Below are 57,671 nucleotides of genomic sequence, written 5' to 3' on the forward strand. Positions count from 1 at the left end.
GGAATCACTAAATATTCAGCAAAAGCACCTTGGCGATTAACACCCACGCCAACCGTATTAGGACATAAATGTCGCTTACCTGCTCGACAATTTCGACAATAGCCACAAACAATATGTCCCTCACCTGAAACACGATCTCCTACTTGATAGCCTGTCACTTCAATACCTGTCTGAACAACTTCACCAACAAATTCATGACCAACTGCCATCGGGACTGGAATTGTTTTTTGTGCCCATTCATCCCATAAATAAATATGTAAATCTGTGCCACAGATCGCTGTTTTTTTAATTTTAATTAAAACATCATTATGACCGACTTCAGGCTCAGCAATATCAGTCATCCATATGCCAGGTTCAGCTTTTAATTTAGATAGCGCTTTCATGTTTTATAATTCCCATTTCTCGTGCAACAATAGTAAATGCTTTAATCGTTCTTTCTATCTGCTCTGGCGTATGACTAGCTGACATTTGGGTTCTAATTCGCGCAAGGCCTTTAGGCACAACAGGATAAGAAAATGCAATTACATAAATGCCATGCTCAAGTAACTTATCTGCAAAAACACTCGCTTTTTTCTCATCATAAATCATGACAGGAATAATTGGATGCTGACCAGGAATTAAGTCAAAACCAGCCTTTTCCATACCTTCTCTAAATAGTTTTTGATTTCTTTCTAAATTTGCTCTTCGAGCATCAGCATTTTCAGCTAACTCTAGTGCTTTAATTGAAGTTGCTGCAATCGCTGGCGCTAATGCATTTGAAAATAAATAAGGACGAGCCTTTTGCTTTAACATCTCAGCAACTAACCCTTTTGCCGAAACAAACCCACCTGAAGCGCCTCCTAATGCTTTACCTAATGTGCTTGTAATAATATCAATACGACCTTCAACACCACAATAAGCAGGTGTACCACGTCCTTTATCACCAATAAAACCTGATGCATGAGAGTCATCAACCATTACTAAAGCATTGTATTTATCTGCTAAATCACATACACCTTTTAAATTTGCAATAATGCCATCCATTGAAAATACCCCATCGGTTACAATTAGTTTAAAGCGACTACCTGCTTCATCTGCTGCTTGTAACTGTGACTCTAAATCTGTCATATCATTATTTTTATAACGAAAACGTTTTGCTTTACATAAACGCACACCATCAATAATACTTGCATGATTTAGTTGATCACTAATAATTGCATCTTCTGCTGTTAAAAGCGCTTCAAACACACCGCCATTTGCATCAAAACAAGAAGGAAATACAATCGTATCATCCATTTTTAAATAACGTGTAACTGCATTTTCCAAGTCTCTATGTACTTTCTGTGTCCCACAAATAAAACGTACTGAAGATACGCCATAACCATACTGGTCTAATGCATTTTTTGCAGCTTGTACTAGCTCTAAATTATCTGCTAAACCTAAGTAATTATTTGCGCAAAAATTAATAACCTCAGCCCCATCTGTTAGGCCTATTTCTGTTGATTGAGGTGTTGCAATAATACGTTCAGCTTTATAGGTTCCAGCTTCTTTAATTGCCTCAATTCCATCATTTAAATACTCATAAAATGCTTTATTCATAATGCTTTGTCCCTTATTTAATCAATTTAAATGTAATGATTTATTCATAACCAAATTGTTGCCTTGGATTATAACGATGACTGGCTGAAATAACAAATTAAAAGCATAAGCAAAAATCATTATGTCTTATCAAAATATGTTAAGTGTATTAAAAGTTTAAAATAATACTTTACAAAATCAACAAACCATTACAACCTAAAAATAAGACGCATTGCTTGTTGAATTAAATATTAACTTAATCTTAAAGGGAAGTGCAAAATGTCAAATACAAATGACAATGACCGCGTTTCAGTATCTAAAAATAATAATGAATGTAAAACTGAAGAGGCCGCATTTAAAAATTGGATTCAGACTGAACGAAAGAAAGGATTTAAAGAACCACAAAGTATATTTCAGCAAGCCAAAACTTTATTAGACCAAACAGTTAAAGCTATTCAAAGTTGTGATGGGTAAGAATAACTTAATTTAAGTTTCCATCAAAAAAAGCTTGCTTACCGGCTTGGTCATTTTGTTGTTGGTACTGATCTGCTTGAGAAGTAGTACTATCTTGATTTGTATTACCATTTGCAGGAACCGCAACAATACCGGTTGGCGTTGAAATATATTGTGGCTCAACTCCCATATTTTTCATTACAACACCAGAAGTCACTGCAACAGCAGTCTGCCCTGCACTAATTGCAATTGCATCTGAGACATTATCTGCATAAGTAACATTTAAACATACAGCGAATATAAAAATTACTCTCTTTAATAAATACATAACTAATCTATCTCTATCAGTATACTACTTTATAAGTTTAACGCTTTTAAGATTGAATAAAAAGTCACATTATTTTAACAAATAGGTTATTGAATAAACGATTTTGAAATTATCAAACCTTTTGATAAGCAAATTATTGTTTTCTGCCTAAAAACAATAGTAATTTAGCTTTTTTGTTCTATACTATCGTATGCATATTAAACCATCTATAATGTAAATTTTAGGAATTTGAAAAGCGTGACTAAAAAAGGCAAAATGCGGCTATTCTATTTTATAAGCTTTATTATCGCAATATTTGCTGTTGTATTTGCTGTGTATTTTCAAATCACAGACCATTTAAGCCCTTGCCCGCTTTGCATCATGCAACGCATTGCCTATTTATTAATTGCTATTTTTTCACTGATCGCATTAATACATGCCCCGATAACTAAAAAAGCAAATCTTACCTATTTGATTTTGCTAATGCTATCAACAGCTTTTGGACTATATATTGCAATTCGCCAAGTTTATTTAGAGTATTATCCATCAGCTGATACTCATGGTTGCGGCGTTGGCATTGGTTATTTATTTTATAACTTGCCATTTAAAGATTTTTTACTATTAATGTTTAATGGCTCAGGAGATTGCGGTGCATTTACTTGGCAATTTTTAGGGTTAAGTATGGCGTTTTGGAGTATGATTGTTTTTTTAATATTAATGATACTTTACTTTCTTAGCGCAATGCATCATATTATCAAGTTTAAAAAGTTAAGTTAATAAAAGAAGAAGGATACTAAAATGACAGAACATGAGCAAAAATCGGGAATTAGCCGAAAGAAATTTATTATCTTTGCTATTTGTCTAGTAATATTTCTAGTCATTTTATTTGGTGGCATTTTTGGCTTTGGTAGCTTTATTAATGCCAAAAAGAGTGAGACATTAGCTAGTTTTGTGTTCCCTCCAACTGAAATCTCTGCTACAAAAGCTAAAGCACAAGACTGGCAGAAATATATTGAATCAGTTGGTACTGTTGCAGCTATTAATGGCGTTAATGTCACCTCTCAATCTTCTGGAAAAATTACTGAAATTAACTTTAAATCCGGACAAATGGTTAAAAAAGGCGACCTTCTGTTTAAAATGGATACAAGTGAACTTGAGGGACAGCTAAAACAAAATAAAGCAACTTTAGAAATCGATAAAATTACTTATGATAGAAATAAAGAACTTTATGAACAAAATGCTGTTTCTAAACAAACATTAGATACAGACTATGCTAGCTATCAAGGGTCAATTGGTAGCGTTGAATCAACACAAGCTCAAATTAACTATCTTCAAGTACATGCGCCATTTAGTGGTAAAATTGGTATCCGCCAAATTAATTTAGGTGAATACTTCCAAGCCGGCAGTAATGCAGCAAGTTTAAACCAAATTGATCCAATCTATGTTAATTTTAATATTACAGAAGCTGATGTTGATAAAATAAAACTTGGCCAAACTGTTGAATTAACAACATCCAGCTTCCCTGGTAAAACATTTAAAGGCACAATCACTGCCATTGATTCTCGCTTATCTGATGACACGCTAGGTCTTCAAGTCCAAGCTACTGTTAAAAATAGTGATACTAAAGCACAGTTATTACCTGGTATGTTTACAGATGTTCATGTCATGTTAGGTGTTGACGAAAATGTTGTTGTTATTCCACAAAATGCGATTACTTATACTTTATACGGTAACTCTATTTATATCCTAACACCTGACATGAAAGATGGAAAACCTGTAAAAGGTAGTTATACAAGCATGGCTAGTGGTACAGCTAAAATTGTTGAAATGAAACAAGATCAATACACAGCGAATGTACATACGATAAGAGTCGGAGAAACTCGAGGAAATCAAACTGAAGTTTTAAGCGGTGTGGAAGCTGGTGATATAGTGGTTACATCAGGACAATTAAAACTTAAAAATGGTGTTAAGGCTGTAATCAATAATGACGTAAAACTTGATGATGCAACTTATCAACAAACGGAGAAAGCTAGTGGGCTTAATTAAAGTGACATTTAATACTAGTAGAAATTTACCTTTTAATTTAGGCTTAAAGAGGCAAGCTATATGAAATTTACCGATATATTTATCAGGCGACCAGTACTGGCAACGGTAATTAGTTTATTAATCGTTGTTGCAGGGTTGGGGTCCGTTTTTAGACTGCAAGTAATGCAGTACCCACAGATGACTAATACAACCATTACAGTAACCACCTCATACCCAGGTGCTAGTGCTGATGTAATTCAAGGTTTTATTACCACCCCACTTGAACAATCTATTGGTAGTGCTGATGGTATTGACTATATGACATCATCAAGTGTTACAGGCCTAAGTACGATTACAATTTATATTAGACTTAACTATGATCCTAATGCTGCCCTGACTGATATTACTGGTAAAGTTAATGCTGTATTAAATCAGTTACCTGATGCAGCAGAATCTCCGACAATTACAAAAACAACAGGTGATACTTTCCCATCACTTATTTTAAGCTTTACAAGTAATAACTTAAACAAAGAAGAGATTTCAGCTTACTTGAATAATGTGCTAACGCCTAAAATTTCAGCACTTGGCGGCATTTCACAGGTTCAAATCTGGGGTGACAAACCTTATTCAATGAGAATTTGGCTGAACTCAAAAAAAATGGCACAGTATAATATCACTTCTTCTGATGTTTATAATGCTTTACAAACAAATAGCGTTATCGCTAGTGCTGGTACACTTAAAACACCATTTCAAACAATCACCATTAATGCTAAAACAGATATGCACAGTTCGGATGAGTTTAAGCAGTTAATTGTTGCAAATTTCAATGGCAACCCAATACGCTTAGGAGATATTGCTAAAGTAGAACTTGGCGCTCAAGATTATACATCAGAGGTAACTTATAACGGCATTCAAGGTGTATTTGCTGGTATTTTGGTTGCACCTGGTGCAAACCAGTTGAGTGTTATTAATAATGTTATGGCAAATCTACCAAGCCTTGAAAAACAATTACCAACTGGGCTAAAACTTAATGTAGTATATAACTCAACAACCTATATTAGCTCAGCTATCGAAGAAGTTGTCAAAACATTAATTGAAGCAGTTATTATTGTAACCATTGTTCTTTTTGCTTTCTTTGGCTCTCCAAGAACTTTAGCAATTCCAATTATTACGATCCCATTATCTATGATTGGTGCTTTTTTCCTTATGGATTTGATGGGCTTTTCAATTAATCTATTAACCCTACTATCGATGGTATTAGCTATTGGTCTTCTCGTTGATGATGCTATTGTTGTACTCGAAAATATTTATCGGCATGTTGAAGAAGGCAAAACACCATTTGAAGCTTCTATTATAGGCGCTAGAGAAATTGCTGTGCCAGTTATTGTTATGACACTAACCCTTGCTGCAGTTTATGCGCCAATTGGTATGCTTGGTGGTTTAACAGGTAGTTTATTTACTGAGTTTGCTTATACCTTAGCAGGAGCTGTGATCATTTCAGGTATTATTGCATTAACATTATCACCAATGATGTGCTCTATGCTAATCAAACCATCTGTGTTAGAAAGTCCAGTTGTTAAGTTTGTTGACCGCGCTTTTGATAAATTAAAAAATATCTACCACAAAGCACTTGTAACTGTATTGCATGTACGAATCCTAATGATTGTATTAGCAATTGTTGTTTTTGCTAGTATTTATTATTTATTTGCTGGCACAAAATCTGAACTAGCGCCTCAGGAAGATCAGGCATTTATTGGCATTATGGCACAGGCTCCAAGTGCCGCTAACATCAACTATCTCTTGGGTTATAATAAGCCAATTGAAAATATATTTGAAAAATTCCCTGACCAACAAGCTTACTTCTTAGTTAGTGGCTTCCCAACTAGCTCACAAATGTTAGGTGGAATTATACTAACGCCTTGGAGTGACCGCAATCAAACACAAATGGTACTTGCCAAACAACTACAGAATCAAATCAAATCTGTTTCTGGTGTTAATACTTATGTATGGCAACAAGCATCACTACCTGGTACACCATTTGGCCCACCAGTATCATTTGTTTTAACTTCTACTCTAAATCATGAACAAATTAACCCATTGGCTAATGAGCTGATCCAAAAGGCACAAGAAAGTAAATTATTCCTGTTTGTTGATAGTGATTTACGATTTGATAACCCTCAATTAGATATTCATATCAATCGTAATAAAGCATCTCAACTAGGTATCAGTATGCAAGATATTGCTAATACTTTGTCTGTCTATTATTCTGGCTATTACAGTAATTACTTTAGTATGCTAGGTTATAGCTTCCAAATTATTCCTCAACTACCTGATAGCTTACGACAAACTAAACAGCAGCTGAAAAATTTATATATTGAAACATCATCAGGCGATCTAATACCTTTATCTGCCGTTGTTACATTTACTGATTCGTCTCAACCATCAAGTTTAAATCGATTCCAACAATTAAACTCTGTAACCATTAGTGCAGTACCAATCCCTGGTGTCACACAAGGCCAAGCACTTGACTTCCTTAAATCAACTGCACAACAAATCTTGCCTAACGATGTAAGTTATGATTATGCAGCTGGCTCACGTCAATACATGCAAGAAGGCAACACCATGATATTTGCCTTTATGTTTGCTATTATTCTTATCTTCTTGATGTTAGCAGCTAAATTTGAAAGCTTCCGTGACCCAATTATTATTCTTGTTACAGTCCCACTATCTATTTGTGGCGCTATGATACCACTGTATATAGGCTCCCATTTAGGTGTTGACTATACAAGTATTAATATCTATACAGAGGTTGGTCTTGTAACTTTAATTGGTTTAATTTCAAAACATGGTATCTTAATTGTTGAATTTGCCAATCAATTACAAGAAGAAGGAAAATCTAAGCTCGAAGCTATTGAACAAGCTGCAGCAATTCGCCTAAGGCCCGTACTAATGACAACTGCTGCAATGGTTGTTGGTGTTCTACCATTATTATTTGCTTCAGGCGCAGGTGCTGAAAGCCGTCATGCCATTAGTATTGTTATCGTGTTTGGTATGATTATTGGTACAATGTTTACTTTATTTGTTGTCCCTTGCTTCTATATGTATCTAGCCAAAGATCGTAAAGCCTTTATGCGCAAACAGTATGAAGAAGAACAAATTATTGAGCGAATCAATATCGAATTAAAAGAAAGTAAAGCACACTAAATAAATAATAAATAATAAATAATAAATAATAAATATCACTAATAATAATCAAATTTTATATTAAAATAATTTATTTCACGTCTCTACAAACTATTTAATGCATAACTGGATGAGGAAATAAAACAGGCTTATTTTCTAGATAGGTTTTTATCTTTTTAATTGCATCGGCTAGATCTAGCTCAAACTGTGTTGAAACAGAATAAGCTGCTGCTGCGTTAATAACAAGCATATCTCTTTTAGGTCCCATCAATTCACCATTTAAAATAGCCAATGACTCTTTAACATTCTGATATGCATCCCCTGCTTTTAATAATTCAGGTTTAGATCGTTTAAAGCCTAATTGCTCAGGATGAATGCTTTGTCTAGCCAATCGACCTTGCTTAATCTGTATAACATGATTAATACCACAAGTACTAAACTCATCCATACCTGCACCATAGACAACAGATGCATACTCTACACCTAATTCATTCAGTGCAATTGCCATTGGTTCAATTAAAGCTTCCTCATAAACACCAACAACCATACGTTTTACTCTAGCTGGGTTAAGTAATGGGCCTAGAATATTAAAGATTGTTTTTTTACCCAGTTGTGCAAAATGCTTCCTAACGGGCACAATTCTTTTAAACAAAGGGTGAAAATAAGGTGCAAACAGAAAGGCACAGTGTTCTTTAGTAAAAACATCTATAACCTCTTGTGGTGTTTTAGGAAAATCAATACCTATCATCTCTAAAAAATCAAAACTGCCACAACGACTGGTTGATGCTCTATTACCATGTTTAATAACTGGCACATCTAATTGAGCAAGTATTAGTGCAGTTAATGTTGAATAGTTTAATGTTGAATAACCATCCCCACCTGTGCCTACAACATCCATTGTATTTTGAGGTATATTTGGTATATTAATTTGCACAGCCTTAGTTAAAAATACATTAGCTATTTGAGCTAAAGCATACCCATCGTATCGAAATTTATCCAATGCAGTTACTATTTTAATTTTATCTTTTAAAGAAACTTCTTCATCTAGCAACGCTTCTATTTGTTTGTCAATCATTCAATGAAATCTTCATTTTTATTAGCCATTAAAAACATATTCAAAAACAATTATCAATGCTTTGCAACTATTTTTATATTTTTTTGAAAATCAAGCTTGTGCATCGCAGAAAATCTGCTTGACATGTCTATTCTTTTTTCATAAACTTCATGTGTCACAACAATTTTTGTGCGATGCAAAATTAATGGATTAAAAGAGGTAACCCTTATGACTACGACAACTGATTACTTCAAAACTTTCAGTGTATTTGGTGAAAAATGGGCTGAATTTGCAAAAACTGTTTATGAACCTGTATCTGAACTACAAAAAATTGCTACATCAGCAATTGAACGGACTACTAAAGTACAAATTGAAACTGCTAATGAAATCTTCAGTACTTCAACTGAAAAAGCTAAAAAGCTAGCTAATATTAAAAAATTTGAAGAACTAACTAGTTTTTATCGTGACGCTTCTCAAGAAGTCAATGATAAAACTGTTGCTTATACTAAAGCATCTGTAGATAACGCAATTCAAACCTCTACTGAACTAACTAAGTGGTTTGAAAAAGGTGTTGAGAACTTCAAACAACAAGCAGCTAAAACTACTACCAAATAGTATCTGCAACTATCATTTATCTATAATTGTGAAAGCGCATCTTTACTATTTATCCTAAAATCATTATGATTTCAGGTTAGACGCGATAAATCGCGTCTCTACATTATTCGTTCAAAAATTAAAAAGACTTTTTATAGCTGATGAATCATTTATCTAAACAAAATATTTTACCTTCTTTGGTTATACTTGATCGTGATGGTGTGATTAATGAAGACTCTGATCAATATATTAAATCTGTAGATGAGTGGCATGATATCCAAGGTAGCATCCAAGCAATTACTGATTTAACTAAGCTTAATATTTCTACTGCTATAGCAACGAACCAATCTGGACTTGCCAGAGGCTATTTTGATTTTATTACCTTACATGAAATGCACAGTAAAATGCTTAATAAGGTTAAAATGCTTGGCGGAATGATTCACTATATTGCCTACTGCCCTCATGGGCCTAATGACAACTGCCAATGCCGCAAACCAAATATAGGCCTATTAGAAGAAATATCAGCCAAGTTATCAATACCCCTAAATAAGCAAGTCTTTTTTGTTGGTGATTCTTACAAAGACATTCAAGCTGCAAATACAGCTAATATTACCCCAATTCTTGTTAAATCAGGCAAAGGTAAAAAAACATTACAATCTCACCCTGAACTTGAAGCTAGAATTAATATTTATGATAATCTATATGATTTCGTACAAACGCTAAAATCAGAGGTTTAAATGAAATTTTTAATTAATATTATATTAATGCTAAGGCAATGGCTTTTTTTAATTTATGTTGCTGTTATCACAATTATTTTAAGTACCTTAAATGTAACTTTATGGGCAATAAAAGCACCACTATCAATTCGAATTTTTATTGGTCGATTATGGTCAAGGCTTGTTCGACTAGGTATGTTTATATTCTTATGGCTACGTGTTCGAGTTAAGGGTAAAGAAAACATACCTGAAACTGCTTGTATCTTTCTCTCAAAGCATCAATCTCCTTGGGAGACATTAGTATTACCTAGTCTTGGACCTAAATCTTGCTTTGTACTTAAAAAAGAATTATTAGCAATTCCTTGGTTTGGCTGGGGATTACGCTCTGTAGGCAGTATTGCTATTGATCGCTCTCAAAATATGCAGGCATTAAAACAAGTTATTTCTCAAGGCAAAGATCGATTAGGCAGAGGTATCTCAATTACTGTTTTTCCAGAAGGTACTCGAGTTCTACCTGGAAAACACCCTAAGTTTCATAAAAGTGCATTATCACTAGCAAAAATGACTAAAAGTATTGTTATCCCGATTGCACATAATTCAGGTAGCTTCTGGCCTGCTAGAGGTGGCATTATAAAACCTGGCACTATTGATCTTGTTATTGGTAAACCAATTAATTCAAAAGGTTTATCTTTAGAAGAATTATCTTATCAATCTTATCAGTGGATGGCTACCCATATGCAGGAGATTGAAAAGACGCAATAGCATTCCCTTTATTTAGCCCTTTTTGTTGAAATGGCATTTGTGGAAATGCTAACTGTTTAATTTCAGTTGGCTTAGCGAAATAATTTTCTATATTATTACTTTCAACTTTTTCTTGTAAATTAATAAAATTAATTCTATTAACATTATGAGCGTGATAAGATATAGTTGATTTTCTTTCTGATTCATAAAATAAACTATATAGTAAACTTCTTATTTTTTCTGATGGCTGTATGGAGATATCTCTAGTTACTATAGGCGTATATGCATACATTCCTAAGTCTAATGCAGTGGGGATATTTTTTAAACTATCATCTATAAAGTAATAATTAATTTCTTTTTCAGGATAAGTTTTCTCAACTCTATTTTTTATTTCTTGTAAACAGACTAATTTACAGTCTTTATCAATTTCATCAATACTTAACCCTACCTTACGACCACTAATTAAAGTACCAGCACCAACTACATCATCTTCAGTCAATGCTTGTTGCCTACATGGTATTTGATTACTATTTTGACACCATTTTATGTATCCTCGATTGATAACATGTAAAGCATTACTGATTGGACCTGCAGTTGCAATTTTTATTGGAATATTATTTTTTAAGCAATTATCTAAAAACATGAAAAACGATTCATTAATATAATTTACTGGGTTCTCCACCATATCATTAAGACTATCGATATAATCTTTATCTTGTGGACGAAGCATCCTATGAATATCTAAAGCCGATAGTTTATATCCTTTTGTATGCTTATTTGTAATGGTCATATCAAAATCTAAAACATATATATTTATTGGCATTTATCTTCCTTTATTTTAAATTAAACGCATTGCGTTATATTAGTTTAAATTAAAATACGATTCAAATGCTCTTTTGTTACAAGAATAATCACTATTAGATAAATATTAGTTTTCCAAATGCCCTCTGGTTAATCGATAACATCGATCCATTCGATGTGCTAGCGTATTATCATGTGTAACAATTAAAAATGCCGTTTGTTTTTTCTTGGCTAAATTATAAATCATCTCTTCAATGTGTTGGGCATTTTCTTCATCTAAGTTTCCTGTTGGCTCATCGGCAAGCACACACTGAGGGTCATTAACCAAAGCTCTTGCAATCGCAACTCTTTGACGCTCACCCCCTGATAACTCAGAAGGTTTATGATCAATGCGGTGAGATAATCCAACTTCATCTAATAATAACCTAGCTTTTGCCAATGACTGTTTAGTGGATGATTTACGAATTAATAATGGCATTGCGACATTCTCAAGCGCGCTAAATTCCGGCAATAAGTGATGGAATTGATAAACAAACCCTAAATACTGATTACGCAATCTAGCACGCTTATTCGCTGAACATTTTGCAAAAGGTTTTGCATTTAAAAAAACATCACCTTCAGTAGGTTGATCTAACCCACCGAGTAAATGTAAAAATGTACTTTTACCAGAGCCTGATGTACCTACAATTGAAACTAATTGTCCTTTAGCAATCTCAAAATCGATACCATGTAAAACAGGCGTATTTAACCGGCCTTCTTTATAAGATTTTTTAAGATTTTGACAAGATATAATCACATTATCATTCATATCTTAATGCCTCTGCTGGTTGAATTCGTGATGCCCGCCAGGCAGGGTATAAGGTTGCTAACACACTTAAGATAAAAGCAACAATACTGACATGAATAATATCCCATAACTCTAACTTTGATGGTAAAAAGTCAATATAATAAACATTAGCCGATAAAAACTGCACATGGAATACTTGCTGTATCCAATTAACAATTTCTGTCGTATTAATCGCTAAAATAACACCTAAAACCACCCCAATAACAATACCAATAATACCAATTAAAGTTCCTTGAACAATAAAGATAGACATAATCTGCCTTGAAGATGCCCCTATTGTTCTTAAAATGGCAATATCCGCTTGTTTATCTGTTACCACCATTACAAGAGAAGCTAACATATTAAATGCAGCAACTGTAATAATGAGTACTAAGATAAAAAACATCATTGTTTTTTCCATTTGCAATGCTTTAAAGAAGTTCGTATTTTGCTGTGTCCAATCTGTAATTTGATATGCTGGCATTAATTCATTATTTAATACTTTTGCTTCATAGGGCGCATCAAATGGTGATGGAAACTTAAGCTGTAAACCCGTAACATTTTTACCCATTTGTAATAGTTTTGCTGCATCATTGATATTCATTAAGGCATAAGCACTATCAAACTGATAACCAACACTAAAAACGCCAACTACAGTAAACTGTTTTAATCTTGGTAAAAACCCTGCCGGAGAAAATGTTGCTTGAGGCACAATGACTGTCACTTTACTGCCAATCGTTGCCCCTAATGAATTAGCTAAATCTTTTCCCAAAACAATACCATAATGCCCTGCTTTTAAATTTGATAAGCTACCTTGTGTCATTTTTTCACCAACCGGCGATACTTGTGATTCTAACTTTGGATCAACACCAACCAGTATACCAAATGACGAAAACCCTTCTCGAGATAGCATTGCTTGGCCTTGAATGTAGGGTGCCATACCAATGATTTTATCTTTACCTTTTAGGTGTTTATAAACATTTTGCCAATCATCTAATTGACCATTCCAACCCGTTACGGTTGCTTGAGGTACCATAATCAACATTCTTTGACGGATTTCTTGATCAAACCCATTCATAACAGATAATACGGTAATTAATACAGCAACGCCTAATGCGATACCAAAAAATGACACACCAGAGATAAATGAAATAAAATGATTTCTCTTCTTAGCTCGAATATAACGAAGCCCGATGTAAAAGGATAAAAAACGCTTTATCAATCTTTTATGTTCCTTTGAACTTTATTTTTATACTTAAACGATTATAGCAATTGACCGTTGCCAAAAGCTAATTAATTTTCTCATATTCTTTTTAAACAATCATAGCCTAATTAATGTATAATTCGCTATAATTGCCTAACAAAAATATAACATCATCATAGGATAAAGGATTTAATGCTAACTTACCCGAAAATTGATCCAATAGCTTTTTCAATCGGTCCATTAAAAGTGCATTGGTATGGTATCATGTATTTATTAGGTTTTATTTCCGCTTGGTTATTAGGACGCCATCGAGCTAAAAAACCCTATTCTCCCATTGATGTTAATCAAGTTGCTGATGCTATTTTTTACGGTGCTTTGGGTGTGATTGTTGGTGGTCGTTTAGGCTATATGCTTTTTTATGATTTTAGTAATTTTATTCATGCACCGTGGATTATTATTCGTGTATGGGATGGCGGTATGTCATTTCATGGCGGTTTATTAGGCGTTGTGCTTGCACTTGCACTATATAGTTATAAACTTAAAATAAATGCATTCGACTTAATTGACTTTTTTGCACCGATGGTACCACTTGGATTGTTATTTGGAAGGATTGGAAATTTTATTAATGGTGAACTCTGGGGACGTGTCACTGACTCATCTTTTGCAATGATTTTTCCAACTGGTGGCCCATTACCTCGATATCCTTCACAACTCATTGAAGCATTGTTAGAAGGTATTGTATTGTTTATTATTTTATGGGTAATCTCAATGAAACCAAGACAACGATTAATTATTTCAGCTAACTTTGCCTTATTCTATGGACTATTCCGATTTATTGCAGAGTTTTTCCGCCAACCAGACCCACAAATGGGTTATGTTTTATTTGATTGGATGACTATGGGCCAAGTACTTTCTGTGCCAATGATTGCTTTTGGTATTCTAGTTATCATTTGGCGCATATCAAATAAAGTGAAAGTATACTCACCTAATGCTAAAACTTATTTAGGATATCAAGGAGTTTGAACCATGAAACAATATCTTCAATTCTTAAGCCATATTCAAACACATGGTACTAAAAAATCAGATCGCACAGGTACCGGCACAACAAGTGTTTTTGGTTATCAAATGCGCTTTGATTTAAACAAAGGATTTCCCTTAGTCACCACCAAAAAAATTCATTTAAAAAGTGTTATATATGAGCTTTTATGGTTTTTAAAAGGTGAAACTAATGTTAAATATCTTCAAGATAATGGTGTTCGTATTTGGAATGAATGGGCATTAGATAATGGAGATTTGGGACCCGTTTATGGTCAGCAATGGCGATCATGGCATACACCAGATGGGCGAGTAATTGACCAAATCCAAGAAGTCATTCAACTGATTAAAACTAAACCTGATTCTCGACGCTTACTTGTTAATGCCTGGAATCCAGCTGTTCTTCCAGATGAATCTATTTCACCACAAGAAAATGTCAAACAAGGCAAAGCAGCCCTTCCTCCTTGTCATACATTATTCCAGTTTTATGTTGCAGATAATAAGCTTTCCTGTATGTTAACTCAACGATCGGCTGATGCATTTTTAGGTGTACCATTTAATATTGCTTCTTATGCTCTATTAACACATATTATGGCACAACAATGTGATTTAGAGGTTGGTGAATTTATTTTCTCAGGTGGTGATTGTCACATATATCACAATCATCAAGAGCAAATTCAAGAACAACTAAATAGAACACCCTACCCATTACCGAAATTAAATATAAAACGTAAACCTCAACGCATTGAAGACTATAACTATGAAGATTTTGAAATACTAGAATATCAACATCACCCAGCAATTAAAGGCTTAGTTGCAGTATAAAATAACCAGTTTGGAATTGATAACCCTATGGCCCATTCACTAGATAAAGATAAGATCAAAATTCTATTGCTTGAAAATATTAGTCAATGTGCAGTTGATGCATTCCACCGAGCTGGATATCGCAATATAGAACAAATAAAAGGTGCTTTAAACGAAGAACAATTAATAGAGAAACTACAAGATACACGTATTTTAGGTATTCGTTCACGCAGTAATTTAAATGAAATGATTTTAAAACAAGCACCTAAATTAGTTGCAATTGGTTGTTTTTGTATCGGAACAAATCAAGTGAGTGTTCAAGCTGCAGAACGATATGGAATTCCTGTTTTTAATGCTCCATTTTCTAATACACGCAGTGTTGCTGAACTTGTCATTGGACAAATGATCTTATTATTACGAGACATTCCAAAGAAAAATGCACAACTTCATCAAGGTATTTGGAATAAGTCAGCAACCAATAGTCATGAAATTCGTGGTAAAACGCTCGGTATTATTGGTTACGGTCATATTGGCTCACAAGTAAGCGTACTTGCTGAAGCATTGGGTTTAAAAGTTATCTTCTATGATATTGTTAATCGTTTGCCATTAGGTAATGCAAATTCGGTTACTTCTTTAGATGAACTATTAAAGCTCTCTGATATCGTTTCATTACATGTGCCAGAGACCGAGCTAACTTATAATATGATTAATAATGAACAGTTAGCGCTTATGAAAAATAATGCTGTTCTAATTAATGCCTCTCGCGGCAATGTTATTGAGATTAATGCCTTATATCGATATTTAAAACAAGGTAAATTTTTAGGTGTTGCTATTGATGTTTTTCCTGAAGAACCAGAAACAAATCAAATGGCATTTAATTCACCCTTAATTGAATTTGATCATGTTTTATTAACCCCACATATTGGTGGTAGTACGATAGAAGCTCAAGAGAATATTGGTGTTGAAGTTGCTGATAAACTCATCCATTATTCAGACAATGGTTCAACATTATCTTCTATAAACTTTCCTCAAGCTTCTTTACCTATTCATGATCATGGCTGTCGTTTATTACACATCCATGTCAATCAACCAGGCATGATGCGACAAATTAACCGAGTCTGCTCTGAGTCGAATATTAATATTCTTGGGCAATATTTACAAACAACTACGAATATTGGCTATGTTGTTATGGATATTGAAACTGATCAACAAACTGCTTTGAGTCTACTTGCCAAACTTAAAGCAATTGATGGTACAATTCGTTCGAGGATTTTATATTGAATGGTATCGAATCCAAATTAACTGACTTTTTAAAACAGTACCCTACAGATAAAATTAGTATTGGCTTAAGTGGTGGTATTGATTCAATTGTTCTCTTACATGCATTAAGTAAATTTAGAAATCAATATCAATTTACACTCAAAGCAATTCATATTAACCATAGCCTACAAGAAAAATCTAAAGATTGGGCTGTATTTTGTGAGACGTTTTGTCAACAACTTGGTATCGAGTTTATTGCCGTTGAATTAAATGACTCACCTACTGAAGGAAACAGTATTGAAGCTTGGGCACGTCAAAAGCGTTATGAAGCCTTTGAAAATATATTAGCTGCTGATCAATGTAATTATTTATATCTAGCTCATCACCAAAATGATCAAGTTGAAACATTTTTGCTTAATTTAATGCGCGGTAGTGGTGTCAATGGTTTATCTGCAATGCCTAGTGTTCGTACAACTAATCATTATACTCTTATACGTCCTTTATTAACAATTCCAAGAAGTAACATTGAAGCTTACGCTAATCATCATCATTTAAAGTGGATTGATGATCCAAGCAATGATAATACTCGATTTGATCGTAATTTTATGCGCCATGAGATTGTAAATAAATTAAATCAACGTTTTAACGCACTAAATAATATCAGTCAATCTGCTATTTTTTGCCAAGAAACTGCACAACTATTAGATCAATATTTACAAAATGACCTGACATCTATTCTAATCGATGAACAATATTTAGATCACTTATCACTGCTTAAACTAGATAAAATTAAACAAATACAACTTATTCGACTTTGGATTAAACAACAAAATATAATCCCACCAAATCGAAATAAAATGAATCAATTTATTGATTCTATCCAATTTGCTAAAAATAATTGGCAGCTACATTTCAATGACTATGTATTAATTCTCTATAATGATTTACTTAGATTATATAAAGATATACCTGAGATCCCAGAATCTTTTCATATCCAATGGTCTGGTGAAGTAATTAATTTAAAAGAATATGATTTCTCGATTACAAAGTTAGATCTTCACAGCCTCGGAATTGATAGTGATAAACTCAATTGGCAAGATGTTATTATTCGGGCTCGTAAAGCTAATGATTATTGTCGTCCAATTGGTAGAAATAAACAAAATAAACTGAAAATTATTTTTCAAGAAAAACAGATCCCACTATGGCTACGCAAACGCACACCAATTATAGAGTACCAAGGCAAGATTATTGCTGTTGGTAAATTATTTGGCTGCAACTAAAAATTTAGATGTACTACTAGTTACTATAGTTACAACAGTACCCATAATAAAACTTAATGGTATTACATATACTGCCCAATACCACATATATACAGGTTCTCCAAAATAAAAATAACAAAATACACCACCACATATACCAAAGATAATACTCACTAGACTCGCCATTGAGTTGACTTTTTTCCAATAAAATCCACCTAATAATGAAAATGCCAATGCAGATATAGGAATATTCATTAATACCATTTTTTCAAAAATTTGATCAATAAACACATTTGCTAGCCAATAAGAAAATATAGCAATAATCAATGTAGTAAGTATACTATACTTAAGCGGCGTTTTTTGAATTTCTTCTACACGATGAGCAATAAATACCGATGCAATCGTATTCCATAGTCCTACGATTGTTGTTGCAGCAATAAAAAATAACATTGCATAAGCAATACCTTGAAAAACTTTAGGTAAATAATAATGAATAAGATAAGGAATTGCTTCTTGAGGTTGGCAATGAATACTTGGGTCTTTTTGAAGATTGGCAGCCGCTAAAATAGCTAATGCATAAATAAAAGCAACAATGATACTTGCAATAATAACCGCTTTTAATGCTGTTTTTTTAGATTGTGCTGAAAATATTTTTTGTCCATACCATGGAGCAAGTATATAAGTAAACATCGTAATAATAATCAGTGAAAATAATAATGAGTTAGGTAACATTTGATGAACAGAGTGAGTAGTTGAAACTGATTTAACGGATAAAGAACTCATAAAATATAAAAACGGAAAGATAACTAAGGTGATTAAAAAACTAAAAATATCAATTTGAATAATTGAACGTAATCCCCCTCTAATTGTTATCAATGACATAATTAAGCAAAAAATCCCACTGACAAACCATTCATTTAAATTTGGAAAAACAGGTAAAAAGATTAATGTTAAAGATTTAATATAGTTTGCACTAAAGCCGATCATTGCTAAGGTTAAAATAATTTTGGCAATTAACCCAATAAGCTTATTATAGCGATAGTCAAAATATGTTGTTACACTTACAGCATCAAATGCCTTCCATTTTTTTGCAACTGTAATCGCATAAAACATTAAACCAAATAGAAATACAAGTGATAAACTAACCGCAGAGCTACCATAACCATAACCTAATGAAGCAAAGCCAACGAGAGTTGATGTATTTAATTCTGTCATCACTAAAGTTGCAACCAATGCAAAAAGTGCTGTTTTTTTATTTGATACAAAATATGATTCAGTATTTAATGTTTTTTTCTGGCTTTTAAATGTTAAAATTCCAACAACTATAATTAACAATATAAAACTAATCCAGTTAAATAGCCCCATAATTCACATTTCATATTGTTTTATCTTTAATGACAATTACAATACATTATTTTAAATGTGCTTAAAAGTTATTGCAGTATAAAAATAAAATAAATTACCAACTAAACTTAGTATAGTATCTTTTAAAGAGCGCCATCAAATGACTAACAACTGCAATAAAAAAAAGATATAATAATATTAATCAATCAATAAAAAATAAAAAAGCAAATAAGGACTAAGCAACATGTTTAAAGAATTTGCAAAATTAGAACTTCACACACTGCCATCACATACAGAATATTTTCATCCAGAAAATTTCACTGATGTTGTAACAACTGACTCACCTGCTTTACAAGTATTTACAGACTTTCATATTCGCCCTCCTGTAACCATTGATAAAAGAGAATTAGTCTCAAAAGCACTTGAAAAAATGCAATCATCTCAAGTTAAAGCACTACTGGTTATTGATGATGCCGATGATAAAGTTGTAGGCCTAATTAACAGCGCCCAAATATTAGGCATGAAAAAAGTACAAGCCGCACAAGATCATGGTATTAACCAGACTGAAGTAACTGTCTGGATGCTAATGAAGCCTATGGATGAATTGCAAGTTTTAAACTATCGAGACCTAAGCAATGCTAGAGTTGGCCATATTGCCCGTGCTTTACATGAAAAAAACCTTCACCATTTACTTGTTTATGAAGTCTGTCGTAATGAAGAAGAAATGTTAAGAGGGATTTTTTCAGCAACTAGAATCTCTCGTCAATTAGGTATTGAAATTGGTGGTGACTATGCTTCTGAGACAATTGCTGAAATTTCTAAAAGAATATAGCTATATAGCTAACTGCTTAAGTTTTTAAAATGATAAATCATCTCTTAAAATATTTAGCCTTTACCAAATAACTTTAATAAATACTTTTTAGTTCTTTCAATCTCTAATTGATAAATTAAAGCTTTCTTCTTAGCATCAAGTTGAATAAATTTTTCTTGCTCTGAGTCTGATAATAAAGATTCTTTCAGTGCTGACAAATAACCAGGATTAATAACAGAAATTGAACCAAATTGAAGTATATCATCTCCTATATCACCACTTAACTGCTTAGTTGCTTCTTTCATAAATAATTCAGCAGCTTCTTTATTTTCTTCCAGCAATAATTGATAAACGTTTAAAATAGTCTCTCTATTTGAATTTTCATTATTCAATATTGCTTTAACTACTTCAACTCGATCATTTTTATTTTCGAGGTTTAAAATCATATAGACACTTAAGTTAGAAAGATCTGACTGCTCCATTCCAGCTTGAGCTGCACGACTTAAAATCATATCAACAGACTGGTTTACGTCGTCTAACTTTGAAGAAGCGCTTAAAATTCTTGAAACAATATTTTCTATAATTGGTAGAGACTGATTACTATCTAATGCATGTGTAAAGTCTGTTTGTAATCTTGACATAACACGTGATGGATCTGTATTCCATAAATGATTAAGGTTATTCTCACCTGGCAATAATGCTGCGTATTCTTGTTGATTCAAGCCCTCGTTAGAAAGGTTATTTTTATCTGAACCTATATTAATATTAAAATGTACTTCTTCAGTAAACTTAGACTCTCTTGATAATTCTATTTTTAGAGTAACCTCTCCTTCATAATCTGGGTTAAGCGTAAAAAACATATCATTTTCATTAACATTTGCTTTTAAGTACCATGAACCTTCTTCTACATTTTCACCTGAAACATCAATGCTCATTGCATAATATTGGAATAACGTCATTAAATAAATTTCAGAATCATTTGATACATATATTTTATAAGGGTCAAACTGACTACCTTTACCACTGACGATTTGATCGTTTACACGAATAACAAAATTACTATAAGCATTATTAATTAAACTTAATATATCACCTTCAAACTCTCTAATATCAAATATATCCTCTAGACTACCTTCAAAACCAAAAAAATGATTTAATTGACTATCACCTGCAAAAATATTTTCAACTAGCTCTCTTTCGGGTGTATAAAAATTTAAACTTTGAATAATAATTTTATTGTCATAAACAATATACTTAATTGTACCAATTGTCTCTGGTAATGTTTGCGTATTTTTATTATTGTTTTTATCTATAACAGGTTCATCATCAATAAAATTAACACTAATATTTACTTCACCTACATTAAAACCACCATTACCATCTGATACTGCATAACTAAAGCTATCTAGGCCACTATAATTAACATCCGGTATATATTTAATACTTCCATCTGGGTTGATTGTAACCACACCATGTTTTCCTTGAGTTACATTACTAATAGTTAACGGGTCTCCATCAACATCAAAATCATTAGCTAAAGGATTTATTATAATCACTAAATCTTCATCAGTAAGCACATCATCATCAACTATTACTGGCGCATCATTAATTGGATTAATAACCACCTGAACTGTTGCAGTACTTATACCACCATTACCGTCTGATACAGTATAGCTAAAGCTATCTGAGCCATTATAATTAGCATCTGGTTGATAATTAATCGTATTATCTGGATTAATAGTAACCACACCATGCTCTCCGTGAGTAACATTACTGATAGTTAATGGATCTCCATCAACATCAAAATCATTAGCTAAAGGATTTATTGTAATTACTAAGTCTTCATCAGAAAGTACATTGTCATCAACTATTACTGGTGCATCGTTAATATCACCTACATTAATTGTCATGGTAGCTGCTGAAACTGAATTAGTATCACTATCATTGACAAGAAAATCAAAGCTTGCTGTTTCACCGTTGTCATTATCTGGCGTATAAACTAATAAACCAATATCCGCTGTTAAGATAACCGTATCTGATGTAATTGTTGAACCATTATAGCTTAAATCACCATTACCTGAGATCGTTGAGAAGATAACGGTTATTGACTCTAAACTATCACCCGTATCAACATCACTAAAATTAAATTCGCCGCTACTAAAGGTATGTGCTGTATCTTCATTGGTATTTACACTTGATGCTAATGCTACTGGGGCATCGTTGACATCTGAAACATTAATTGTCATCGTGGCAGCTGTAGCGGAGTTAGTATCACCATCATTAACAAGAAAATCAAAGCTTGCTGTTTCACCGTTGTCATTATCTGGGGTATAAACTAATAAACCAATATCCGCTGTTAAAATGACCGTATCTGATGTAATCGTTGAACCATTATAGCTTAAATCACCATTACCTGAGATCGTTGAGAAGATAACGGTTATTGACTCTAAACTATCACCCGTATCAACATCACTAAAATTAAATTCGACGCTACTGAAAGTATGTGCTGTATCTTCATTGGTATTTACACTTGATGCTAATGCTACTGGGGTATCATTTGTATCACTGACATTAATTGTCATGGTAGCTGCTGAAACTGAATTAGTATCACTATCATTGACAAGAAAATCAAAGCTTGCTGTTTCACCGTTGTCATTATCTGGGGTATAGACTAATAAACCAATATCCGCTGTTAAGATAACCGTATCTGATGTAATCGTTGAACCATTATAGCTTAAATCACCATTACCTGAGATTGTTGAGAAGATTACGGTTATTGACTCTAAACTATCACCCGTATCAACATCACTAAAATTAAATTCGCCGGCACTAAAGGTATGTGCTGTATCTTCATTAGTATTTACACTTGATGCCAACGCTACTGGCGCATCATTTACATCTGAAACATTAATCGTCATTGTGGCAGCTGTAGCTGAGTTAGTATCACTATCATTGACTAGGAAATCAAAGCTTGCTGTTTCACCGTTGTCATTATCTGGCGTATAAACTAATAAACTGATATCAGCTGTTAAGATAACCGTATCTGATGTAATCGTTGAACCATTATAGCTTAAATCACCATTACCTGAGATCGTTGAGAAGATTACGGTTATTGACTCTAAACTATCACCCGTATCAACATCACTAAAATTAAATTCGCCGCTACTAAAGGTATGCGCTGTATCTTCATCGGTATTTACACTTGATGCTAATGCTACTGGGGTATCATTTGTATCACTGACATTAATTGTCATGGTAGCTGCTGAAACTGAATTAGTATCACTATCATTGACAAGAAAATCAAAGCTTGCTGTTTCACCGTTGTCATTATCTGGCGTATAAACTAATAAACCAATATCCGCTGTTAAGATAACCGTATCTGATGTAATCGTTGAACCATTATAGCTTAAATCACCATTACCTGAGATTGTTGAGAAGATTACGGTTATTGACTCTAGTGCATCACCTGTATCAACATCACTAAAATTAAATTCACCGGCACTAAAGGTATGTGCCGTATCCTCATTGGTATTTACACTTGATGCAAGTGCAACTGGGGCATCGTTGACATCTGAAACATTAATTGTCATCGTGGCAGCTGTAGCGGAGTTAGTATCGCCATCATTGACAAGAAAATCAAAGCTTGCTGTTTCACCGTTGTCATTATCTGGGGTATAGACTAATAAACCGATATCCGCTGTTAAGATAACCGTATCTGATGTAATCGTTGAACCATTATAACTTAAATCACCATTACCTGAGATTGTTGAGAAGATTACGGTTATTGACTCTAAACAATCACCCGTATCAACATCACTAAAATTAAATTCGCCGCTACTAAAGGTATGCGCTGTATCTTCATCGGTATTTACACTTGATGCTAATGCTACTGGGGTATCATTTGTATCACTGACATTAATTGTCATGGTAGCTGCTGAAACTGAATTAGTATCACTATCATTGACAAGAAAATCAAAGCTTGCTGTTTCACCGTTGTCATTATCTGGCGTATAAACTAATAAACCAATATCCGCTGTTAAGATAACCGTATCTGATGTAATTGTTGAACCATTATAGCTTAAATCACCATTACCTGAGATTGTTGAGAAGATTACGGTTATTGACTCTAGTGCATCACCTGTATCAACATCACTAAAATTAAATTCACCGGCACTAAAGGTATGTGCCGTATCTTCATCGGTATTTACACTTGATGCTAATGCTACTGGGGTATCATTTGTATCACTGACATTAATTGTCATGGTAGCTGCTGAAACTGAATTAGTATCACTATCATTGACAAGAAAATCAAAGCTTGCTGTTTCACCGTTGTCATTATCTGGCGTATAAACTAATAAACCAATATCCGCTGTTAAGATAACCGTATCTGATGTAATTGTTGAACCATTATAGCTTAAATCACCATTACCTGAGATTGTTGAGAAGATTACGGTTATTGACTCTAGTGCATCACCTGTATCAACATCACTAAAATTAAATTCACCGGCACTAAAGGTATGTGCCGTATCTTCATTGGTATTTACACTTGATGCAAGTGCAACTGGGGCATCGTTGACATCTGAAACATTAATTGTCATCGTGGCAGCTGTAGCGGAGTTAGTATCGCCATCATTGACAAGAAAATCAAAGCTTGCTGTTTCACCGTTGTCATTATCTGGGGTATAGACTAATAAAACGATATCCGCTGTTAAGATAACCGTATCTGATGTAATCGTTGAACCATTATAACTTAAATCACCATTACCTGAGATTGTTGAGAAGATTACGGTTATTGACTCTAAACTATCACCCGTATCAACATCACTAAAATTAAATTCGCCGCTACTAAAGGTATGCGCTGTATCTTCATCGGTATTTACACTTGATGCTAATGTTACTGGGGTATCATTTGTATCACTGACATTAATTGTCATCGTAGCAGCTGTAGCGGAGTTAGTATCACCATCATTGACAAGAAAATCAAAACTTGCTGTTTCACCGTTTTCATTATCTGGCGTATAAACCAATAAACCGATATCAGCTGTTAAGATAACCGTATCTGATGTAATCGTCGAGCCATTATAACTTAAATCACCATTACCTGAGATCGTTGAGAAGATTACGGTTATTGACTCTAAACTATCACCCGTATCAACATCACTAAAATTAAATTCGCCGCTACTAAAGGTATGTGCTGTATCTTCATTAGTATTTACACTTGATGCTAATGCCACTGGCGCATCATTTACATCTGAAACATTAATTGTCATCGTAGCAGCTGTAGCGGAGTTAGTATCGCCATCATTTACTAGAAAATCAAAACTTGCTGTTTCACCGTTGTCATTATCTGGCGTATAAACCAATAAACCGATATCCGCTGTTAAGATAACCGTATCTGATGTAATCGTTGAACCATTATAACTTAAATCACCATTACCTGAGATTGTTGAGAAGATAACGGTTATTGACTCTAAACTATCACCCGTATCGACATCACTAAAATTAAATTCGCCGGCACTAAAGGTATGTGCTGTATCTTCATTAGTATTTACACTTGATGCCAACGCTACTGGCGCATCATTTACATCTGAAACATTAATCGTCATTGTGGCAGCTGTAGCTGAGTTAGTATCACTATCATTGACTAGGAAATCAAAGCTTGCTGTTTCACCGTTGTCATTATCTGGCGTATAAACTAATAAACTGATATCAGCTGTTAAGATAACCGTATCTGATGTAATCGTTGAACCATTATAGCTTAAATCACCATTACCTGAGATCGTTGAGAAGATAACGGTTATTGACTCTAAACTATCACCCGTATCAACATCACTAAAATTAAATTCGCCGCTACTAAAGGTATGCGCTGTATCTTCATCGGTATTTACACTTGATGCTAATGCTACTGGGGTATCATTTGTATCACTGACATTAATTGTCATCGTAGCAGCTGTAGCGGAGTTAGTATCACCATCATTGACAAGAAAATCAAAGCTTGCTGTTTCACCGTTGTCATTATCTGGCGTATAAACTAATAAACCGATATCCGCTGTTAAGATAACCGTATCTGATGTAATCGTTGAACCATTATAACTTAAATCACCATTACCTGAGATTGTTGAGAAGATAACGGTTATTGACTCTAAACTATCACCCGTATCGACATCACTAAAATTAAATTCGCCGCTACTAAAGGTATGTGCTGTATCTTCATTGGTATTTACACTTGATGCTAATGCTACTGGGGTATCATTTGTATCACTGACATTAATCGTCATGGTAGCAGCTGTAGCGGAGTTAGTATCACCATCATTGACAAGAAAATCAAAGCTTGCTGTTTCACCGTTGTCATTATCTGGGGTATAGACTAATAAACCGATATTAGCTGTTAAGATAACCGTATCTGATGTAATCGTCGAGCCATTATAACTTAAATCACCATTACCTGAGATCGTTGAGAAGATTACGGTTATTGACTCTAAACTATCACCCGTATCAACATCACTAAAATTAAATTCGCCGCTACTAAAGGTATGTGCTGTATCTTCATTAGTATTTACACTTGATGCTAATGCCACTGGCGCATCATTTACATCTGAAACATTAATTGTCATCGTAGCAGCTGTAGCGGAGTTAGTATCGCCATCATTTACTAGAAAATCAAAACTTGCTGTTTCACCGTTGTCATTATCTGGCGTATAAACCAATAAACCGATATCCGCTGTTAAGATAACCGTATCTGATGTAATCGTTGAACCATTATAACTTAAATCACCATTACCTGAGATTGTTGAGAAGATAACGGTTATTGACTCTAAACTATCACCCGTATCGACATCACTAAAATTAAATTCGCCGGCACTAAAGGTATGTGCTGTATCTTCATTAGTATTTACACTTGATGCCAACGCTACTGGCGCATCATTTACATCTGAAACATTAATCGTCATTGTGGCAGCTGTAGCTGAGTTAGTATCACTATCATTGACTAGGAAATCAAAGCTTGCTGTTTCACCGTTGTCATTATCTGGGGTATAGACTAATAAACCGATATTAGCTGTTAAGATAACCGTATCTGATGTAATCGTCGAGCCATTATAACTTAAATCACCATTACCTGAGATCGTTGAGAAGATTACGGTTATTGACTCTAAACTATCACCCGTATCAACATCACTAAAATTAAATTCGCCGCTACTAAAGGTATGTGCTGTATCTTCATTAGTATTTACACTTGATGCTAATGCCACTGGCGCATCATTTACATCTGAAACATTAATTGTCATCGTAGCAGCTGTAGCGGAGTTAGTATCGCCATCATTTACTAGAAAATCAAAACTTGCTGTTTCACCGTTGTCATTATCTGGCGTATAAACCAATAAACCGATATCCGCTGTTAAGATAACCGTATCTGATGTAATCGTTGAACCATTATAACTTAAATCACCATTACCTGAGATTGTTGAGAAGATAACGGTTATTGACTCTAAACTATCACCCGTATCGACATCACTAAAATTAAATTCGCCGGCACTAAAGGTATGTGCTGTATCTTCATTAGTATTTACACTTGATGCCAACGCTACTGGCGCATCATTTACATCTGAAACATTAATCGTCATTGTGGCAGCTGTAGCTGAGTTAGTATCACTATCATTGACTAGGAAATCAAAGCTTGCTGTTTCACCGTTGTCATTATCTGGCGTATAAACTAATAAACCGATATCAGCTGTTAAGATAACCGTATCTGATGTAATCGTCGAGCCATTATAACTTAAATCACCATTACCTGAGATCGTTGAGAAGATTACGGTTATTGACTCTAAACTATCACCCGTATCAACATCACTAAAATTAAATTCGCCGCTACTAAAGGTATGTGCTGTATCTTCATTAGTATTTACACTTGATGCTAATGCCACTGGCGCATCATTTACATCTGAAACATTAATTGTCATCGTAGCAGCTGTAGCGGAGTTAGTATCGCCATCATTTACTAGAAAATCAAAACTTGCTGTTTCACCGTTGTCATTATCTGGCGTATAAACCAATAAACCGATATCAGCTGTTAAGATAACCGTATCTGATGTAATCGTTGAACCATTATAGCTTAAGTCTCCATTACCTGAGATCGTTGAGAAGATAACGGTTATTGACTCTAGCGCATCACCTGTATCAACATCACTAAAATTAAATTCGCCGCTACTAAAGGTATGTGCCGTATCTTCATTGGTATTTACACTTGATGCTAATGCTACTGGGGTATCATTAACGGCTATAATATTAATTGTTGCTGTAATCGTATTGGAGTTACCATCACCATCATTAACTATATAAGTAACTGTACGTGGGGTTGTATCTGAACTATCTGAAGTATTTTCATAAGTTATGCCAGCAAAAAATGTTTCATAAGCTGACAAACTGCTACTACCGCTTAAAGTCAAAGTTCCTGCAATCGAAGCATCAACTGTAATACCTGCTACTGCACTATAACTGATGATATCTTCTGTCGCCATGAAATTAGTCATTGTTACTATTGCACTTTCTATATTCGTATCGTCAACATCAGTAATTAAGAAATTATTATATATAACTGTTGCTGGATCATTTTCCAAATAAGTAAGTGTTACAACTACGGAAGTTAAATCATAAGCTCTAACATGACCACTATTACTACCATTATCATCATTTCTAGTAGCCCCTGTCACAAGCACATTTCCATTAGAGCTTAGTGCTACATTTTGAAGTCTATCTCCAGCGGCTTCACCGATTATATCAGAACCAACAAGTTGCCAATCACTTATTGCTTCATTCCAATCATAAATATTAACTGAACCAGCATTACTACCACCAGCATCATTTCCTCCCGCACTAATCACCAAGCGCTGACCATCGGAACTGATCGATAAACCGCCTCCAAAACTATCACCTGCCGCAATACCAATGAGATCAGAACCTGTTTTTATCCAAGCTATTCCATTCCAATCATACACTTCAACTCGACCGCTATTTGAACCATTGTTATCGGCACCTGGAGCACCAACTGCAACACGATTACCATCAGCACTAATTGAAACTTTTATACCAAAGTTTTCATCACCTATCCCCCCATTAATATCTACACCTCGTTGTACCCAATTAGTTCCATTAAAATCATAAATTTCAACTCTATCATGATCACTACTATTACTATGAGCTCCTATTGCTACTGTCATGCCATCTGCATTCAATGAAACACTATAACCCAAGAAATCCGAATTAAAAACACCATTAATATCTGAACCTAATTGATTCCAATTACTACCATTCCATTGGTAAATTTCAACATAACCACGATCTGATGGATTATTAATAGGTCCTCCAATAGCAATAATCTGGCCATTTGCACTTAAAGAAAGACCTCTTCCAAAATTAGCACTGTTTATACCTTCAAGGTCTGTTCCACGCTGTACCCAAGATGAACCATTCCAATCATAAACTCTAACTTGACCATGGTCTACTCCACTCCCCACACCATCATCATTACGTATTGAGCCAATGGCAACTGTAAAACCATCAGCACTTAAAGATACATTCTCACCACTTAAATCCCCTGGGTCTTCACCATCAATATCAGAACCTAGTTGATTCCAAATTGTTCCATTATGCTGATATACTCTAACATGACCAGAGTCAATTCCATTACCATCGTTAAGACGCGCACCTATTGCTATAATTGTACCATCTTCACTAATAGCAACTGATCCACCTGAAGTATCTTCTGCAGCTTCACCATCAATATCATCACCTAATTGTTGAAAATTAACAAAATGTAGTTCTGGTTCATCATTGCTACCATTAATGTTAATAGTAATATTATGAGTATCAGTTGCACCTTGACTATCAGTAACAGTTACAACATAAGTTAATATTAAAGTCTCAGTTGAAGCTAGATAATCAAAAGCTTCTCCTCCTGAATTAAAAGTCCAAGTAAATGTATCTTCTGTTTCTGTAGCATTAATAAAATTACCACTTGTGACAGTAAGCATTGATAATAAAGTTCCATTAGTTATTTCTGATACATCACCAGATTCAACAACACTTGTAACAGCTACTGAGACTGTATTTGTAAGATCTATATCAGTAGTTGTTAATGTACCCGAAGTAGTTAAACCCGCATCTGTTTCAATTAAAATATCACTATCTATATCGCCTGCTTCAACACTAATTTCTGGTGGATCATTAACTTCTATAATATCAATAAAAACTGTTGCTATATTAGAATTAACATCTCCATCATTAACGATAAAAGTTACCTCTCTAGTGGCTAAGTCTGGAAAGTCTGAACTATTTTCATAAGTAACTGATTCAAAAAAATCTTGATAAGCTGATAAACTTGCTGTTCCATTAGCAATTAATATGCCTGGTGTTAATGTATTAATAGTAATACCACTAGGTGCTGGAGCATTAAAACTTAAAATATCTTCACTAGCATTAAAGTTCGTAATTGTAACTGTTGCACTTTCTAAGTTAACATCATCAATATCTGTAATAGCAAACTCAGAAGATATTACTGTCGCTGGATCATTTTCACTATAAGATAATGTTTTTGTTGTTCTAAATAAGTCATAAATTTTAACATAACTATCTTCTGCTCCAATTGCTACTGTCGTACCATCAGCGCTAATAGCAACTCCTGAGCCATTAAGACCATTGACTATTGTTCCATCAATATCTGGGCTAATCTGAGTCCAAGCTAAGCCATCCCAATCATAAACTCGGGCACTGCCAGTAAAAGAACCATTATCATTATTACTTGGTTCTCCAATTACTACTCGGTTACCATCACCACTTAAAGCAACTGCATTAAAGTCGCCGCTTCGACCAAATGCTACTTCACCATTAATGTCATCACCAAGCTGTACCCATACACCACCTATTAGCTCATAAATACGTACATGACCACTATTTGTACCATTTCCATCATTTGAAGGAGCACCAATCGCTACACGCGTTCCATCAGCACTTAAAGATACACTTTCTCCACTATAATCATCAGCTGCCTCTCCATCAATATCACTTCCTACTTGTACCCAAGCTGTTCCATTCCAATCATATATTCTAACAGTACCACTATTAACACCATTATCATCATTTTGGGGAGAACCTATTGCTACACGAGTACCATCAGCACTTAATGAAACTGAGGTTCCACTAAAATCTCCAGCTTGCCCCTCAATATCACTACCTACTTGAACCCAAGCTGTCCCATTCCAATCATATATTTCTACCTGCCCAGCACGTGAAGTACTACTATCATGATAGTAAGACCCTATTGCTATTCTTGATCCATCTGCACTTAATGAAACTGAATGACCACTTCTACTAGCAATTGATTCACCATCAATATCAGCACCTAATTGAACCCAAGCTGTTCCATTCCAATCATAAATCCGCGCATGGCCAGTACTATGACCAGCAGGACCATCAGCATAAATTGCACCAATGGCAACTCTTGAACCATCAGCACTTAGAGACACTGAATAACCACTATAATCACCAATATCTTCTCCATCAAGATCAGCACCTAATTGAACCCAAGATGAACCATTCCAATCAAATATTCTAGTATGCCCACTAGTACTATCATGTAAATAACCACCAATGGCTACTCGAGTACCATCACTATTAAATGAAATTGCTGTACCAAATCGATCACTACTTTGATCACCATTTATATCAGTCCCCAGTTGTTCAAAACTAACGAAACCTAGTATAGGTGAATCATTTATTGGATTAACAGTTAACGAAGCTATTTCTGTATCTGAACTAAATGCCGTTGTATTTCCATTAGTAGAAACATCAATATCTGTATCACCATCGCTACCTGAAGTTCGATCCCATGCACGATAAATAAGATTACCAGAACTACCATTATAATTTTCATTTGGTAAAAATCTTACTTTATTATTACTATTATCTGCTGCAAGTAAAACTGCAGATAAATCAGATATTCCTGTAATATTAATCCAATTTGAGCCATTATTTATTGAATACTGCCACTGGCCATTGGTATTATCTGCTCCTGTAATAGCTATGCCTTCGACAGCACCACTATCAACATCAGTGATAGTAGAACCGACTAATGATAAAATATTATCACCTGCTGGATTAGTATCATCCTCATTTATATCTGTTAAAACACCATTACCACTAATCAATGGCGCATCATTTACATCTGAAACATTAATTGTCATTGTGGCAGCTGTAGCGGAGTTAGTATCACCATCATTGACAAGAAAATCAAAGCTTGCTGTTTCACCATTATCATTATCTGGCGTATAAACCAATAAACCAATATCTGCTGTTAAGATAACCGTATCTGATGTAATCGTTGAGCCATTATAGCTTAAATCACCATTACCTGAGATCGTTGAGAAGATTACGGTTATTGACTCTAGCGCATCACCTGTATCAACATCACTAAAATTAAATTCGCCGGCACTAAAGGTATGTGCTGTATCTTCATTGGTATTTACACTTGATGCCAACGCCACTGGAGCATCATTGACATCTGAAACATTAATTGTCATTGTAGCAGCTGTAGCTGAGTTAGTATCACCATCATTGACAAGGAAATTAAAACTTGCTGTTTCACCATTTTCATTATCTGGGGTATAGACTAATAAACCGATATCAGCTGTTAAGATAACCGTATCTGAAGTAATCGTTGAGCCATTATAACTTAAATCACCATTACCTGAGATTGTTGAGAAGATTACGGTTATTGACTCTAGCGCATCACCTGTATCAACATCACTAAAATTAAACTCGCCGCTACTAAAGGTATGCGCTGTATCTTCATTGGTATTTACACTTGATGCTAATGCCACTGGGGCATCGTTGACATCTGAAACATTAATCGTCATCGTAGCAGCTGTAGCAGAGTTAGTATCACCATCATTGACAAGAAAATCAAAACTTGCTGTTTCACCGTTGCCATTATCTGGCGTATAAACTAATAAACCGATATCTGCTGTTAAGATAACCGTATCTGATGTAATCGTTGAACCATTATAGCTTAAATCACCATTACCTGAGATCGTTGAGAAAATAACGGTTATTGACTCTAAACTATCACCTGTATCGACATCACTAAAATTAAATTCGCCGCTACTAAAGGTATGTGCTGTATCTTCATTAGTATTCACTGAACTTGCTAATGCCACTGGAGCATCATTTACATCTGAAACATTAATTGTCATTGTGGCTGCTGTAGCGGAGTTAGTATCACCATCATTGACAAGAAAATCAAAGCTTGCTGTTTCACCGTTGTCATTATCTGGGGTATAAACCAATAAACCGATATCAGCTGTTAAGATGACCGTATCTGATGTAATCGTTGAGCCATTATAGCTTAAATCACCATTACCTGAGATCGTTGAGAAGATTACGGTTATTGACTCTAGCGCATCACCTGTATCAACATCACTAAAATTAAACTCGCCGCTACTAAAGGTATGTGCCGTATCTTCATTGGTATTTACACTTGATGCTAATGCTACTGGGGCATCGTTGACGGCTATAATATTAATTGTTGCTGTAATCGTATTGGAGTTACCATCACCATCATTAACGATAAAAGTTACCTCTCTAGTGGCTAAATCTGGAAAGTTTGAACTATTTCCATAAGTAACTGATTCAAAAAAATCTTGATAAGCTGATAAACTTGCTGTTCCATTAGCAATTAATATGCCTGGTGTTAATGTATTAATAGTAATACCACTAGGTGCTGGAGCATTAAAACTTAAAATATCTTCACTAGCATTAAAGTTCGTAATTGTAACTGTTGCACTTTCTATATTCGTATCATCTACATCAGTAATTGAGAATTCACTATAGATAACTGTTGCTGGATCATTTTCAGTATAAGCTAAGCTTTCTGCTGTTGAAGTTAACTGATAAACTCTTACATGGCCACTATCTGAACCACTTCCATCATTACCAATAGCACCTGTTGCCAGAAAATTACCATCACTGCTTAGTGCTACCTGTGATAGTGAGTCTCCAGATGCCTCCCCTAATATTGCAGAGCTAACGAGATCCCAACTACTGGTTGTTGTCTTCCAGTCATAAATATACACTTCACCACCAGCACCTGCTCCAGCTGCACCAATTGCTAAGCGCTGACCATCTGCACTTAATGACAAACCTACACCAAAATTATCACCTGCTGCACCAATTAGGTTAGAGCCTGCTTGAATCCAAGCTGTTCCATTCCAATCATAAACTTCAACACGACCACTATCTACTCCATTATCATCTGAAATATTTGCACCAATAGCAACTCGATCACCATCTGAACTAAGTTCAAGATCAATACTAAAGTTTTCATCACCTGTGCCACCGAGAAGATCGGTGCCTTTCTGAACCCACGATGTACCATTGAAGGTATAAATTTCTACCCTATCATTAGTGTTACTTCCCGAAGCATGAGCACCAACCGCAACTGTTATCCCATCTGAGCTTAATGCAATTGTATTACCCAATCGATCCTGAGTAGCCACTCCATTTATATCAGCCCCCAATTGACTCCAAGCTATGCCATCCCATTGATAAATTTGAGCATAACCTATATCTGTTGAACCAGGAAGCGGTGAACCAATTGCAATAATTTGCCCATTGGCACTTAGCGAAACATCTCTACCAAAGTCATCACCTGCTGAACCTCCATCAATATCTAAGCCTCGTTGCATCCAATTAGTTCCATCATAATCATAAATGCGAACATGCCCTGAATTATTACCTCCACCGTCATTATTCTGCGCACCAATTGCAACCGTTAAGCCATCATCACTTAAGTCTATACTTTCACCACTTTGATCACCTAATGCTTCACCATCAATATTACTACCTAATTGATTCCATGTTGTTCCATCCCATTGATAAACTCTGACATGTCCTCTATCACTATCGTGATCACGCGAGCCAGCTGCTATAATTGTACCATCTGAGCTAGTTGCAACTGATCGGCCAAAAAGATCACCTGCCGCTTCTCCATCAAGATCATTACCTAGTTGTTCAAAATTAACGAAACCTAGTATAGGTGAATCATTTATTGGATTAACAGTTAACGAAGCTATCTCTGTATCTAAACTAAATGCCGTTGTATTTCCATTAGTAGAAACATCAATATCTGTATCACCATCGCTACCTGAAGTTCGATCCCATGCACGATAAATAAGATTACCAGAACTACCATTATAATTTTCATTTGGTAAAAATCTTACTTTATTATTACTATTATCTGCTGCAAGTAAAACTGCAGATAAATCAGATATTCCTGTAATATTAATCCAATTTGAGCCATTATTTATTGAATACTGCCACTGGCCATTGGTATTATCTGCTCCTGTAATAGCTATGCCTTCGACAGCACCATTATCAACATCAGTGATAGTAGAACCGACTAATGATAAAATATTATCACCTGCTGGATTAGTATCATCCTCATTTATATCTGTTAAAACACCATTACCACTAATCAATGGCGCATCATTTACATCTGAAACATTAATTGTCATTGTGGCAGCTGTAGCGGAGTTAGTATCACCATCATTGACAAGAAAATCAAAGCTTGCTGTTTCACCGTTGTCATTATCTGGGGTATAGACTAATAAACCGATATCAGCTGTTAAAATGACCGTATCTGATGTAATCGTTGAACCATTATAGCTTAAGTCTCCATTAGCTGAGATTGTTGAGAAGATTACGGTTATTGACTCTAGTGCATCACCTGTATCAACATCACTAAAATTAAACTCACCGGCACTAAAGGTATGTGCTGTATCTTCATTGGTATTTACACTTGATGCTAATGCTACTGGAGCATCATTGACATCTGAAACATTAATTGTCATCGTGGCAGCTGTAGCAGAGTTAGTATCACCATCATTGACAAGAAAATCAAAGCTTGCTGTTTCACCGTTGTCATTATCTGGCGTATAAACCAATAAACCGATATCAGCTGTTAAGATGACCGTATCTGATGTAATCGTTGAGCCATTATAGTTTAAATCACCATTACCTGAGATCGTTGAGAAGATAACGGTTATTGATTCTAAACTGTCACCTGTATCAACATCACTAAAATTAAATTCGCCGCTACTGAAAGTATGTGCTGTATCTTCATTAGTATTTACACTTGATGCTAATGCTACTGGGGCATCATTTATATCTGAAACATTAATTGTCATTGTGGCAGCTGTAGCAGAGTTAGTATCACCATCATTGACAAGAAAATCAAAGCTTGCTGTTTCACCATTTTCATTATCTGGGGTATAGACTAATAAACCGATATCAGCTGTTAAAATGACCGTATCTGATGTAATCGTTGAGCCATTATAGCTTAAATCACCATTACCTGAGATCGTTGAAAAGATAACGGTTATTGACTCTAGCGCATCACCTGTATCAACATCACTAAAATTAAATTCGCCGCTACTGAAAGTATGTGCCGTATCTTCATTGGTATTTACACTTGATGCTAATGCTACTGGCGCATCATTTACATCTGAAACATTAATTGTCATCGTGGCAGCTATAGCGGAGTTAGTATCACCATCATTGACAAGAAAATCAAAGCTTGCTGTTTCACCGTTGTCATTATCTGGGGTATAGACTAATAAACCAATATCCGCTGTTAAGATGACTGTATCTGATGTAATCGTTGAGCCATTATAGCTTAAGTCTCCATTACCTGAGATCGTTGAGAAGATTACGGTTATTGACTCTAGCGCATCACCTGTATCAACATCACTAAAATTAAATTCACCGGCACTAAAGGTATGTGCTGTATCTTCATTGGTATTTACACTTGATGCAAATGCAACTGGTGCATCGTTGACATCTGAAACATTAATCGTCATCGTAGCAGCTGTAGCGGAGTTAGTATCACCATCATTGACAAGAAAATCAAAGCTTGCTGTTTCACCGTTGTCATTATCTGGGGTATAAACCAATAAACCGATATCTGCTGTTAAGATAACCGTATCTGATGTAATCGTTGAACCATTATAGCTTAAGTCTCCATTAGCTGAGATCGTTGAGAAGATTACGGTTATTGATTCTAGCGCATCACCTGTATCAACATCACTAAAATTAAACTCACCGGCACTAAAGGTATGTGCTGTATCTTCATTGGTATTTACACTTGATGCTAATGCCACTGGCGCATCATTGACATCTGAAACATTAATTGTCATTGTGGCAGCTGTAGCAGAGTTAGTATCGCCATCATTGACAAGAAAATCAAAGCTTGCTGTTTCACCGTTGTCATTATCTGGGGTATAAACCAATAAACCGATATCTGCTGTTAAGATAACCGTATCTGATGTAATCGTTGAGCCATTATAGCTTAAATCACCATTACCTGAGATTGTTGAGAAGATTACGGTTATTGACTCTAGCGCATCACCTGTATCAACATCACTAAAATTAAATTCACCGGCACTAAAGGTATGTGCCGTATCTTCATTGGTATTTACACTTGATGCTAATGCTACTGGGGCATCGTTGACGGCTATAATATTAATTGTTGCTGTAATCGTATTGGAGTTACCATCACCATCATTAACGATAAAAGTTACCTCTCTAGTGGCTAAATCTGGAAAGTCTGAACTATTTTCATAAGTAACTGATTCAAAAAAATCTTGATAAGCTGATAAACTTGCTGTTCCATTAGCAATTAATATGCCTGGTGTTAATGTATTAATAGTAATACCACTAGGTGCTGGAGCATTAAAACTTAAAATATCTTCACTAGCATTAAAGTTCGTAATTGTAACTGTTGCACTTTCTATATTCGTATCATCTACATCAGTAATTAAGAATTCACTATAGATAACTGTTGCTGGATCATTTTCAGTATAAGCTAAGCTTTCTGCTGTTGAAGTTAACTGATAAACTCTTACATGGCCACTATCTGCACCATTTCCATCATTCAATCTTGCACCAGTAACAAGAATATTACCATTAGCACTGAAAGCAACTCGATTTAGTAAATCTCCAGCTGATTCTCCTAATATATCAGACCCAACTGAGTCCCAATCATTCGTTGCTTCATTCCAATCATAAATACTAATTGACCCTGCATTACTGCCACCATCATCATCATTCCATGCTCCAACTGCTAAACGTTGACCATCTGCACTTAGTGATACATTAACTCCAAAATGGTCACCGGCTGAGTCACCAATCAGGTCAGAACCTATCTGCACCCAAGCAGTTCCATTCCAATCATAAACTTCAGCTCGACCACTATCTGTACCGTTATTATCTGCTTCACGAGCGCCGATTGCTAATCTATTGCCATCTGCACTAAATGATAAAGTATAACCAAAGTGTTCATCACCTGAACCACCATTAATATCTGAACCTCTTTGAGTCCAACTTATGCCATTCCAGTCATACACTTCAACATGATCAGTCGCATCAGGAGCTCCAATAGCAACAGTTTTTCCATTTGAACTCAACTCAACATTAAACCCTAAATGATCACCATTAAAGCCAGTAATATTTGAACCCAATTGACTCCAGGTTATTCCATCCCACTGATAAATTTGAGCATATCCATCATTACTAGCTCCTCCAATTGAAGCACCAATTGCAACAATTTGACCATTGGCACTTAAAGAAACATCCCGACCTAACAGATCATCAGCACTTGCACCATCAATATCTAATCCTCGTTGTACCCAATTAGTACCAATATAATCATAAACTCTTACATGACCACTTCTATTACCTCCACCATCATTATTATGTGCACCAATTGCAACCGTTAAGCCGTCATCACTTAAATCTATACTTTCACCACTTTGATCACCTGATGCTTCACCATCAATATCTGAACCTAGTTGATTCCACGTAGTTCCATCCCATTGATAGATCCTAGCATGGCCACTATTTGCGCCATTACCATCATTATTACGCCCACCAACTGCAATGATCGTAGCATCTGCACTAGCTGCAACTGAACGACCAAACCAATCACCTGCTGCTTCTCCATCAAGATCATTACCTAGTTGTTCAAAATTAACGAAACCTAGTATAGGTAAATCATTTATTGGATTAACAGTTAACGAAGCTATTTCTGTATCTGAACTAAATGCCGTTGTATTTCCATTAGTAGAAACATCAATATCTGTATCACCATCGCTACCTGAAGTTCGATCCCATGCACGATAAATAAGATTACCAGAACTACCATTATAATTTTCATTTGGTAAAAATCTTACTTTATTATTACTATTATCTGCTGCAAGTAAAACTGCAGATAAATCAGATATTCCTGTAATATTAATCCAATTTGAGCCATTATTTATTGAATACTGCCACTGGCCATTGGTATTATCTGCTCCTGTAATAGCTATGCCTTCGACAGCACCATTATCAACATCAGTGATAGTAGAACCGACTAATGATAAAATATTATCACCTGCTGGATTAGTATCATCCTCATTTATATCTGTTAAAACACCATTACCACTAATCAATGGCGCATCATTTACATCTGAAACATTAATTGTCATCGTGGCAGCTGTAGCGGAGTTAGTATCACCATCATTGACAAGGAAATCAAAACTTGCTGTTTCACCATTATCATTATCTGGGGTATAGACTAATAAACCGATATCAGCTGTTAAAATGACCGTATCTGATGTAATCGTTGAACCATTATAGCTTAAGTCTCCATTACCTGAGATTGTTGAGAAGATTACGGTTATTGACTCTAGTGCATCACCTGTATCAACATCACTAAAATTAAACTCACCGGCACTAAAGGTATGTGCTGTATCTTCATTGGTATTTACACTTGATGCTAATGCTACTGGAGCATCATTTACATCTGAAACATTAATTGTCATCGTGGCAGCTGTAGCAGAGTTAGTATCACCATCATTGACAAGAAAATCAAAGCTTGCTGTTTCACCGTTGTCATTATCTGGCGTATAAACCAATAAACCGATATCAGCTGTTAAGATGACCGTATCTGATGTAATCGTTGAGCCATTATAGTTTAAATCACCATTACCTGAGATCGTTGAGAAGATAACGGTTATTGATTCTAAACTGTCACCTGTATCAACATCACTAAAATTAAATTCGCCGCTACTGAAAGTATGTGCTGTATCTTCATTAGTATTTACACTTGATGCTAATGCTACTGGGGCATCATTTATATCTGAAACATTAATTGTCATTGTGGCAGCTGTAGCAGAGTTAGTATCACCATCATTGACAAGAAAATCAAAGCTTGCTGTTTCACCATTTTCATTATCTGGGGTATAGACTAATAAACCGATATCAGCTGTTAAAATGACCGTATCTGATGTAATCGTTGAACCATTATAGCTTAAATCACCATTACCTGAGATTGTTGAGAAGATTACGGTTATTGACTCTAAACTATCACCCGTATCAACATCACTAAAATTAAATTCACCAGCACTAAAGGTATGCGCTGTATCTTCATTGGTATTTACACTTGATGCAAGTGCAACTGGGGCATCATTTATATCTGAAACATTAATTGTCATCGTGGCTGCTGTAGCGGAGTTAGTATCGCCATCATTGACAAGAAAATCAAAGCTTGCTGTTTCACCGTTGTCATTATCTGGGGTATAGACTAATAAACCAATATCCGCTGTTAAGATAACCGTATCTGATGTAATCGTTGAGCCATTATAGCTTAAATCACCATTACCTGAGATCGTTGAGAAGATTACGGTTATTGACTCTAAACTATCACCTGTATCAACATCACTAAAATTAAATTCGCCGCTACTAAAGGTATGCGCTGTATCTTCATCAGTATTCACTGAACTTGCTAATGCCACTGGGGCATCGTTGACATCTGAAACATTAATCGTCATCGTAGCAGCTGTAGCGGAGTTAGTATCACCATCATTGACAAGAAAATCAAAGCTTGCTGTTTCACCGTTGTCATTATCTGGGGTATAGACTAATAAACCGATATCAGCTGTTAAGATAACTGTATCTGATGTAATCGTTGAACCATTATAGCTTAAATCACCATTACCTGAGATTGTTGAGAAGATTACGGTTATTGACTCTAAACTATCACCTGTATCAACATCACTAAAATTAAATTCGCCGCTACTGAAAGTATGTGCCGTATCTTCATTGGTATTTACACTTGATGCTAATGCTACTGGGGCATTATTGACATCTGAAACATTAATTGTCATTGTGGCTGCTGTAGCAGAGTTAGTATCACCATCATTTACTAGAAAATCAAAACTTGCCGTTTCACCATTTTCATTATCTGGGGTATAGACTAATAAACCGATATCAGCTGTTAAAATGACCGTATCTGATGTAATCGTTGAACCATTATAGCTTAAGTCTCCATTACCTGAGATCGTTGAGAAGATTACGGTTATTGACTCTAAACTATCACCTGTATCAACATCACTAAAATTAAATTCGCCGCTATTAAAGGTATGTGCTGTATCTTCATTGGTATTTACACTTGATGCTAATGCCACTGGGGCATCGTTGACATCTGAAACATTAATTGTCATTGTGGCTGCTGTAGCAGAGTTAGTATCACCATCATTTACTAGAAAATCAAAACTTGCCGTTTCACCATTTTCATTATCTGGGGTATAGACTAACAAACCGATATCCGCTGTTAAGATAACCGTATCTGATGTAATCGTTGAGCCATTATAGCTTAAATCACCATTACCTGAGATAGTTGAGAAGATTACGGTTATTGACTCTAGCGCATCACCTGTATCAACATCACTAAAATTAAATTCGCCGCTACTGAAAGTATGTGCTGTATCTTCATTAGTATTTACACTTGATGCTAATGCCACTGGGGCATCGTTGACATCTGAAACATTAATCGTCATCGTAGCAGCTGTAGCGGAGTTAGTATCACCATCATTTACTAGAAAATCAAAACTTGCTGTTTCACCATTTTCATTATCTGGGGTATAGACTAATAAACCGATATCAGCTGTTAAAATGACCGTATCTGATGTAATCGTTGAACCATTATAGCTTAAGTCTCCATTACCTGAGATCGTTGAGAAGATAACGGTTATTGACTCTAAACTATCACCTGTATCAACATCACTAAAATTAAATTCGCCGCTACTAAAGGTATGTGCCGTATCTTCATTGGTATTTACACTTGATGCTAATGCCACTGGCGCATCATTTACATCTGAAACATTAATCGTCATGGTAGTTGCTGTAGCGGAGTTAGTATCACCATCATTGACAAGGAAATCAAAACTTACCGTTTCACCATTGTCATTATCTGGGGTATAGACTAATAAACCGATATCAGCTGTTAAAATGACCGTATCTGATGTAATCGTTGAACCATTATAGCTTAAGTCTCCATTACCTGAGATCGTTGAGAAGATTACGGTTATTGACTCTAAACTATCACCTGTATCAACATCACTAAAATTAAATTCGCCGCTACTGAAAGTATGTGCTGTATCTTCATTGGTATTTACACTTGATGCTAATGCCACTGGGGCATCGTTGACATCTGAAACATTAATCGTCATCGTAGCAGCTGTAGCGGAGTTAGTATCGCCATCATTGACAAGAAAATCAAAGCTTGCTGTTTCACCGTTTTCATTATCTGGCGTATAGACTAATAAACCGATATTAGCTGTTAAAATGACCGTATCTGATGTAATCGTTGAGCCATTATAGCTTAAGTCTCCATTACCTGAGATTGTTGAGAAGATTACGGTTATTGACTCTAGCGCATCACCTGTATCAACATCACTAAAATTAAATTCGCCGCTACTGAAAGTATGTGCTGTATCTTCATTGGTATTTACACTTGATGCCAACGCCACTGGGGCATCGTTGACATCTGAAATATTAATTGTCATCGTGGCAGCTGTAGCGGAGTTAGTATCACCATCATTGACAAGAAAATCAAAGCTTGCTGTTTCACCATTATCATTATCTGGGGTATAGACTAATAAACCGATATCAGCTGTTAAAATGACCGTATCTGATGTAATCGTTGAGCCATTATAGCTTAAATCACCATTACCTGAGATCGTTGAGAAGATAACCGTAATCGATTCTAATGCATCACCCGTATCGAAATCACTAAAGTTAAATTCGCCGCTACTAAAGGTATGTGCTGTATCTTCATTGGTATTTACACTTGATGCTAATGCTACTGGGGCATTATTGACAGCTGTAATATTAATTGTTGCTATAATTACATTTGAATTACCATTGCCATCATTAACTACATACGTAACTGTGCGTGGTGTTGTATCTGGACTATCTGAACTATTTTCATAAGTTATGCCAGCAAAAAATGTTTCATAAGCTGACAAACTGTTACTACCGCTTAAAGTCAAAGTTCCTGCAACTGAATCATCAACTATGATACCTGCTACTGCACTATAACTGATGATATCTTCTGCTACCATAAAATTAGTCATTGTTACTATTGCACTTTCTATATTTGTATCATCAACATCAGTAATTAGGAAATTATTATATATAACTGTTGCTGGGTCATTCTCTGTATAGATTAACGTTTCTGCAGTTAAAGTTAATTCATGGTAAACTCGAACATGGCCACTACCAGCGCCATTTCCATCATTCTCAAGAGCTCCAGTGGCAATCACATTACCATCATTGCTAAGTGCTACCCTACGCAACTGGTCTCCAGCTGCTTCACCTAAAATGGTAGTAACAAGGTTCCATTCACTTGTTATTTCATTCCAGTCATAAATATTAATTTGACCTGAATCAGTTGAAGCTCCAACCCCTAAACGTTGACCGTCTGCACTGATATTAACATCACTAGCAAAACCTCCTACTGAGCTATCTGTTATATTAGACCCTGCTTGAACCCAAGTAGTACCATTAAAGTCATAAACACGAGCTTGTCCACTGGCTGATACAATAATTCGGTTACCGTCTGCACTGATTTTAACATCTCTACCAAAATCAATATCTCCAGTACCAGGATCAATATCTGAACCTTTTTGTACCCAAGTTGAACCATTGTAAGTATAAACCTCAACTCGATCATTTGTATTTGCAGCTCTATCAGTAGGTGCTCCAATAGCAACAGTCATTCCATCTGAACTTAATGAAACACTATAACCAAAACTATCATCTGCAGCCGACCCACTAATATCTGAACCTAACTGCTGCCAAGAGCTACCATTCCATTCATAAATTTGAGTATAACCAGTTTGCGGACTTAATATTTCAAATGCACCAACTGCAACAATTTGACCATTTGCACTTAAAGAAACAGAACGGCCTAAGCGGTCATTTAAGCCTGCACCATCAATATCTGAACCTCGTTGTACCCAATTTGTACCATTATAATCATAAATTCTTGCATGACCGCTTCTATTACCACCTCCATCATTTTGATGTCCCCCAATTACAACTGTTAAACCATCATCACTTAAATCAACTGATTGACCACTTTTATCACCTGCTGCTTCCCCATCTATATCATTTCCTAACTGATTCCATGCTGTACCATTCCATTGATAAACTCTAACATGACCTGCATTACTACCATTAGCATCATTATCAACTGCACCAATTGCTATAATCGTACCATCTGCATTGATAGTAACATTACCTGAAGCATCATCTACAGCTTCACCATCAATATCATCACCTAATTGTTGAAAATTAACAAAATGTAGTTCTGGTTCATCATTGCTACCATTAATGTTAATAGTAATATTATGAGTATCAGTTGCACCTTGACTATCAGTAACAGTTACAACATAAGTTAATATTAAAGTCTCAGTTGAAGCTAGATAATCAAAAGCTTCTCCTCCTGAATTAAAAGTCCAAGTAAATGTATCTTCTGTTTCTGTAGCATTAATAAAATTACCACTTGTGACAGTAAGCATTGATAATAAAGTTCCATTAGTTATTTCTGATACATCACCAGATTCAACAACACTTGTAACAGCTACTGAGACTGTATTTGTAAGATCTATATCAGTAGTTGTTAATGTACCCGAAGTAGTTAAACCCGCATCTGTTTCAATTAAAATATCACTATCTATATCGCCTGCTTCAACACTAATTTCTGGTGGATCATTAACTTCTATAATATCAATAAAAACTGTTGCTATATTAGAATTAACATCTCCATCATTAACGATAAAAGTTACCTCTCTAGTGGCTAAGTCTGGAAAGTCTGAACTATTTTCATAAGTAACTGATTCAAAAAAATCTTGATAAGCTGATAAACTTGCTGTTCCATTAGCAATTAATATGCCTGGTGTTAATGTATTAATAGTAATACCACTAGGTGCTGGAGCATTAAAACTTAAAATATCTTCACTAGCATTAAAGTTCGTAATTGTAACTGTTGCACTTTCTAAGTTAACATCATCAATATCTGTAATAGCAAACTCAGAAGATATTACTGTCGCTGGATCATTTTCACTATAAGATAATGTTTTTGTTGTTCTAAATAAGTCATAAATTTTAACATAACTATCTTCTGCTCCAATTGCTACTGTCGTACCATCAGCGCTAATAGCAACTCCTGAGCCATTAAGACCATTGACTATTGTTCCATCAATATCTGGGCTAATCTGAGTCCAAGCTAAGCCATCCCAATCATAAACTCGGGCACTGCCAGTAAAAGAACCATTATCATTATTACTTGGTTCTCCAATTACTACTCGGTTACCATCACCACTTAAAGCAACTGCATTAAAGTCGCCGCTTCGACCAAATGCTACTTCACCATTAATGTCATCACCAAGCTGTACCCATACACCACCTATTAGCTCATAAATACGTACATGACCACTATTTGTACCATTTCCATCATTTGAAGGAGCACCAATCGCTACACGCGTTCCATCAGCACTTAAAGATACACTTTCTCCACTATAATCATCAGCTGCCTCTCCATCAATATCACTTCCTACTTGTACCCAAGCTGTTCCATTCCAATCATATATTCTAACAGTACCACTATTAACACCATTATCATCATTTTGGGGAGAACCTATTGCTACACGAGTACCATCAGCACTTAATGAAACTGAGGTTCCACTAAAATCTCCAGCTTGCCCCTCAATATCACTACCTACTTGAACCCAAGCTGTCCCATTCCAATCATATATTTCTACCTGCCCAGCACGTGAAGTACTACTATCATGATAGTAAGACCCTATTGCTATTCTTGATCCATCTGCACTTAATGAAACTGAATGACCACTTCTACTAGCAATTGATTCACCATCAATATCAGCACCTAATTGAACCCAAGCTGTTCCATTCCAATCATAAATCCGCGCATGGCCAGTACTATGACCAGCAGGACCATCAGCATAAATTGCACCAATGGCAACTCTTGAACCATCAGCACTTAGAGACACTGAATAACCACTATAATCACCAATATCTTCTCCATCAAGATCAGCACCTAATTGAACCCAAGATGAACCATTCCAATCAAATATTCTAGTATGCCCACTAGTACTATCATGTAAATAACCACCAATGGCTACTCGAGTACCATCACTATTAAATGAAATTGCTGTACCAAATCGATCACTACTTTGATCACCATTTATATCAGTCCCCAGTTGTTCAAAACTAACGAAACCTAGTATAGGTGAATCATTTATTGGATTAACAGTTAACGAAGCTATTTCTGTATCTGAACTAAATGCCGTTGTATTTCCATTAGTAGAAACATCAATATCTGTATCACCATCGCTACCTGAAGTTCGATCCCATGCACGATAAATAAGATTACCAGAACTACCATTATAATTTTCATTTGGTAAAAATCTTACTTTATTATTACTATTATCTGCTGCAAGTAAAACTGCAGATAAATCAGATATTCCTGTAATATTAATCCAATTTGAGCCATTATTTATTGAATACTGCCACTGGCCATTGGTATTATCTGCTCCTGTAATAGCTATGCCTTCGACAGCACCACTATCAACATCAGTGATAGTAGAACCGACTAATGATAAAATATTATCACCTGCTGGATTAGTATCATCCTCATTTATATCTGTTAAAACACCATTACCACTAATCAATGGCGCATCATTTACATCTGAAACATTAATTGTCATTGTGGCAGCTGTAGCGGAGTTAGTATCACCATCATTGACTAGGAAATTAAAGCTTGCTGTCTCACCATTTTCATTATCTGGGGTATAAACTAATAAACCAATATCCGCTGTTAAGATGACTGTATCTGATGTAATCGTTGAGCCATTATAGCTTAAATCTCCATTACCTGAGATCGTTGAGAAGATAACGGTTATTGACTCTAAACTATCACCTGTATCAACATCACTAAAATTAAATTCGCCGGCACTAAAGGTATGTGCCGTATCTTCATTGGTATTTACACTTGATGCTAATGCTACTGGCGCATCATTTACATCTGAAACATTAATTGTCATCGTGGCAGCTGTAGCGGAGTTAGTATCACCATCATTGACAAGGAAATCAAAACTTGCTGTTTCACCGTTATCATTATCTGGGGTATAAACCAATAAACCGATATCTGCTGTTAAGATAACCGTATCTGAAGTAATCGTTGAGCCATTATAACTTAAATCACCATTACCTGAGATTGTTGAGAAGATTACGGTTATTGACTCTAGCGCATCACCTGTATCAACATCACTAAAATTAAACTCGCCGCTACTAAAGGTATGCGCTGTATCTTCATTGGTATTTACACTTGATGCTAATGCCACTGGGGCATCGTTGACATCTGAAACATTAATCGTCATCGTAGCAGCTGTAGCGGAGTTAGTATCACCATCATTTACTAGAAAATCAAAACTTGCTGTTTCACCATTTTCATTATCTGGGGTATAGACTAATAAACCGATATCAGCTGTTAAAATGACCGTATCTGATGTAATCGTTGAACCATTATAGCTTAAGTCTCCATTACCTGAGATCGTTGAGAAGATAACGGTTATTGACTCTAAACTATCACCTGTATCAACATCACTAAAATTAAATTCGCCGCTACTAAAGGTATGTGCCGTATCTTCATTGGTATTTACACTTGATGCTAATGCCACTGGCGCATCATTTACATCTGAAACATTAATCGTCATGGTAGTTGCTGTAGCGGAGTTAGTATCACCATCATTGACAAGGAAATCAAAACTTACCGTTTCACCATTGTCATTATCTGGGGTATAGACTAATAAACCGATATCAGCTGTTAAAATGACCGTATCTGATGTAATCGTTGAACCATTATAGCTTAAGTCTCCATTACCTGAGATCGTTGAGAAGATTACGGTTATTGACTCTAAACTATCACCTGTATCAACATCACTAAAATTAAATTCGCCGCTACTGAAAGTATGTGCTGTATCTTCATTGGTATTTACACTTGATGCTAATGCCACTGGGGCATCGTTGACATCTGAAACATTAATCGTCATCGTAGCAGCTGTAGCGGAGTTAGTATCGCCATCATTGACAAGAAAATCAAAGCTTGCTGTTTCACCGTTTTCATTATCTGGCGTATAGACTAATAAACCGATATTAGCTGTTAAAATGACCGTATCTGATGTAATCGTTGAGCCATTATAGCTTAAGTCTCCATTACCTGAGATTGTTGAGAAGATTACGGTTATTGACTCTAGCGCATCACCTGTATCAACATCACTAAAATTAAATTCGCCGCTACTGAAAGTATGTGCTGTATCTTCATTGGTATTTACACTTGATGCCAACGCCACTGGGGCATCGTTGACATCTGAAATATTAATTGTCATCGTGGCAGCTGTAGCGGAGTTAGTATCACCATCATTGACAAGAAAATCAAAACTTGCTGTTTCACCGTTGTCATTATCTGGGGTATAGACTAATAAACCGATATCAGCTGTTAAAATGACCGTATCTGATGTAATCGTTGAGCCATTATAGCTTAAATCACCATTACCTGAGATCGTTGAGAAGATAACCGTAATCGATTCTAATGCATCACCCGTATCGAAATCACTAAAGTTAAATTCGCCGCTACTAAAGGTATGTGCTGTATCTTCATTGGTATTTACACTTGATGCTAATGCTACTGGGGCATCATTTACATCTGAAACATTAATTGTCATCGTGGCAGCTATAGCGGAGTTAGTATCACCATCATTGACAAGAAAATCAAAGCTTGCTGTTTCACCGTTGTCATTATCTGGGGTATAGACTAATAAACCAATATCCGCTGTTAAGATGACTGTATCTGATGTAATCGTTGAGCCATTATAGCTTAAGTCTCCATTACCTGAGATCGTTGAGAAGATTACGGTTATTGACTCTAGCGCATCACCTGTATCAACATCACTAAAATTAAATTCACCGGCACTAAAGGTATGTGCTGTATCTTCATTGGTATTTACACTTGATGCTAATGCCACTGGTGCATCGTTGACATCTGAAACATTAATCGTCATCGTGGCAGCTGTAGCGGAATTAGTATCACCATCATTGACAAGAAAATCAAAACTTGCTGTTTCACCATTATCATTATCTGGGGTATAAACCAATAAACCGATATCAGCTGTTAAAATGACCGTATCTGATGTAATCGTTGAACCATTATAGCTTAAATCACCATTACCTGAGATCGTTGAGAAGATTACGGTTATTGACTCTAGCGCATCACCTGTATCAACATCACTAAAATTAAACTCACCGGCACTAAAGGTATGTGCTGTATCTTCATTGGTATTTACACTTGATGCTAATGCCACTGGCGCATCATTTACATCTGAAACATTAATTGTCATTGTGGCAGCTGTAGCGGAGTTAGTATCACCATCATTGACAAGAAAATCAAAACTTGCTGTTTCACCATTATCATTATCTGGCGTATAAACCAATAAACCGATATCAGCTGTTAAAATGACCGTATCTGATGTAATCGTTGAACCATTATAGCTTAAATCACCATTACCTGAGATCGTTGAGAAGATTACGGTTATTGACTCTAGCGCATCACCCGTATCGACATCACTAAAATTAAATTCACCGGCACTAAAGGTATGTGCCGTATCTTCATTGGTATTTACACTTGATGCTAATGCTACTGGGGCATCATTTACATCTGAAACATTAATTGTCATCGTGGCAGCTGTAGCGGAGTTAGTATCACCATCATTAACAAGAAAATCAAAGCTTGCTGTTTCACCGTTTTCATTATCTGGCGTATAGACTAATAAACCAATATCCGCTGTTAAAATGACCGTATCTGATGTAATCGTTGAACCATTATAGCTTAAATCACCATTAGCTGAGATCGTTGAGAAGATTACGGTTATTGACTCTAAACTATCACCTGTATCAACATCACTAAAATTAAATTCACCGCTACTGAAAGTATGTGCTGTATCTTCATTAGTATTCACTGAACTTGCTAATGCCACTGGAGCATCATTAACATCTGAAACATTAATTGTCATTGTGGCAGCTGTAGCGGAATTAGTATCACCATCATTGACAAGAAAATCAAAACTTGCTATTTCACCGTTGTCATTATCTGGCGTATAGACTAATAAACCGATATTAGCTGTTAAGATGACTGTATCTGATGTAATCGTTGAACCATTATAACTTAAATCACCATTACCTGAGATCGTTGAGAAGATTACGGTTATTGACTCTAGCGCATCACCTGTATCAACATCACTAAAATTAAACTCACCGGCACTAAAGGTATGTGCTGTATCTTCATTAGTATTCACTGAACTTGCTAATGCCACTGGAGCATCATTAACATCTGAAACATTAATCGTCATCGTAGCAGCTGTAGCGGAGTTAGTATCACCATCATTGACAAGGAAATCAAAACTTGCCGTTTCACCGTTGTCATTATCTGGGGTATAAACCAATAAACCGATATCAGCTGTTAAAATGACCGTATCTGATGTAATCGTTGAACCATTATAGCTTAAGTCTCCATTACCTGAGATCGTTGAGAAGATTACGGTTATTGACTCTAAACTGTCACCTGTATCGACATCACTAAAATTAAATTCACCAGCACTAAAGGTATGCGCTGTATCTTCATTGGTATTTACACTTGATGCTAATGCTACTGGAGCATCATTGACATCTGAAACATTAATTGTCATCGTGGCTGCTGTAGCGGAATTAGTATCACCATCATTGACAAGAAAATCAAAACTTGCTGTTTCACCATTATCATTATCTGGCGTATAAACCAATAAACCAATATCCGCTGTTAAGATAACCGTATCTGATGTAATCGTTGAGCCATTATAACTTAAATCACCATTACCTGAGATCGTTGAGAAGATTACGGTTATTGACTCTAAACTGTCACCTGTATCAACATCATTAAAATTAAACTCACCGGCACTAAAGGTATGCGCCGTATCTTCATCGGTATTCACTGAGCTTGCTAATGCTACTGGGGCATCGTTAACCGATATAATATCAACATAAATGGTTGCAATATTGGATGGTGAATCTCCATCATTTCCAATAAATGTAATTTCTCTTTGCGTTAAATCTGGATCTTCTGAACTATTTTCATAGGTTACTGATTCAAAGAAAGTTTCATAATCTGCCAAACTTGCTGAACCTGTTGCTATTAATGTCCCTGGTGTTGAAGTATTAACTGTAATACCACCTGGCGCTGGACCATTAAAACTTAATATATCTTCACTTGCATTAAAATTTGTAATGGTAACGGTTGCACTTTCTAAATTTGTATCATCTACATCTGTAACAATAAACGAATTATCTAATACAGTTGCTGCATCATTTTCCGTATAATTAATTGTTTTTTCTGTTGCCTCAAAGTTATAGACTCTTACATGACCACTATTTGTACCATTTCCATCATTGAAAGGAGCACCAATTGCTATACGCGTTCCATCAGCACTCAATGAAACTGCATAACCACTTTGATCATTAGATGCTTCTCCATCAATATCTAGGAATATTTGATTCCAAGCACTACCATCCCAATCAAATAGCCTAACATGCCCACTATTTCCGCCATTACCATCATTAAAATTAGCGCCAATAGCAATACGATTACCATCAGAACTTAATGAAACTGAATAACCATTTTGATCGTTTGCTGCCTCACCATCAATATCTAAGCCTACTTGTACCCACGCTAAACCATTCCAGTCAAATACACGAACATGCCCTGCACCTGAACCTACATCATCATTACCAATCGCACCAATAGCAATTCGAGAGCCATCTGCACTTAAAGATACGCTAGTACCACTAGCATCTCCCGCTGCCTCACCGTCAATATCTAAACCTAATTGTATCCAAGCAGATCCATTCCAGTCAAACACACGAACATTGCCTGCACCTGAACCTGCACCATCATTACCAGATCCACCGATTGCAACTCGAGAACCATCATTACTTAAAGAAACCGAGCCACCATAAAGATCATTCGCTGCTTCACCATTTAAGTCACTACCCATTTGTATCCAAGCTGAAGTATTCCATTCATAAATTCTTACTTGACCGCTATCAACCCCATTATCATCATTTTGGGTGGCGCCAATAGCTAACCTTAATCCATCTGAGCTTAATGAAACACTTTGACCTGACATATCATTTGCTGTCTCACCATCAATATCTGAACCTAATTGTATCCAAGCTGAACCATTCCATTGAAATACTCTTACATGACCACTGTCTGAACCATTACCATCATTTTTCATAGCTCCAATGGCCACTATCATTCCATTATCACTTAATGAAACTGAATAACCAGTTTCATCTCCAGGCCCCTCAGGGTTAATATCATTTCCTAATTGAACCCAAGCTGTGCCATCATATTGATAAATACGCGTATGCCCTCTAGATGGACCATTCTCATATGCACCAATAGCAACCGTTAAACCGTCAGCGCTAGCAGCAATAGCTGAACCAGAAAGGTCACCTACACGCTCACCATCTATATCTTGGCCCATTTGCTGTGAACCAAGAGTAATTTCTGGTGCATCATTAATATCTGAAACATTAATTGTCATCGTTGCAGCTGTAGCGGAGTTAGTATCACCATCATTGACTAGGAAATTAAAGCTTGCTGTCTCACCATTTTCATTATCTGGGGTATAAACTAATAAACCAATATCCGCTGTTAAGATGACTGTATCTGATGTAATCGTTGAGCCATTATAGCTTAAATCTCCATTACCTGAGATCGTTGAGAAGATAACGGTTATTGACTCTAAACTATCACCTGTATCAACATCACTAAAATTAAATTCGCCGGCACTAAAGGTATGTGCCGTATCTTCATTGGTATTTACACTTGATGCTAATGCTACTGGCGCATCATTTACATCTGAAACATTAATTGTCATCGTGGCAGCTGTAGCGGAGTTAGTATCACCATCATTTACAAAGAAATCAAAACTTGCTGTTTCACCGTTATCATTATCTGGGGTATAAACCAATAAACCGATATCTGCTGTTAAGATAACCGTATCTGAAGTAATCGTTGAGCCATTATAACTTAAATCACCATTACCTGAGATTGTTGAGAAGATTACGGTTATTGACTCTAGCGCATCACCTGTATCAACATCACTAAAATTAAACTCGCCGCTACTAAAGGTATGCGCTGTATCTTCATTGGTATTTACACTTGATGCTAATGCCACTGGGGCATCGTTGACATCTGAAACATTAATCGTCATCGTAGCAGCTGTAGCAGAGTTAGTATCACCATCATTGACAAGAAAATCAAAGCTTGCTGTTTCACCGTTGTCATTATCTGGGGTATAGACTAATAAACCGATATCCGCTGTTAAGATAACCGTATCTGATGTAATCGTTGAACCATTATAGCTTAAATCACCATTACCTGAGATTGTTGAGAAGATTACGGTTATTGACTCTAAACTATCACCTGTATCAACATCACTAAAATTAAATTCGCCGCTACTGAAAGTATGTGCCGTATCTTCATTGGTATTTACACTTGATGCTAATGCTACTGGCGCATCATTTACATCTGAAACATTAATTGTCATCGTGGCAGCTATAGCGGAGTTAGTATCACCATCATTGACAAGAAAATCAAAGCTTGCTGTTTCACCGTTGTCATTATCTGGGGTATAGACTAATAAACCAATATCCGCTGTTAAGATGACTGTATCTGATGTAATCGTTGAGCCATTATAGCTTAAGTCTCCATTACCTGAGATTGTTGAGAAGATTACGGTTATTGACTCTAAACTATCACCTGTATCAACATCACTAAAATTAAATTCGCCGCTACTGAAAGTATGTGCTGTATCTTCATTAGTATTTACACTTGATGCTAATGCTACTGGAGCATCATTGACATCTGAAACATTAATTGTCATCGTGGCAGCTGTAGCGGAGTTAGTATCACCATCATTTACAAAGAAATCAAAACTTGCTGTTTCACCGTTATCATTATCTGGGGTATAAACCAATAAACCGATATCTGCTGTTAAGATAACCGTATCTGAAGTAATCGTTGAGCCATTATAACTTAAATCACCATTACCTGAGATTGTTGAGAAGATTACGGTTATTGACTCTAGCGCATCACCTGTATCAACATCACTAAAATTAAACTCGCCGCTACTAAAGGTATGCGCTGTATCTTCATTGGTATTTACACTTGATGCTAATGCCACTGGGGCATCGTTGACATCTGAAACATTAATCGTCATCGTAGCAGCTGTAGCAGAGTTAGTATCACCATCATTGACAAGAAAATCAAAGCTTGCTGTTTCACCGTTGTCATTATCTGGGGTATAGACTAATAAACCGATATCCGCTGTTAAGATAACCGTATCTGATGTAATCGTTGAACCATTATAGCTTAAATCACCATTACCTGAGATTGTTGAGAAGATTACGGTTATTGACTCTAAACTATCACCTGTATCAACATCACTAAAATTAAATTCGCCGCTACTGAAAGTATGTGCCGTATCTTCATTGGTATTTACACTTGATGCTAATGCTACTGGCGCATCATTTACATCTGAAACATTAATTGTCATCGTGGCAGCTATAGCGGAGTTAGTATCACCATCATTGACAAGAAAATCAAAGCTTGCTGTTTCACCGTTGTCATTATCTGGGGTATAGACTAATAAACCAATATCCGCTGTTAAGATGACTGTATCTGATGTAATCGTTGAGCCATTATAGCTTAAGTCTCCATTACCTGAGATCGTTGAGAAGATTACGGTTATTGACTCTAGCGCATCACCTGTATCAACATCACTAAAATTAAATTCGCCGCTACTGAAAGTATGTGCTGTATCTTCATCGGTATTAATGCTTGATGCAAGCGCTACTGGAGGATCATTTGTAGCTGTTATATCAACATAGATCGTTGCGATATTGGATGGGGAATTTCCATCATCTCCAATAAATGTAATTTCCCTTTGCGTTAAATCTGGATCATCTGAACTATTTTCATAAGTTACTGACTCAAAAAAAGCTTCATAATCTGCTAAACTTGCTGAACCTGTTGCAATTAATGTACCTGGCGTTGAAATATTAACTATAATACCACCTGGTGCAGGTCCATTAAAACTTAAAATATCTTCACTTGCATTAAAATTCGTAATGGTAACGGTCGCACTTTCTAAATTTGTATCATCTACATCTGTAACAATAAAAGAATTATCTAATACAGTTGCTGCATCATTTTCAGTATAATTAATCGTTTTTTCTATTGCTTCTAAAGAATAGATTTGCACTCTACCATTTGCATCACCAGGCGAACCAACAACAAATTGACTACCGTCTGCCGATAGCTCTACGTCACTACCAAAAAACTCAGTACCTGTATTACCTAATACTTTCTCTTCAACTTGAATCCACTCACTTTGTATTTCATCCCAGTCATAGATGGTTACTCTACCAATATGTGTTCCACCAGTACTAGAGCCAGAAATTGCCAAACGATTACCTGATTCATCAAAAGAAACAAAACCTTCTCTTTTTCTAAACTCTCCTAGTATATCACTTCCAAGTTGTACCCAGTCTGTACCATTATGTTCATAAACTTGAACTCTACCTGCTTGAGTGCCCGCTGTGCTGTCATCTGGACTACCTATTGCTATACGAGTTCCAGTAGCATTAATGGTTACCATTTCAGAAAAAGGAATAATTGAACCTAATTGAGACCAAGTTCCACCTAAATTTTCATAAACAACTGTTTGTCCACTTGTCAATTCAAAAACGACACGATTACCATCTGAAGATAATTCAACTGAAGACCCACCTTGACCGTTTGCAACTGAACCTGCAACTTCAAGTGTTTTATTCCATAGTAAACCATCCCATTCATATACACGAATATGACCTCCGTTTGCAGTAATACTTGGATTCTTTCTAGCTCCCATTGCAATGATATTACCATCAGCACTAATAGAGACATCTCTACCATTTTCATCAGCACTATTTTCACCTGGAATATCAACGCCTACCTGATTCCAGTTTGAACCATCAAATTCATAAACACCCACATAACCTGCATTTCCATTAATTTGATAAGCACCAACAATTAATCTACTTCCATCTTCATCTAAGGCTACACTACGACCTAAATGATCGTCTGTTGATGCACCTTCAATTGTTGAACCAACTTGATTCCATGAAGTACCATCAAATTCATAAACACTAACTGAACCATTATTACTACCACCACCATCATAAAATGGCGAACCTACAGCTACTCTAGTACCATCTAAACTATAGGCAACACTTGCACCAAAATTATCACCAGATGCTATTCCTGTAATATCTGAGCCAATTTGCTCTATATCTACATAGACTTCAGGCGCATCATTAACTGCCACAACATCAATATTAACCGTTGCAACATTAGACTGCACATCGCCATCATTAACATAAAAATCAATTTGTCGTTGTGTCGTATCTGGATTATCAGAAACATTCTCATATGTAACTGAAGCCAAAGCCAACTCATAAGCAGCCTTAGTATCTGTTCCTATCAACGTTAAAATACCAGTTGAAGCATTAAAACTACCTGTAATATTTGCTGTATCAGTAAATGCTAAATAATCCTCTCCTAAAGTAAACGTTCCGCCTGTAATTGCAATTGTTGCACTTTCAATATTTGTGTCATCAGGGTCAACAACTGAAAAGAATGGGTAAACTTGTGTGGCTGGGTCACCTTCAGTATAAATAACTGGGGTTGATGCTGTATCTGTTGTTAACTCATATATTCTAACATGGCCTGAATCAGCACCATTACCATCATTTAAATTTGCACCAACAGCTAATCTTGTTGCATCATGACCTAATGCAACATCCCAACCATAGCGGTCACCTGAAGCTTCTCCTGCCAATGCAGTACTGACTAAGCTCCAATCTGTTCCATTCCACTTAAAGATTCTAACCTGGTCATTATTTTCATCACCAACAGCAATTAATTCACCATCAGCTCGCATTGCAACGCGTTGTCCTAAATTAGTTAGCGTTGTACCTACCTGAACCCAGGCTGAGCCATTATATTCATAGACAAGTGTATTCCCTACCTGATTTGTATGCCTTTCACCAATAACAATACGGCTACCATCTTCATTAAAATCTAAATCTGTACCTAAACGTCCTTCTCC

Annotated in this window: 21 protein-coding genes (2 of these 21 only partly in view); 12 read left to right on the forward strand and 9 right to left on the reverse strand. The window is 35.7% G+C overall.

All coding sequences use genetic code 11. The features are described from left to right. A protein-coding gene (gene tdh, locus KFE69_08125; protein UTW41479.1) for an L-threonine 3-dehydrogenase crosses the window boundary here: on the reverse strand, nt 1–383 show its 5' end (the start). 670 nt of this gene lie to the left of the window's left edge; 383 of the gene's 1,053 nt are visible here — the first part of the coding sequence; it begins with the start codon at nt 381–383; its stop codon lies beyond the left edge, outside the window. Then, complete coding sequence (locus tag KFE69_08130) at nt 367–1,578, reverse strand: glycine C-acetyltransferase (GenBank protein ID UTW41480.1); 1,212 nt, start codon at nt 1,576–1,578, stop codon at nt 367–369. The genes tdh and KFE69_08130 overlap by 17 nt, the downstream gene beginning before the upstream one ends. Before the next feature lie 258 nt (nt 1,579–1,836). Between KFE69_08130 and KFE69_08135 the strand changes: the two genes are divergently transcribed. Then, complete coding sequence (locus KFE69_08135; protein ID UTW41481.1) at nt 1,837–2,031, forward strand: hypothetical protein; 195 nt, start codon at nt 1,837–1,839, stop codon at nt 2,029–2,031. A 7-nt stretch (nt 2,032–2,038) separates the two neighbouring features. On the opposite strand, the gene KFE69_08140 is transcribed toward KFE69_08135, so the two are convergent. Beyond that, on the reverse strand, nt 2,039–2,338 hold the full coding sequence (locus KFE69_08140; protein ID UTW41482.1) for a hypothetical protein: 300 nt from the start codon (nt 2,336–2,338) through the stop codon (nt 2,039–2,041). 237 nt (nt 2,339–2,575) lie between these two features. Between KFE69_08140 and KFE69_08145 the strand changes: the two genes are divergently transcribed. From KFE69_08145 to KFE69_08155, 3 genes are read left to right on the forward strand one after another with little or no spacing between them, the layout of a single operon-like run. After that, nucleotides 2,576–3,094, forward strand: a complete 519-nt coding sequence (locus KFE69_08145; GenBank protein UTW41483.1) for a disulfide bond formation protein B — start codon at nt 2,576–2,578, stop codon at nt 3,092–3,094. A 21-nt stretch (nt 3,095–3,115) separates the two neighbouring features. Further along, the gene (locus KFE69_08150; protein UTW41484.1) at nt 3,116–4,363 is read left to right on the forward strand and encodes an efflux RND transporter periplasmic adaptor subunit; all 1,248 of its coding nucleotides are present in this window, start codon (nt 3,116–3,118) and stop codon (nt 4,361–4,363) included. Nucleotides 4,364–4,423: 60 nt separating this feature from the next. Then, complete coding sequence (locus tag KFE69_08155; protein UTW41485.1) at nt 4,424–7,546, forward strand: efflux RND transporter permease subunit; 3,123 nt, start codon at nt 4,424–4,426, stop codon at nt 7,544–7,546. A 94-nt stretch (nt 7,547–7,640) separates the two neighbouring features. Here KFE69_08155 and trpD read toward each other — a convergent pair whose 3' ends face one another. Beyond that, the gene (trpD, locus tag KFE69_08160; GenBank protein ID UTW41486.1) at nt 7,641–8,600 is read right to left on the reverse strand and encodes an anthranilate phosphoribosyltransferase; all 960 of its coding nucleotides are present in this window, start codon (nt 8,598–8,600) and stop codon (nt 7,641–7,643) included. Between the two features lie 207 nt (nt 8,601–8,807). On the opposite strand from trpD, the gene KFE69_08165 reads away from it, so the two are divergent. From KFE69_08165 to KFE69_08175, 3 genes are all read left to right on the forward strand, one after another. Continuing rightward, the gene (locus KFE69_08165; protein UTW41487.1) at nt 8,808–9,194 is read left to right on the forward strand and encodes a phasin family protein; all 387 of its coding nucleotides are present in this window, start codon (nt 8,808–8,810) and stop codon (nt 9,192–9,194) included. Between the two features lie 140 nt (nt 9,195–9,334). Beyond that, nucleotides 9,335–9,910 (forward strand): D-glycero-beta-D-manno-heptose 1,7-bisphosphate 7-phosphatase, encoded by a 576-nt coding sequence (gene gmhB, locus KFE69_08170; GenBank protein UTW41488.1) that lies wholly within the window; start codon nt 9,335–9,337, stop codon nt 9,908–9,910. Beyond that, nucleotides 9,911–10,651 carry a 1-acyl-sn-glycerol-3-phosphate acyltransferase gene (locus tag KFE69_08175; protein ID UTW41489.1) on the forward strand — a complete coding sequence of 247 codons (741 nt, stop codon included), beginning with the start codon at nt 9,911–9,913 and terminating at the stop codon, nt 10,649–10,651. On the opposite strand, the gene KFE69_08180 is transcribed toward KFE69_08175, so the two are convergent. The 3 genes from KFE69_08180 to KFE69_08190 all read right to left on the reverse strand — a co-directional run bounded on the left by KFE69_08180 (nt 10,617) and on the right by KFE69_08190 (nt 13,476). Continuing rightward, entirely contained in the window at nt 10,617–11,453 is an 837-nt protein-coding gene (locus KFE69_08180) for a hypothetical protein (GenBank protein UTW41490.1), read from the reverse strand. The genes KFE69_08175 and KFE69_08180 overlap by 35 nt on opposite strands. A gap of 105 nt (nt 11,454–11,558) precedes the next feature. Beyond that, a complete protein-coding gene (gene lolD, locus KFE69_08185; protein ID UTW41491.1) occupies nt 11,559–12,239 on the reverse strand; it encodes a lipoprotein-releasing ABC transporter ATP-binding protein LolD in 681 nt (226 codons plus the stop codon). Then, on the reverse strand, nt 12,232–13,476 hold the full coding sequence (locus KFE69_08190) for a lipoprotein-releasing ABC transporter permease subunit (GenBank protein UTW44039.1): 1,245 nt from the start codon (nt 13,474–13,476) through the stop codon (nt 12,232–12,234). Before KFE69_08190 ends, lolD begins: the two co-directional genes overlap by 8 nt. A gap of 177 nt (nt 13,477–13,653) precedes the next feature. Between KFE69_08190 and KFE69_08195 the strand changes: the two genes are divergently transcribed. Genes KFE69_08195 through tilS form a run of 4 tightly spaced genes read left to right on the forward strand, consistent with a single transcriptional unit; the run spans nt 13,654 to nt 17,840 of the window. After that, nucleotides 13,654–14,484 carry a prolipoprotein diacylglyceryl transferase gene (locus KFE69_08195; GenBank protein ID UTW41492.1) on the forward strand — a complete coding sequence of 277 codons (831 nt, stop codon included), beginning with the start codon at nt 13,654–13,656 and terminating at the stop codon, nt 14,482–14,484. 3 nt (nt 14,485–14,487) lie between these two features. Next, a complete protein-coding gene (locus tag KFE69_08200) occupies nt 14,488–15,321 on the forward strand; it encodes a thymidylate synthase (GenBank protein UTW41493.1) in 834 nt (277 codons plus the stop codon). Between the two features lie 27 nt (nt 15,322–15,348). Beyond that, entirely contained in the window at nt 15,349–16,581 is a 1,233-nt protein-coding gene (gene serA / locus KFE69_08205) for a phosphoglycerate dehydrogenase (GenBank protein UTW41494.1), read from the forward strand. Then, nucleotides 16,578–17,840, forward strand: coding sequence for a tRNA lysidine(34) synthetase TilS (gene tilS, locus KFE69_08210; GenBank protein ID UTW41495.1), 1,263 nt, complete (start codon nt 16,578–16,580; stop codon nt 17,838–17,840). The genes serA and tilS overlap by 4 nt, the downstream gene beginning before the upstream one ends. On the opposite strand, the gene KFE69_08215 is transcribed toward tilS, so the two are convergent. Continuing rightward, nucleotides 17,823–19,154: a sodium:solute symporter gene (locus KFE69_08215; protein ID UTW41496.1), complete on the reverse strand. Its 1,332-nt coding sequence runs from the start codon at nt 19,152–19,154 to the stop codon at nt 17,823–17,825. The genes tilS and KFE69_08215 overlap by 18 nt on opposite strands. A 253-nt stretch (nt 19,155–19,407) precedes the next feature. On the opposite strand from KFE69_08215, the gene KFE69_08220 reads away from it, so the two are divergent. Then, nucleotides 19,408–19,995: a CBS domain-containing protein gene (locus tag KFE69_08220; GenBank protein UTW41497.1), complete on the forward strand. Its 588-nt coding sequence runs from the start codon at nt 19,408–19,410 to the stop codon at nt 19,993–19,995. Between the two features lie 53 nt (nt 19,996–20,048). Here KFE69_08220 and KFE69_08225 read toward each other — a convergent pair whose 3' ends face one another. Continuing rightward, a protein-coding gene (locus tag KFE69_08225) for a tandem-95 repeat protein (GenBank protein UTW41498.1) crosses the window boundary here: on the reverse strand, nt 20,049–57,671 show its 3' portion. The gene runs 2,574 nt beyond the window's last position; 37,623 of the gene's 40,197 nt are visible here — the last part of the coding sequence; its start codon lies off the right edge, out of view; it ends in the stop codon at nt 20,049–20,051.

Source organism: bacterium SCSIO 12844, assembly GCA_024397935.1.
In the GTDB taxonomy this organism is placed as follows: domain Bacteria; phylum Pseudomonadota; class Gammaproteobacteria; order Francisellales; family Francisellaceae; genus M0027.

Bases quoted from the DNA above. Each gene is read 5' to 3' on its own strand.
- KFE69_08195 (UTW41492.1), top strand. From the start codon at position 13,654: ATGCTAACTTACCCGAAAATTGATCCAATAGCTTTTTCAATCGGTCCA.
- KFE69_08150 (UTW41484.1), top strand. From the start codon at position 3,116: ATGACAGAACATGAGCAAAAATCGGGAATTAGCCGAAAGAAATTTATT.
- serA (UTW41494.1), top strand. From the start codon at position 15,349: ATGGCCCATTCACTAGATAAAGATAAGATCAAAATTCTATTGCTTGAA.
- trpD (UTW41486.1), bottom strand. From the start codon at position 8,600: ATGATTGACAAACAAATAGAAGCGTTGCTAGATGAAGAAGTTTCTTTA.
- KFE69_08220 (UTW41497.1), top strand. From the start codon at position 19,408: ATGTTTAAAGAATTTGCAAAATTAGAACTTCACACACTGCCATCACAT.
- KFE69_08155 (UTW41485.1), top strand. From the start codon at position 4,424: ATGAAATTTACCGATATATTTATCAGGCGACCAGTACTGGCAACGGTA.
- KFE69_08135 (UTW41481.1), top strand. From the start codon at position 1,837: ATGTCAAATACAAATGACAATGACCGCGTTTCAGTATCTAAAAATAAT.
- KFE69_08175 (UTW41489.1), top strand. From the start codon at position 9,911: ATGAAATTTTTAATTAATATTATATTAATGCTAAGGCAATGGCTTTTT.
- KFE69_08140 (UTW41482.1), bottom strand. From the start codon at position 2,338: ATGTATTTATTAAAGAGAGTAATTTTTATATTCGCTGTATGTTTAAAT.
- KFE69_08165 (UTW41487.1), top strand. From the start codon at position 8,808: ATGACTACGACAACTGATTACTTCAAAACTTTCAGTGTATTTGGTGAA.
- gmhB (UTW41488.1), top strand. From the start codon at position 9,335: ATGAATCATTTATCTAAACAAAATATTTTACCTTCTTTGGTTATACTT.
- KFE69_08200 (UTW41493.1), top strand. From the start codon at position 14,488: ATGAAACAATATCTTCAATTCTTAAGCCATATTCAAACACATGGTACT.
- KFE69_08180 (UTW41490.1), bottom strand. From the start codon at position 11,453: ATGCCAATAAATATATATGTTTTAGATTTTGATATGACCATTACAAAT.
- KFE69_08130 (UTW41480.1), bottom strand. From the start codon at position 1,578: ATGAATAAAGCATTTTATGAGTATTTAAATGATGGAATTGAGGCAATT.
- lolD (UTW41491.1), bottom strand. From the start codon at position 12,239: ATGAATGATAATGTGATTATATCTTGTCAAAATCTTAAAAAATCTTAT.